The organism is Ruegeria atlantica, from assembly GCF_013033965.1.
Taxonomy (GTDB): Bacteria; Pseudomonadota; Alphaproteobacteria; order Rhodobacterales; family Rhodobacteraceae; genus Ruegeria; species Ruegeria atlantica_D.
The window spans coordinates 172,317-228,036 of record NZ_WQFE01000007.1 but is presented as its reverse complement, the minus strand read 5'-3'; the positions used below and the strand labels follow the sequence as shown (position 1 = coordinate 228,036).

58 protein-coding genes and 2 pseudogenes (2 of these 60 only partly in view) are annotated in these 55,720 nt (G+C 54.0%); 32 read left to right on the top strand and 28 right to left on the bottom strand.

The annotated features are described in order from the left end of the window. The 6 genes from GOW16_RS14485 to GOW16_RS14460 form a co-directional block, all read right to left on the bottom strand. A protein-coding gene (locus GOW16_RS14485; protein WP_254429783.1) for a S8 family peptidase crosses the window boundary here: on the bottom strand, positions 1 to 2,086 show its 5' portion. 380 nt of this gene lie to the left of the window's left edge; the window shows 2,086 of its 2,466 coding nt (coding positions 1-2,086); it begins with the start codon at positions 2,084 to 2,086; its stop codon lies beyond the left edge, outside the window. Further along, on the bottom strand, positions 1,992 to 3,113 hold the full coding sequence (locus GOW16_RS14480; protein WP_368039910.1) for an AAA family ATPase: 1,122 nt from the start codon (positions 3,111 to 3,113) through the stop codon (positions 1,992 to 1,994). The genes GOW16_RS14485 and GOW16_RS14480 overlap by 95 nt, the downstream gene beginning before the upstream one ends. A gap of 229 nt (positions 3,114 to 3,342) precedes the next feature. After that, the gene (locus tag GOW16_RS14475) at positions 3,343 to 4,425 is read right to left on the bottom strand and encodes a helix-turn-helix domain-containing protein (protein WP_170416196.1); all 1,083 of its coding nucleotides are present in this window, start codon (positions 4,423 to 4,425) and stop codon (positions 3,343 to 3,345) included. Between the two features lie 194 nt (positions 4,426 to 4,619). After that, positions 4,620 to 5,633, bottom strand: a complete 1,014-nt coding sequence (gene repB / locus GOW16_RS14470; RefSeq protein WP_170416194.1) for a plasmid partitioning protein RepB — start codon at positions 5,631 to 5,633, stop codon at positions 4,620 to 4,622. Beyond that, positions 5,633 to 6,817, bottom strand: coding sequence for a plasmid partitioning protein RepA (gene repA, locus GOW16_RS14465; RefSeq protein ID WP_170416192.1), 1,185 nt, complete (start codon positions 6,815 to 6,817; stop codon positions 5,633 to 5,635). The genes repB and repA overlap by 1 nt, the downstream gene beginning before the upstream one ends. Before the next feature lie 427 nt (positions 6,818 to 7,244). Next, the gene (locus tag GOW16_RS14460; RefSeq protein WP_170416190.1) at positions 7,245 to 8,300 is read right to left on the bottom strand and encodes a tyrosine-type recombinase/integrase; all 1,056 of its coding nucleotides are present in this window, start codon (positions 8,298 to 8,300) and stop codon (positions 7,245 to 7,247) included. Between the two features lie 504 nt (positions 8,301 to 8,804). Here GOW16_RS14460 and GOW16_RS14455 point away from each other — a divergent pair. Then, a complete protein-coding gene (locus GOW16_RS14455) occupies positions 8,805 to 9,530 on the top strand; it encodes an alpha/beta hydrolase (RefSeq protein WP_170416188.1) in 726 nt (241 codons plus the stop codon). Positions 9,531 to 9,805: 275 nt separating this feature from the next. On the opposite strand, the gene GOW16_RS14450 is transcribed toward GOW16_RS14455, so the two are convergent. Next, positions 9,806 to 10,447, bottom strand: coding sequence for an NAD(P)-dependent oxidoreductase (locus GOW16_RS14450; protein WP_170416186.1), 642 nt, complete (start codon positions 10,445 to 10,447; stop codon positions 9,806 to 9,808). 243 nt (positions 10,448 to 10,690) lie between these two features. On the opposite strand from GOW16_RS14450, the gene GOW16_RS14445 reads away from it, so the two are divergent. Then, positions 10,691 to 11,158 (top strand): IS6 family transposase, encoded by a 468-nt coding sequence (locus GOW16_RS14445; protein WP_170416184.1) that lies wholly within the window; start codon positions 10,691 to 10,693, stop codon positions 11,156 to 11,158. Here the strand turns inward: GOW16_RS14445 and GOW16_RS14440 are convergent, their stop codons facing one another. Beyond that, a complete protein-coding gene (locus GOW16_RS14440) occupies positions 11,159 to 11,323 on the bottom strand; it encodes a hypothetical protein (RefSeq protein WP_170416182.1) in 165 nt (54 codons plus the stop codon). Positions 11,324 to 11,327: 4 nt separating this feature from the next. Further along, positions 11,328 to 11,552, bottom strand: coding sequence for a hypothetical protein (locus tag GOW16_RS14435; protein WP_170416180.1), 225 nt, complete (start codon positions 11,550 to 11,552; stop codon positions 11,328 to 11,330). A 377-nt stretch (positions 11,553 to 11,929) separates the two neighbouring features. Between GOW16_RS14435 and GOW16_RS14430 the strand changes: the two genes are divergently transcribed. The 3 genes from GOW16_RS14430 (at position 11,930) to GOW16_RS14420 (ending at position 14,962) form a co-directional block, all read left to right on the top strand. Further along, a complete protein-coding gene (locus tag GOW16_RS14430) occupies positions 11,930 to 12,652 on the top strand; it encodes a hypothetical protein (protein ID WP_170416178.1) in 723 nt (240 codons plus the stop codon). A gap of 1,037 nt (positions 12,653 to 13,689) precedes the next feature. After that, positions 13,690 to 14,337 (top strand): alpha/beta hydrolase family protein, encoded by a 648-nt coding sequence (locus GOW16_RS14425; RefSeq protein WP_217354620.1) that lies wholly within the window; start codon positions 13,690 to 13,692, stop codon positions 14,335 to 14,337. 76 nt (positions 14,338 to 14,413) lie between these two features. After that, positions 14,414 to 14,962 (top strand): pyridoxamine 5'-phosphate oxidase family protein, encoded by a 549-nt coding sequence (locus GOW16_RS14420; protein WP_170416174.1) that lies wholly within the window; start codon positions 14,414 to 14,416, stop codon positions 14,960 to 14,962. Between the two features lie 320 nt (positions 14,963 to 15,282). Here the strand turns inward: GOW16_RS14420 and GOW16_RS14415 are convergent, their stop codons facing one another. Further along, positions 15,283 to 15,705 carry a DUF4242 domain-containing protein gene (locus GOW16_RS14415; protein WP_368039909.1) on the bottom strand — a complete coding sequence of 141 codons (423 nt, stop codon included), beginning with the start codon at positions 15,703 to 15,705 and terminating at the stop codon, positions 15,283 to 15,285. A 2-nt stretch (positions 15,706 to 15,707) separates the two neighbouring features. Here GOW16_RS14415 and GOW16_RS14410 point away from each other — a divergent pair, with 2 nt between their 5' ends. The 3 genes from GOW16_RS14410 to GOW16_RS14400 all read left to right on the top strand — a co-directional run bounded on the left by GOW16_RS14410 (position 15,708) and on the right by GOW16_RS14400 (position 20,120). Continuing rightward, positions 15,708 to 16,646 carry a LysR substrate-binding domain-containing protein gene (locus GOW16_RS14410; protein WP_170416172.1) on the top strand — a complete coding sequence of 313 codons (939 nt, stop codon included), beginning with the start codon at positions 15,708 to 15,710 and terminating at the stop codon, positions 16,644 to 16,646. 394 nt (positions 16,647 to 17,040) lie between these two features. Then, positions 17,041 to 18,600, top strand: coding sequence for a class I adenylate-forming enzyme family protein (locus tag GOW16_RS14405; protein ID WP_170416170.1), 1,560 nt, complete (start codon positions 17,041 to 17,043; stop codon positions 18,598 to 18,600). 323 nt (positions 18,601 to 18,923) lie between these two features. Then, the gene (locus GOW16_RS14400; protein WP_170416168.1) at positions 18,924 to 20,120 is read left to right on the top strand and encodes a YbfB/YjiJ family MFS transporter; all 1,197 of its coding nucleotides are present in this window, start codon (positions 18,924 to 18,926) and stop codon (positions 20,118 to 20,120) included. 101 nt (positions 20,121 to 20,221) lie between these two features. On the opposite strand, the gene GOW16_RS14395 is transcribed toward GOW16_RS14400, so the two are convergent. Next, positions 20,222 to 21,874 (bottom strand): NAD-dependent malic enzyme, encoded by a 1,653-nt coding sequence (locus tag GOW16_RS14395; protein WP_170416166.1) that lies wholly within the window; start codon positions 21,872 to 21,874, stop codon positions 20,222 to 20,224. Positions 21,875 to 21,947: 73 nt separating this feature from the next. Here GOW16_RS14395 and GOW16_RS22645 point away from each other — a divergent pair, with 73 nt between their 5' ends. Then, positions 21,948 to 22,304 (top strand): c-type cytochrome, encoded by a 357-nt coding sequence (locus tag GOW16_RS22645; RefSeq protein ID WP_174864299.1) that lies wholly within the window; start codon positions 21,948 to 21,950, stop codon positions 22,302 to 22,304. 106 nt (positions 22,305 to 22,410) lie between these two features. On the opposite strand, the gene GOW16_RS14385 is transcribed toward GOW16_RS22645, so the two are convergent. The 4 genes from GOW16_RS14385 to GOW16_RS14370 form a co-directional block, all read right to left on the bottom strand. Beyond that, entirely contained in the window at positions 22,411 to 23,262 is an 852-nt protein-coding gene (locus GOW16_RS14385; RefSeq protein WP_170416164.1) for a DUF4396 domain-containing protein, read from the bottom strand. Positions 23,263 to 23,850: 588 nt separating this feature from the next. After that, complete coding sequence (locus GOW16_RS14380) at positions 23,851 to 24,303, bottom strand: DUF4437 domain-containing protein (protein WP_170416162.1); 453 nt, start codon at positions 24,301 to 24,303, stop codon at positions 23,851 to 23,853. Positions 24,304 to 24,337: 34 nt separating this feature from the next. Continuing rightward, positions 24,338 to 24,676: a DUF1330 domain-containing protein gene (locus GOW16_RS14375; RefSeq protein ID WP_170416160.1), complete on the bottom strand. Its 339-nt coding sequence runs from the start codon at positions 24,674 to 24,676 to the stop codon at positions 24,338 to 24,340. Between the two features lie 65 nt (positions 24,677 to 24,741). Continuing rightward, entirely contained in the window at positions 24,742 to 25,608 is an 867-nt protein-coding gene (locus tag GOW16_RS14370) for an MBL fold metallo-hydrolase (RefSeq protein WP_170416158.1), read from the bottom strand. 95 nt (positions 25,609 to 25,703) lie between these two features. On the opposite strand from GOW16_RS14370, the gene GOW16_RS14365 reads away from it, so the two are divergent. Continuing rightward, complete coding sequence (locus GOW16_RS14365; protein ID WP_170416156.1) at positions 25,704 to 26,327, top strand: TetR/AcrR family transcriptional regulator; 624 nt, start codon at positions 25,704 to 25,706, stop codon at positions 26,325 to 26,327. Between the two features lie 244 nt (positions 26,328 to 26,571). On the opposite strand, the gene GOW16_RS14360 is transcribed toward GOW16_RS14365, so the two are convergent. Both GOW16_RS14360 and GOW16_RS14355 read right to left on the bottom strand, forming a co-directional pair. Continuing rightward, positions 26,572 to 28,200 carry a putative ABC exporter domain-containing protein gene (locus tag GOW16_RS14360; RefSeq protein WP_170416154.1) on the bottom strand — a complete coding sequence of 543 codons (1,629 nt, stop codon included), beginning with the start codon at positions 28,198 to 28,200 and terminating at the stop codon, positions 26,572 to 26,574. Positions 28,201 to 28,203: 3 nt separating this feature from the next. After that, positions 28,204 to 28,956, bottom strand: coding sequence for an ABC transporter ATP-binding protein (locus GOW16_RS14355; protein WP_170416152.1), 753 nt, complete (start codon positions 28,954 to 28,956; stop codon positions 28,204 to 28,206). A gap of 281 nt (positions 28,957 to 29,237) precedes the next feature. Between GOW16_RS14355 and GOW16_RS23000 the strand changes: the two genes are divergently transcribed. Both GOW16_RS23000 and GOW16_RS14350 read left to right on the top strand, forming a co-directional pair. Continuing rightward, positions 29,238 to 29,369 carry a hypothetical protein gene (locus GOW16_RS23000; RefSeq protein WP_302478072.1) on the top strand — a complete coding sequence of 44 codons (132 nt, stop codon included), beginning with the start codon at positions 29,238 to 29,240 and terminating at the stop codon, positions 29,367 to 29,369. A 103-nt stretch (positions 29,370 to 29,472) separates the two neighbouring features. Further along, on the top strand, positions 29,473 to 29,952 hold the full coding sequence (locus GOW16_RS14350) for a GNAT family N-acetyltransferase (RefSeq protein WP_170416150.1): 480 nt from the start codon (positions 29,473 to 29,475) through the stop codon (positions 29,950 to 29,952). Positions 29,953 to 30,395: 443 nt separating this feature from the next. Here GOW16_RS14350 and thpR read toward each other — a convergent pair whose 3' ends face one another. The 4 genes from thpR to GOW16_RS14330 all read right to left on the bottom strand — a co-directional run bounded on the left by thpR (position 30,396) and on the right by GOW16_RS14330 (position 33,817). Further along, the gene (gene thpR, locus GOW16_RS14345; protein WP_170416149.1) at positions 30,396 to 30,914 is read right to left on the bottom strand and encodes an RNA 2',3'-cyclic phosphodiesterase; all 519 of its coding nucleotides are present in this window, start codon (positions 30,912 to 30,914) and stop codon (positions 30,396 to 30,398) included. Positions 30,915 to 31,249: 335 nt separating this feature from the next. Further along, positions 31,250 to 32,578, bottom strand: coding sequence for a sensor histidine kinase (locus GOW16_RS14340; RefSeq protein WP_170416147.1), 1,329 nt, complete (start codon positions 32,576 to 32,578; stop codon positions 31,250 to 31,252). Further along, positions 32,578 to 33,237 (bottom strand): response regulator transcription factor, encoded by a 660-nt coding sequence (locus GOW16_RS14335; protein WP_170416145.1) that lies wholly within the window; start codon positions 33,235 to 33,237, stop codon positions 32,578 to 32,580. Before GOW16_RS14335 ends, GOW16_RS14340 begins: the two co-directional genes overlap by 1 nt. A gap of 37 nt (positions 33,238 to 33,274) precedes the next feature. Next, positions 33,275 to 33,817, bottom strand: a complete 543-nt coding sequence (locus GOW16_RS14330; RefSeq protein WP_170415800.1) for a PepSY domain-containing protein — start codon at positions 33,815 to 33,817, stop codon at positions 33,275 to 33,277. Positions 33,818 to 34,016: 199 nt separating this feature from the next. On the opposite strand from GOW16_RS14330, the gene GOW16_RS14325 reads away from it, so the two are divergent. Further along, positions 34,017 to 35,084 carry a hypothetical protein gene (locus tag GOW16_RS14325; RefSeq protein ID WP_170416142.1) on the top strand — a complete coding sequence of 356 codons (1,068 nt, stop codon included), beginning with the start codon at positions 34,017 to 34,019 and terminating at the stop codon, positions 35,082 to 35,084. 238 nt (positions 35,085 to 35,322) lie between these two features. Here GOW16_RS14325 and GOW16_RS14320 read toward each other — a convergent pair whose 3' ends face one another. Next, positions 35,323 to 35,568: a hypothetical protein gene (locus GOW16_RS14320; RefSeq protein ID WP_170416140.1), complete on the bottom strand. Its 246-nt coding sequence runs from the start codon at positions 35,566 to 35,568 to the stop codon at positions 35,323 to 35,325. 245 nt (positions 35,569 to 35,813) lie between these two features. Here GOW16_RS14320 and GOW16_RS14315 point away from each other — a divergent pair, with 245 nt between their 5' ends. Continuing rightward, positions 35,814 to 36,218: a hypothetical protein gene (locus tag GOW16_RS14315; RefSeq protein ID WP_254429779.1), complete on the top strand. Its 405-nt coding sequence runs from the start codon at positions 35,814 to 35,816 to the stop codon at positions 36,216 to 36,218. Between the two features lie 39 nt (positions 36,219 to 36,257). Here the strand turns inward: GOW16_RS14315 and GOW16_RS22820 are convergent. The 3 genes and pseudogenes from GOW16_RS22820 to GOW16_RS14305 all read right to left on the bottom strand — a co-directional run. After that, positions 36,258 to 36,362 (bottom strand): annotated as a pseudogene (locus tag GOW16_RS22820) (integrase); the annotation flags it as partial. Between the two features lie 465 nt (positions 36,363 to 36,827). Continuing rightward, on the bottom strand, positions 36,828 to 36,995 hold the full coding sequence (locus GOW16_RS14310; RefSeq protein ID WP_170416138.1) for a hypothetical protein: 168 nt from the start codon (positions 36,993 to 36,995) through the stop codon (positions 36,828 to 36,830). Positions 36,996 to 37,502: 507 nt separating this feature from the next. Beyond that, positions 37,503 to 38,138, bottom strand: coding sequence for a TetR family transcriptional regulator C-terminal domain-containing protein (locus GOW16_RS14305; protein WP_368039912.1), 636 nt, complete (start codon positions 38,136 to 38,138; stop codon positions 37,503 to 37,505). A gap of 139 nt (positions 38,139 to 38,277) precedes the next feature. On the opposite strand from GOW16_RS14305, the gene GOW16_RS14300 reads away from it, so the two are divergent. From GOW16_RS14300 to GOW16_RS14265, 8 genes are read left to right on the top strand one after another with little or no spacing between them, the layout of a single operon-like run. Continuing rightward, positions 38,278 to 39,135 (top strand): ABC transporter permease, encoded by an 858-nt coding sequence (locus tag GOW16_RS14300; RefSeq protein WP_170416134.1) that lies wholly within the window; start codon positions 38,278 to 38,280, stop codon positions 39,133 to 39,135. Next, a complete protein-coding gene (locus tag GOW16_RS14295) occupies positions 39,132 to 39,920 on the top strand; it encodes an ABC transporter permease (protein ID WP_170416132.1) in 789 nt (262 codons plus the stop codon). Before GOW16_RS14300 ends, GOW16_RS14295 begins: the two co-directional genes overlap by 4 nt. Further along, on the top strand, positions 39,917 to 41,014 hold the full coding sequence (locus GOW16_RS14290) for an ABC transporter ATP-binding protein (RefSeq protein WP_170416130.1): 1,098 nt from the start codon (positions 39,917 to 39,919) through the stop codon (positions 41,012 to 41,014). The genes GOW16_RS14295 and GOW16_RS14290 overlap by 4 nt, the downstream gene beginning before the upstream one ends. Positions 41,015 to 41,031: 17 nt before the next feature. Then, positions 41,032 to 42,093, top strand: coding sequence for an ABC transporter substrate-binding protein (locus tag GOW16_RS14285; protein WP_170416128.1), 1,062 nt, complete (start codon positions 41,032 to 41,034; stop codon positions 42,091 to 42,093). A 60-nt stretch (positions 42,094 to 42,153) separates the two neighbouring features. Next, positions 42,154 to 44,214 (top strand): FAD-dependent oxidoreductase, encoded by a 2,061-nt coding sequence (locus GOW16_RS14280; protein WP_170416126.1) that lies wholly within the window; start codon positions 42,154 to 42,156, stop codon positions 44,212 to 44,214. Next, the gene (locus GOW16_RS14275) at positions 44,214 to 45,446 is read left to right on the top strand and encodes an aromatic ring-hydroxylating oxygenase subunit alpha (RefSeq protein WP_170416124.1); all 1,233 of its coding nucleotides are present in this window, start codon (positions 44,214 to 44,216) and stop codon (positions 45,444 to 45,446) included. The genes GOW16_RS14280 and GOW16_RS14275 overlap by 1 nt, the downstream gene beginning before the upstream one ends. Next, complete coding sequence (locus GOW16_RS14270; protein ID WP_170416122.1) at positions 45,439 to 47,001, top strand: trimethylamine methyltransferase family protein; 1,563 nt, start codon at positions 45,439 to 45,441, stop codon at positions 46,999 to 47,001. Before GOW16_RS14275 ends, GOW16_RS14270 begins: the two co-directional genes overlap by 8 nt. Continuing rightward, entirely contained in the window at positions 46,994 to 48,358 is a 1,365-nt protein-coding gene (locus GOW16_RS14265) for an aminotransferase (protein ID WP_170416120.1), read from the top strand. The genes GOW16_RS14270 and GOW16_RS14265 overlap by 8 nt, the downstream gene beginning before the upstream one ends. A 473-nt stretch (positions 48,359 to 48,831) precedes the next feature. On the opposite strand, the gene GOW16_RS14260 is transcribed toward GOW16_RS14265, so the two are convergent. Further along, a complete protein-coding gene (locus tag GOW16_RS14260) occupies positions 48,832 to 49,224 on the bottom strand; it encodes a helix-turn-helix transcriptional regulator (RefSeq protein ID WP_170416117.1) in 393 nt (130 codons plus the stop codon). A gap of 14 nt (positions 49,225 to 49,238) precedes the next feature. Here GOW16_RS14260 and GOW16_RS14255 point away from each other — a divergent pair, with 14 nt between their 5' ends. The 5 genes from GOW16_RS14255 (at position 49,239) to GOW16_RS14235 (ending at position 51,242) form a co-directional block, all read left to right on the top strand. Next, positions 49,239 to 49,598: a nuclear transport factor 2 family protein gene (locus GOW16_RS14255; protein ID WP_170416116.1), complete on the top strand. Its 360-nt coding sequence runs from the start codon at positions 49,239 to 49,241 to the stop codon at positions 49,596 to 49,598. Between the two features lie 7 nt (positions 49,599 to 49,605). Then, the gene (locus GOW16_RS14250) at positions 49,606 to 49,962 is read left to right on the top strand and encodes a DUF1801 domain-containing protein (RefSeq protein ID WP_170416115.1); all 357 of its coding nucleotides are present in this window, start codon (positions 49,606 to 49,608) and stop codon (positions 49,960 to 49,962) included. Between the two features lie 71 nt (positions 49,963 to 50,033). After that, the gene (locus GOW16_RS14245; RefSeq protein WP_170416113.1) at positions 50,034 to 50,366 is read left to right on the top strand and encodes an ArsR/SmtB family transcription factor; all 333 of its coding nucleotides are present in this window, start codon (positions 50,034 to 50,036) and stop codon (positions 50,364 to 50,366) included. Then, complete coding sequence (locus GOW16_RS14240) at positions 50,366 to 50,776, top strand: SRPBCC family protein (RefSeq protein ID WP_170416111.1); 411 nt, start codon at positions 50,366 to 50,368, stop codon at positions 50,774 to 50,776. The genes GOW16_RS14245 and GOW16_RS14240 overlap by 1 nt, the downstream gene beginning before the upstream one ends. A gap of 19 nt (positions 50,777 to 50,795) precedes the next feature. Next, positions 50,796 to 51,242, top strand: coding sequence for an SRPBCC family protein (locus GOW16_RS14235; RefSeq protein WP_170416109.1), 447 nt, complete (start codon positions 50,796 to 50,798; stop codon positions 51,240 to 51,242). 325 nt (positions 51,243 to 51,567) lie between these two features. Here the strand turns inward: GOW16_RS14235 and GOW16_RS14230 are convergent, their stop codons facing one another. Next, the gene (locus GOW16_RS14230) at positions 51,568 to 51,972 is read right to left on the bottom strand and encodes an RrF2 family transcriptional regulator (protein ID WP_170416107.1); all 405 of its coding nucleotides are present in this window, start codon (positions 51,970 to 51,972) and stop codon (positions 51,568 to 51,570) included. Positions 51,973 to 52,076: 104 nt separating this feature from the next. Between GOW16_RS14230 and GOW16_RS14225 the strand changes: the two genes are divergently transcribed. From GOW16_RS14225 to GOW16_RS14215, 4 genes and pseudogenes are all read left to right on the top strand, one after another. Continuing rightward, positions 52,077 to 53,291, top strand: coding sequence for a GTP-binding protein (locus tag GOW16_RS14225; protein ID WP_170416105.1), 1,215 nt, complete (start codon positions 52,077 to 52,079; stop codon positions 53,289 to 53,291). Beyond that, positions 53,288 to 53,922: pseudogene (locus GOW16_RS14220) on the top strand (DUF1826 domain-containing protein). The gene GOW16_RS14225 and the pseudogene GOW16_RS14220 overlap by 4 nt, the downstream one beginning before the upstream one ends. Continuing rightward, positions 53,919 to 54,104: a DUF6525 family protein gene (locus tag GOW16_RS22815; protein ID WP_368039908.1), complete on the top strand. Its 186-nt coding sequence runs from the start codon at positions 53,919 to 53,921 to the stop codon at positions 54,102 to 54,104. The pseudogene GOW16_RS14220 and the gene GOW16_RS22815 overlap by 4 nt, the downstream one beginning before the upstream one ends. A gap of 278 nt (positions 54,105 to 54,382) precedes the next feature. Further along, positions 54,383 to 54,583, top strand: a complete 201-nt coding sequence (locus GOW16_RS14215) for a DUF1289 domain-containing protein (protein ID WP_170416103.1) — start codon at positions 54,383 to 54,385, stop codon at positions 54,581 to 54,583. Positions 54,584 to 54,829: 246 nt separating this feature from the next. Here the strand turns inward: GOW16_RS14215 and GOW16_RS14210 are convergent, their stop codons facing one another. Continuing rightward, the gene (locus GOW16_RS14210; protein ID WP_170416101.1) at positions 54,830 to 55,339 is read right to left on the bottom strand and encodes a MarR family winged helix-turn-helix transcriptional regulator; all 510 of its coding nucleotides are present in this window, start codon (positions 55,337 to 55,339) and stop codon (positions 54,830 to 54,832) included. A gap of 77 nt (positions 55,340 to 55,416) precedes the next feature. On the opposite strand from GOW16_RS14210, the gene GOW16_RS14205 reads away from it, so the two are divergent. Next, a protein-coding gene (locus GOW16_RS14205; RefSeq protein ID WP_170416099.1) for an EamA family transporter crosses the window boundary here: on the top strand, positions 55,417 to 55,720 show its start. The gene runs 584 nt beyond the window's last position; only the first 304 of its 888 coding nucleotides appear in the window; it begins with the start codon at positions 55,417 to 55,419; its stop codon lies off the right edge, out of view.

The following is a 55,720-nucleotide window of genomic DNA, read 5'->3' as shown; positions in this document are numbered from 1 at the left end:
AATTGTGCGATGCGTATCGGTATTTTGACCCACGTGAAGCTTCGGAGGGGTTAGGAGCAATAAATGTACTCAAAGTCACTCGCAACGTTACTTCTGCATTGCCAAGCGAACGCAATTGTTCAACCGGCCAAGGCAAGGTGAACAGCTTCATTTCATTGTGGATATCTCCGCCAGTTTTCTCTGACAATCCATATGGGGTGATAGTATCCTCGACAATGAGCGTAAGAGCATTGGACGCGCTACGACGGGCGCGACTGAGATCGGGCACCCCATATCCATAGCGTTGGAACAGCGTCGCGTAATGGCCCTTGTTTGGTTCGGCTGGTAAATGTGACAACATTTGAGGCGTCCAACGGGCCGACGAAACATACAGCCCACGTACAGTTTCAGGCCATAGCTGCGGGTATTCAGACCAGAGCTCCGATATCCCCTTTGCAGCAAGCGCTGTCGCCGCGCTTGTATCGTAAGTAAACGTAAACGAGCGCAGCGGATAATTGTGATGTGTTGAAAGAAGAGACAGCCAGCCATGCCGCATCGGTGGGGGTACAGCACTGGATGCCCAGTTTCCACCTTCTAAAACGATATCCGGTTTGAGCGGCCAAGTGGAAGACCAAGATGCCGTTCTGGAAGCCGGAGAAAGGTCACCAAACGGTGCCAGCGGTGATGCGATTTCTCCCTCTGGCAATAGAGTCTTTTCAGTATAAGCACCTATCGTAAGAGCGTTCCACGCCTGCGCTGGTGACTCGATCTCATTGTCTTCATGGTCGCATTTGTTCAGGTAGTCGCCGGCCCCAAACGTGAAATTGTCGGTGTTGCCAGCGGAGACAAGGATGAGCCTGGGCGTGTCGACCGCACCTGAAACACCGGCGGCGAGCTGATCAAGCTCACTGGACCATGATGTCGGTGCGCCATCGTGCGGAGAGTCTTCGCCAGTGGTGGTGGTCATAGTAAAAGTGCGACGGCGCGGGTGGGTTTGTTCAACGATGTTGACAGCGTTGCGAGTTACCGCCCCAAGAAGATGGTGGGGGTTCACACCTGCGTCCGGCAACAACTTGACTGATTCAAGCCGGTTTACAACGGTAATCGGATTGGCTTGGTGGAGGTTTGGCGTAAGGTCACCGAACAAAGCCAAGCCGGCCATTTGCGTCCCGTGTCCCTTCACATCGTCGAGACTCCAGGCCGGGTTGGCGGCGTGCCTGTCAGCTGCGGCAAGTGCGGGGTTAATTAGCGGATGTGCGCGGCTTACACCAGTATCCATCAGAGTCACGTAACCAGGATTTGGGTGCAGAGGAAATTCGGTTCTCTGCAGGAGTTCGTCAACCCATTGAGCCTGTTCTTGGACATCCATTCCGTCGAAAAAATCGGCGGTAACAGTCGGTGCCGCCATCGCACGAACACCGCCAAGACGTCGGATAGCATATCCTAGAACCTCCGGTGTACCGTGCGCAATCACGACTACATCTTCTGGAAAATGCAGGCGTTCTTCGCCAATTGCCAAACCAAATTTTGGGGCCTTTTCAGTGAAGTTGTCGACTTTGTTTGGCTCCAACCAAATTTCCCAATTCGCGGCGCCACGACCTTCAGGAAATTTGTTGCTTGGGCTGCGCCACAGAGCGCGAAGCCCAGCCTCGGTTATGGCTGCTACGCTTTGAACGAGATCCGCGTTCTTTGGCCGCCCTGGAACGATCTCGCCATCTTTGACACGGTCAGGCGTATTTTCGTTTTCAAATTGGTCGACCTTCTTACGGAGCTTTTCTATGCCTTTGGCCGTCGCAAAAACCGTCGCGCGCTCTTGATTGGTGCCACTATGCGACCCGTCTTCAAAACGAAGTAATGTTAAATCGCTTGCATCAAGGCTGTCTTTCTTCAAACGCTCGTTTGGCCGAGACTTGACCTCTAGGTAAACCCCAGGAATATCCGTCTGCTGGGTATTTGGAAGCGCGTCAATAGCCTGAAGAAGCGCTTGCGCGTGTGCCGCACGATCTAGAACATCACTTGGCCTTTTTTGACCTCCCCCGCCTTTGGCTTGAAACGGGTGTGCCTTTCCCAGGTTGCGAAGATGAAAGTGTCGAAGATTCCTTGCCAACTGTGTCGGTTCCTAAAACTTGTAATGAACGGCGGCGTTCGAGAGCCGCTATCAAATCTTGTGTCGCAATTTTGTCTGTATCTGTAAGCACCGCACGTCGTGCTGCGTCTTCAGCGGCGGCTACAACATCCGCTGTAGACAATCCATTGGCAAAGTCCGTCACCTTTTTCCAGCTTATTCTAGCAATAGAGAAGTTTATCAAACGACGCTCTATTGCCTGCCTGATCGAAGACGCATCTGGCATCTCGTACGGGAGTACAAGATCGAACCGTCGCAATACTGCACGATCAAGAATATCAGGCAAATTGGTTGTGGCGATTACAATGGACGGCCCTGTATCCTCGTCGAGGAACTGCAAGAAAGAATTGAGCACACGCCTGGCTTCTCCGACATCATTGTCGTTCCCGCGCGCAGCCGCAAGGGCGTCGATCTCGTCAAACAAGTAAACGCCGCGTGTGGTCTTAACCGCGTCAAACACCATTTTTAGCTTTTGAGCTGTCTCGCCCATAAATTTGGTGATCAAACCGTGCAACATGACGGAAAACAGCGGAAACTGAAGCTCTCCTGCAAGCGCTGACGCGCTCAATGTCTTTCCTGTGCCCGGCGGGCCAGACAACAAAAGCCGGCGTCGCGGTTTTAGGCCCTTTTCCTCAAGTTTCTCACGCATTCTCGTCTCTACAACAACATGGGCGAGCTCATCTTCAATACGCAGAGGCAAAATGACATCGACAACCCGCTCCGTTGGGTATGAGGCGGCAAGAAATGCTGCCATGTCACCGCGCGGAGCAGCTATCGGGGTGACAGCAGGTGCGTGTGATACCGGGGCTTTCTGCCCCATTTCCGCCCATTGACGTAGCTGTTCGGCCAAGCGCCTATGACCCTTTTGCTCTTCGCTCGCAGAAAGTTGCATCGCCAGATCGTAAAAGCGATCCACGTCACCCTCTGCATGGCTCTTTACGAGTCCGATGAGTTGTTGAGCCGATACCATAGCTGGAAAGTTATCCTTTAAAAACAACAGGAAAGCCACCTAACTTCATTATCTTACAAAACAAAAGACAGGTTGGCCAGCCAATTTGGGCTCAGTATTTGCCGTTGTGACAATTGGGTCTAAACTTCGCGAATGAGGTAGTAAACGTACCGCAAAGCTCCGGCATTCAGCGAGGGCTACAGCGCGGAAAAATCTGACGAAGAGACAAACCGCTGCGGGAGTTTCCGGTGGCGCCTTCGAGCAATTGGCCGCTATCCGGGGCACCACGTTAAGTATTCTTGCGATCCTCCCATCCATCCCGCCTAGTTTTCTGAGGTATCAAGAGATTCCTCGGTTCCATTTCTCCGCGATCAATCTTGTTCATAATCCACGTCAGGTACGCTCTATGGCTTCGCACTCCTTCAACGCGTTGCAAAATATAACCTAAGACCATGAAGCGTATCGCTGGGGGATGTGATGATTTCATTGCATACCAACCCTCCCCAAGTCGCATGTGGTCAGCCAATTGGTCCATTAGTCGATCACAATGTGTTTGATCTCGCGCGAACCGCAATTCTGAACACAGCCGAGGGAATGCGTGTTCCATTTGATCCGGGGTCACCTTCTTCCAATAATGATCTTCTTTTTTACTATTATGAATCAGTAAATGTTCTTTGTGCCCCTCAATTTCGCCGCCGCCATCCCTCAAATTGATGGGCTCGTAGGTTTCCGACGAGCGGTTCTCCACAGAAACACACTCATTTATCTCGTCCAGCAGCCCCTGAAGAACGTCCTGTTGCGGCCGACGGCGTAGGATTAGTCGCGCCCGAACGAGTAGATCCTGAACTCCATCTGAGATGACGCCTTGAAGCCGGGCCATCGCTACTGTGCATTCATCTCGAAGCACCTGAAGGGCCTCTTGCGCACGACGATAATCACCGGCGAGGGCTGTAAACTCCGCATGACGGGTTGCCAGGGGTAGAAGCGACAATCCACTGACCAGCGTTACCTGCCCTGCTCCGTCTCGTCTGCACCATCTTTTACCGTTTGCTGCGGTAGTGCGTTTAATGATGCCCAATTTTACCAACTTCGAGATGTGACGCTCTACTGTTTGAACGCTCACGTGGGCACGCTCAGCTATTGAAGAATTGCTGGCATAGACGATGTGATGTTCATCGGCCATTTCACTGACACGGTCAGCTGACATAAATGAAAGCATGGCTCGAACAATAGATATGCTTGTTGCTTTCAGCCCAAGTGGCTCACGGGCCTCTTCTATGGCACGGAGTTGCATCCATTTGGGCGCACTACCCCCCTGCCCGGTCAACGACCTGACTGCTCCTGATGGAGCGAAATTTGTTACTGTCCTCATGGTTTTTTGTCAGCAGACACAGAAATATCGCCCACCCAAGGGTGTTTTTTCTTGTGTGGTGATTCGGGAGGAGCTAAGTTCAAGTTGCTAGACAAGATTTGGTCCTCGGGAGCATCACCGCTTTCGGGGGCTATTTCTTTCTACCTTTTCTCCTTTGCTCGCTTGCCTATGATTTGTTCACAGCTGTGAACTTCTTACTTCCGTCCACTTACTGCCTCAAAGCGGTCCCGGAATTCCTTCATTAGAGATTCAATGTGTTCGTCTAGCCAATCAGAGAAGCCCGGAGCTACGCTGTCATTTATACTTATGTTCAGTCCGGAAGCTCCTTGTTTGACAGTTGCCAGGCCCTCTCCGACGATTCTGGGGTTCGGTCTAGGTGTTTCGGATTTCCTCTTTATCTCATCAAGCAGCGCCAGGAGTCGTTCGTCTGAAGAAGAGTCGGGAGGCAGTTTCTCCAGTTCACGGAATGCGTTGCGAAGCGTGATCACCTTTTGATCTAAAGCGTCCACCAAGATCATCCACTTGGTGCGACCAAAGCCTGGCGCGGCTCCAATGGCATCACCCAGTTCTCGCGGTATTGACTTCGTAACGCGCTCTAGGTTGGACAACCCAGACTTGGTCAGGGACATGATTGTTATGACTTCTGACCTGCTTTTTCCTGAAGCAATGATGTCTGTAGCAAATCGAGCGCGCTCATAGAATGTGAGATCCTTCCTGGACGCATTTTCAAGAGCCTTGGCAATCAGAGCCTTGTCATCATCAAGATCGACAACATTGGCTTTAATCTTAATGTTCTCATCTGGGTAGTTTTCTTTCAGATAGCGGCAGGCAGCAAGACGACGCCGACCATAAATGATTTGGTAACGACCGGTTCGACCAGGTTCATGGCGCACCTGAATTGGCACTTGCTGACCATTTTCTCGAATGCTATCCGCCAATTGTTCAAGTGAATGGTTGGGTATGTCCGTGTCTTCGTCAGCTCCGGAGTTCACAGCTGTGAACTTCTCGAGTCGGTCTTCGACGCCCCAGTCATCGATAAGATCTGGGTCTATCTCATCTATAGCGTTATATGTGTCCTCAATGAATTGAAGACCCGGAGTGATTGGTCGGGCAGGGGCGGGGGCCGCGTCCTTGACATCCATAGTCGCTTGTTCTGCGATCTCCATCATGCTGGAATGACGCTTTCTTGCTCTGCGTTCTTTTGCCATCAGTTGCGTCCCCATGCTTCAAGAACCATATGTTCTACTTCTTTACCAACGGCATCCATAGAGGACTTGGCTCGGTCGTAAGTTGCACGTGTCAGGTCCGATCTGTTCAGCTCATAGATTGATTGCTGAAGCATCGCTGCATCGCTAATCGCGGTGCTTTTCAGGCTGGTTGCAGTCATTACTCGCTCTTGAAAGAGGGCCCGCATGAACGCGACAATTGTTTGAGATGGTGTGTCGACCGGCTCATCCCGCGTAATCAAGAGACGGTAGTTATCATAAACAAGTTTTGCTCCGCTTCTTTCAATTACCTCCATGTACGACGAAGTCATTTTTAGAAACTGCGCTGTGGACGCGACATCGAGCATCGAAGGAGTTAGTGGCACAATCACTGAAGTCGCGGCCGCCATACCACCCATTGTGATAAAGCCAAGGCTTGGGGGGCTATCGATCAGAACCACATCGTAGTCGGCCTCAACTGACATAAGAGCGTCGTGAAGGCGCGCGAAAAAGGGGTGTTGCTTGCTATTTAGTTTGGCCGACTCTGCCTCAAATTCGGACAGCATCAGTCCGCCGGGCGCGATCGAAAGGCCAGGAAAGTAAGTTTCTCGGATGACTTCCTTCATTGGAATTGGGTCATGGTATGTGATCGCGTCGTAAACGGTATCAATACTCTCATCCAGCTCGGTTTGAAGGCCACACATTGCCGAAAGCGAGGCTTGAGGATCAAGATCAACACAAAGCACCCTGAAGCCTTGCAGGGCGAGGTAATGCGCAAGGTGAATACATGTCGTGGATTTGCTCGATCCGCCCTTGAAATTCATCACCTGAATTCGCTGTAGCGTCTCGCCTTCGCGCCGTCGTGGGACGTATCGTCCTGGAGTTTTACTACGGGCGTCCAGAAGTTTTCGTAGTTCCCAAACTTCCTGACCTGTATAATACCTACGACCGTGATTGATCTCACTGGCCTCGGGAACAGCGCCCTCAACAGTTGCCTTGCGAAGATACTGATGGCTAATGCCCATCAGGTCACAAACCTCTTGAGCTGGGAAAAGGCGCAGTTGCTTTGTTGAGTCTGGAGCATAGGCCGCAAGAAGGTGTTCTTTGATTGCGAGATTCAATCGACTACTGATCTCACTGCTGATATCAACTGGAGAAGTTGATGCTATGGGTGTGGTTGGGATCATGGTTACATCTGTATGCTCGAATTGGCGATTTACGCTCTACCATCACTGAGACCTGATGAAATGATTCAAGTCAACCTTTTTTTACATGTAGGGTAGTGAGCTAAGAGCTCTACCACATGTTGTTGGAATAGTTCACAGCTGTGAACTTTTTTGAGGTGACACAAAATGCAGGCTCTCTTGCCATGCGCATCGCATCCTGTGCTCTCGCAAACCTGCTGGGACCTGTGCTAGCGGAGTGCAAAGTGACACTGCCATCTCAAGACATGTTTGCAACATCGTCAGCTAGTCGATCAATTTGAAGATCTATTGCGATCTGCTGCATATGTTTCCGCGCTGGCCACTTTGAAGGCGGAGCAGAGAATAATACATAGTCGCGGTAGTCAGCATATCCTTCGGGCTGAGATTGCTTTGAACAATCAGTAAGTGCTCACCCCAACAGGTCCGTCGCCGGGTTTTCTGCGATATCGACGTCGTCATAGTACTTTTGTGCCTGGGCCATGGAGCGGTGCAGCGAGAGGCGCATGGCGGCCTGGATCGGAGCCCCATCGAGCGCCGCCTGGGTCAGGAACCCGGACCGCAACCCGTGCGGCGAGGCGAAGTCCTCCGGCAACCCTGCCAACTGAAGGCGATGTTTGACGATCTGATAGATAGCGTCCGGCGAAAGCCGACGTTTCAACACACGATCCGCTTTTGAGACTGGTCTGAACAGTGGCCCGTTATTAATCTGTCCAACCTCGATCCAATGCACCAAGGCTTGCGCGGCACGGCCTTTTAGCACCAGCCGCGGGGTCTCACCCTTGGCGGTGGTCTTGGTCTCCAGCAGCGAAAGCCAGACCAGACCTTCCTTATCGAACTCTTTCAGCGACACGTCCTCGCGCATCAGAGCCGTAATCTCGGAGCGTCGCCGACCGCCGCTGGCCCAACCCAGCATCAGCAAAGCCCGGTCGCGACAATCCCGGCGAGAGCCGCGACAGGTGGCCAGCAGCTGCTCCAGCACATCGCGGGTAATCGGGTGAGCAGATTTCGGGGCAGGGGGCCGGGCGGCGGCACGGCGCGCTTTGGACCGGGCCTGTTTCACCTGAGGCGCATCAAACGGGGAGGCGAGGTTCTTCATCCGGTGGAAGGCCAACCAGGAGGCGATGCGCCGGTCCAGCGTTGAAGGGGCAGGGCAGGCGAGGGACTTGCGCAGCCCCTGAGCAATTAGCGCTTCTGCGGTTTCGCGCGCCACATCCGTTTCTGGTGCGTCATTCAGATCGCGGGCGTGATCGAGAATGAAGGCGAGAGCGGTGGCCTCACTTTCCGGCCAGTTCAGCGTCGCTGCGAACCGCTCGGACTTCCAGGCGGTGACATAAAGCAGATCCCGTTCATATGCCCGCAGCGTGTTTTCCGGTGTGCCGCGCACATAAAGATCAGTGAGCGCCTCCTGATCTGTGTCCGAGAGGGCAGGGGCGGCCGCAGGGAGGTATGGGGCAGGGGGCTTCATGTGTCGATTTTCCCTAACCTGTAGACTGTTCTTGCTTGTTTTCACCATGTTTCATGGTTGGCCTTACGCTGAGTTGTTCCTTTAAGTGTAGATGCGGACCAGATTTGTGCCGGTATTTGTTTACAAAATTGCAGGTTACTGTGCTGCATCTAATATGGTTTGCTGCCGGATCGGGGCAGGGGTCTACGGGTTACGGACCAATGCCGTCGCGAGTCCATTGGTTAAGGAAAACCGACACTTCATGGCCCGCATTCTGCGCCCATTCCCCGGTAAAATCAATCAAGCATGATAAGGGATACTTATCGGATATAATATGGATTTTTGAGAGTAGTTCAACTAATGTGCAAAACATCATAATATTGCGCACTAAGCGGAAAGCCGGGTTGCAACAGAACCCTTTGCGCTGGGTTCTGTTGCCCTCGATCGCGGCTATGAATCCATTTGGCCAATATTCCTTTAGTGCATACCTTGAGAGAGCAGTTCCCCAATGGAGGCGAGATCTTTATGAAGCCGCAGACGTTTGTTCTTGTTCACGGGCTTTGGCACGGCGGCTGGTGTTGGTCGCGTGTGGCCGAAATCCTGAAAAAACGGGGATATCGAGTGGAAACGCCGACCAATACGGGGGTAGGGGAACGATCCCACTTGCTGACCAAGGACATCACGCTGGCAACATTTGTCGAAGATATCGTACAACATATGCTTTTTGAGCAATTGCAGGACGTTGTTTTGGTTGGCCACAGTTTCGGAGGCGCGACCGTTACTGGCGTCGCTGACCGCATTGGGGACAGAATAGCCAAGCTGATCTACCTCGATGGTGCAATTCTCGAATCTGGTGAAACCTGGATGGGACTTTTAGATCCGGCACTTGCCAAGGCGCGATCAGACCTGGCGCAATCCAGCAGCGGCGGACTGACCCTGCCGCCGGTGAAACCAGACGCCATGGGCGTGACCAAAGATGAGGATGTTGCCTTCATCAAAGACCGCCTCACCCCACATCCGTTTGCAACGATGACAACCGCGTTGTGCCTTGACCGTCCCGCTGGCGATGGGATGGATGTTCACTACATCCAATGCGCTGACCCACCTTACGCACCGGCCAACCTATCGCTGACCCGTGCGCAACAGAAAAGTTGGCCTGTTACGCAGATCGCAACAGGTCATGATGCAATGGTTCTTGCACCTTTGCTGGTCGCCGACGAGCTTGATCGGATTGCAAGCATTGCAACCTAGCCTTCCTGCTCGCAAGTGGCATTCACCTGTCGGAGTTGGTGAGCGATCTTGCCGTTCGGATTCGGGCAGAATGCGCGGCACGAGACTACCGGCGTCCCGTCGGGCCGACCCTCAAGGCGCGCTACAATACCATCAGCTATCTTCTGGATCGATTACGAGTGTCATCATCGGTCTAAGCAGCGAGTCGGCTGGGCAATCCGCGCAGGCGAAACCATTGCGCCCTGCTAGATACCGATCGGGCAGGGCGCGGTAGCGGAAACGAAACGTCAGGCCCTTCAATACCCTGCGGCGAAAGACGTCTGTTTGAACTGCGCGTTCTGTGCTTCGTCCAGCAATGTGACTGCAAAATCCTCCATCGAGAATTCCGAGTTGCCCTCGTCGTCGACCAGAAGGCTGTCGGTGCCGATCCTGTAAGTTCCACGGCGCGCGCCCGGCTGCAAAAGGGCTGATGGGATTGCATAGGTCCAATCCGCGTCATCATTGCTGCGGCACAGCTCGGCCTGTGCGAACGAAGCGCGCGCCGTTGGAACAACACTGTCGGGTAGAAAGTCCGGATCGGACAGGACGGTATGCGGGCTTCCGCCCGGCAGGCGCAAGCGGGCTGCGCCGCCCACGATGATGACCCGGATGCCTGTCCGGGACGTACCGTCCAGAATGAACTTTGTAAGGGAAACAACTTCGCCCTCGCGACCGCTTGGGGACCGAAGAGAACTGATTGCAAGATCATGACCCGACATCGCGGCTGCAACGGCCGATGGGTCGCTTACGTCCACGATATGTCCTTGTACGGTTGCAGGTAACTTGGCGAGCCCCGCTTGATCTCTTACGGCCGCAGAGACTTGATGACCGCGTGCGACGGCTTCGGTGACAATGCACGACCCGGCAGCACCTGTTGCGCCAAAAACGATAATTTTCATTGGGTTACCTCTGAGTTGCAAGAGTTGAGAGGGGAGGCCGGGTTGATCGGGCTGACGTTTGTCCCAACGATACGGCCGTCAAAACAATTCCTGCCCCTGTAATCTGCCAAATCGTCAGGTTCTGGCCCAAAAGGAACCATCCGATCAGTACGGCGGACAGGCGTTTCTTTCGCAAACTTAGTTCCCCCTGTCAGACTGAGTGTCGTTTTGGAAGCGCGTGCTCAGATAAGATAGGAGCAGACCGTGACAATCTCATTCAAGGGTGCACACTTTCCGAAAGAAGTGATCTTGTATGCTGTTTTTTTCTACCTCCGATACGGCGTATCATATCGGGATCTGGAGGAAATCATGGCGGAAAGAGGCGTTGAACTGGATCACGCGACGCTGAACCTTTGGGTGAACCGATATGCCGGTCTTGCAGCTGATGCTTCGCGGCACAAGAAGCGTCCTACCGACCGTTCGTGGCTCATGGATGAGACCTATGTCAAAGTGAAGGGTGAGTGGGTTTATCTCTATGGTGCCATCGACAAACACGGCAAGACCCTGGACTTCATGCTATCTAAACGCCGGATCAGGCCCATGTTGGGTTTCAAGTCTTTCGCTTCAGCCGCATCTGCCCTGGCTGGTATCGAGCTGGTCAACATGATCCGCGAAGGTCAATTCACACCCGGACTCTCCCCGTTTCAGCAGTTTGTTCAACTGGTAGGATAATCAACCCGCCTGCGTTGCCTTCTCGTCCTTCAAAGGAATTTGCGACAGAACCGTCCAGATACCTCTCGGGTCCTCCTCGGGGAGAGTTGCATACCATGTCACAGCTCCGAACACGAGGATGGTACCAGCGGCTGCAGCGCTCCCGCGGATCAGTGTCTTGAGCATCAGCCTACCTGTTTCGGGGATGGTTGCGTGCCTTGCGTTCATTGCCGCGTTTATAATTTCCGGTCAGGCGGGCCATCTCCTGTTGCTGGCTGTCGAAATCCAGCCCGTCCATGTCTTGCAGGAACCATTCTGCTTTGTCGCCCCGAAGAATCGTGGCGCGCTTACCGCGATGGTCGACCACCACCTCACCGTTCTTTGACCGCCTAAAAGTGAAGCCAAGATCGCTCATTCTATCCTCATTGAACCGTGTCTTCGAAACCTTAAGACAGGAATCTCTGCAAGGGTCAAACCGATCTTGGGATCGCTCTCCTGCGAAGAGCAATGCATACATTTTTGCCAAGTCTGCTCACCGAACTTGAGAAGAATCGCGGTCGTTGACACAAACGGGTCGACCAGCGGCGATATCCACTTGTGTGCGATAACTGAGAGCTTCATAAGATGCCGATGCAACCGGTGGCGGTGACTCACTGACCAGATCGATCTTGGCCACTCCCTCCGACCTTCGACGCGCCAACCAACTACGCGTTCAATGGTTTCTGGGGCTGAAATTGGTCAAGAGGCCGACCCGGTGCCACTGCAGCAAACTGTCTGGTACCGGAAGGTGTGATGAACGAGAACAATGTGAGAAAATCGGTATTGGCTGCCCAGAACAATGCCGATCTTTGCGCCGCAGTCTTTGCAGCCCACGGTATCGCGGTGCGACGTGACGAAAACGCATTGGTTTGCGAGGGGACACCTCTGCCTCTCTACCCCAAGGTGGTTTCTTTACGACCCGGAATTGGTCCGGAGCTATTGCGGTTCGAAAGCGTAACCGCCCAAACCTCATTTGCTGTCAAGGACAGCTTTGCCGACTTACCATTGGGGCAACTTTCAGCAGAAACACTGTTTTCAGCGACGTGGATCTGGAAAGAGGCTCCGGCCGAAATAAATTCCGACGCTCCTTGGAAAAGGGTTGCCAGTGAAGAAGACTTGGCGCGATGGGAAATCGCATGGAGCGCTTCGAACGTGCGGTCTGATGCACCCATGTTCCCTGCCAGCCTATCGGATAACACCAATATCGCGTTCTTTGGCCAAGAGGACGGGGAAGGATTTCGGGCGGGTTGTATTGCAAATCTGTCGTCTGAAGTGGTTGGCCTGTCAAATGTGTTTGGGCCGACCAACGATCACTCGGTTGTGGATGCTGCAACCCGCAGCGCAGAATGTTTTGGCGCAGGCCGCCCCATCGTAGGATATGAAACTCATAAAGATGCCAAACCTTATGACGATCTTGGCTTTGAAAACATCGGGAATCTAAGGGTGATATTGGTGACGCGGGGAGCACAGGCTTAGTCGGTCAAATTTCACAAACCAGTGTCAGCGTTCATAACTAAAGTAGGTCGGTCATAGTGAGGGTGATGACCGACAGCACAACTTGCTAATGCGAGTGTGCCGAGATCCGCTCACTTCGTATCTTAAATACAGTGTTCAGCTATGGATCAACTTCCTCAAAGATGTGCATGACATCGACCCGGCACCTTCGGATCGATCTTGGCTGTCAGGCGCGGTCTGAAAGGGCTGCCCTCTCCCGCAGTACTGTGGAGTTAATCCGGGGAAACTTTCACCCACACATCACTCGCTTCCTGTGGGGCCAGTCTTGTATCTAAAAGTTGCCCCTCGCTAGCAACCTCAGCGCTTCATCATCTGGGTACCGCTTGCGAACCATTTCACTACCCTTTGTGACACTCAGATAGCGGTTTAGCCCCCGAGGTGCCAAAGTATCGTCGCCACGCAACATATCGAATGCGTTAGAGATCGATACCTACTCAAAATCGTCGAGCAGGATCATCAGTGCATCATGTGGCGCACTCGATCAGTGCGTGGGTTCGAAGCCCTCGCTTCATCAGCGTCAACGTTGGATTGAACGGGAAGTGGTTCGCATGAACGGCAAAGGGCAACGCGTACATGAGCTCTGCCCGTTTCGCCAATTTGCAAAATTGACCACATAAGCCAAAGATATGGTTTGCTCTGTTTGGTCAGCAAGAATCTTCACAACTGATCCTGTCCGGACAGGTCGGCGTGGACGACAACGAGTGCCTGTTCTGCGACATGCAGTTAAGTAAGTGCCTCTAGGAGATGTTGTTTTGGCCAACAGTTTTTTGCCTACCTGCTGGCGTGGCAGTATCGGACCCAATCATAGTACCAAACATACAGAGTTCAGGCAGGCTGCTCGTGAGCGACGCTCGATTGGAAAACGCAGGTTGATATGTTTCGTCACACTCCTTCTGACGGGATGTATCGATGACAGCTACACTGTCCCACGACCTCAAGATCCAGAGGATCGGCCTTACAGGATTGAAACGGTTCGGTTTGCTGGAGGTGACGATGTTGTGCTGGCGGGCGAACTAACGATACCTATAGAAGATGGACCCCACAAAGCCGTCATTTTCATTTCGGGATCCGGCCCCCAGAACCGTGATGAAGCGCTTGCCGGTCACAGACCCTTCCTTGTTTTGTCAGACCATCTTACACGGGCTGGCTATGCCGTTCTTCGCTATGATGATCGTGGTTTCGCGGAAAGCACCGGATCGTTTGAGGATGCCTCCTTGCGCGATTTTGCGGATGATGCCGCAGGCGCATTCCGCTTTCTGGAAGGACATCAGGACATAGATGCCTCGGGCATCGGATTTCTTGGTCACTCGGAGGGCGGGTATATCGCACCCTCTGCAGCGCAGATGGTTGATCCCGCCTTTTTGGTTTTTCTGGCGGGTCCCGCCCGGCCGTTTTATGATGTGCTGGCGACCCAGGCGGTGGATTTTATGCGCGCTGAAGGGGCCGAAGAGGCGGACAGCAAAAAAGTCAAATCTCAATACGATGCCGCAAGTGCGATCCTCGCGAAGTCTGTTCCTTTGCCGGAGATCCGCGAGCAACTTGACACATATCTAAAATCCGAAGGCATCAGGGCCCGCGACCGACGGTCCTTTCTTGACAGTTTGGCGACTTCAGCCATCGCGAAATCCCGCGCAGGAAACTGGTAAACTCGGCCGCAGGGATCAAGGATGTACTGGCCGGACTCAATCTGACCAACATTATCGGAGCCGGGAGGGCAATGAATTGGCTACAGGAAAGAGACTGAACAGATCACTTCGGAAATTCATTGAGCGGCAGCATATGTTCTTTGTTGCCACCGCCGATCACACCGGACGGGTCAACGTGTCGCCAAAGGGCATGGATACGCTGCGGATCCAAGACGACAACCATATCGTCTGGCTAAACCTGTCTGGAAGCGGCAATGAGACAGCGGCTCATGTGCAGGCAACTGGGCGCATGACGTTGATGTTCTGCGCGTTCGAGGGCAGTCCAATGATCCTGCGCGTTTATGGGCAGGCAGTCACCTACCACCCTCGCGATACGCAATGGGAAACACTGGTCTCGAATTTCCCAAAGCTGGCGGGAAGCCGTCAGGTGTTCGAGCTGAGTATTGATCTCGTCCAGACATCTTGCGGCACAGGAGTGCCTGAGATGGATTTTCGCCGTTCGCGAGGCGAAGAAGAACTGGAGCCGTTCTATGATGAAATGGGGCCGGACGGCGTCAAGGACTATTGGAGACGGAAGAATGTAGAAACCGTCGACGGTCGGCCTACCGGGATATTCGAGGATTAGAAATCAGGCTTGGTGCAGCACCAAGCGGTTTCGGAACAGTTCGAGACCTGGGGGGCGCTCCTACGTAGATAATTGTTTCTGAAGACGAACTGGTTGTTTTCCTCGGCCCAATGCGGTCACTCGATAAGGATCTGAAATGCTGCGGTCGCAGCCCGCATTCCCGCCATTCGCGGCATCTGTGAAACCAAGGCTGATTCAAATTCACATTTGCGCCACCTAATCGGGACTATGATTGGGCTAGCCTACTTTTGCTAAAAGAAAATAGGCAAGTCGCGCGCGGTGACCAACTAGGACTGGTCACCGCCAGCGTGCCGTGTGCATCAATTGTTCGCGGTAAGCGGGTCGATGATTTGGTGAACCTCAGTTATCTTCCCTACTGGAATCCCCGACAACTCAGAATGTTGCTGAATCTCGGCTTCGCTTTCAGCCAGATAGATGCAAAATGTCTTGTCTCCGGCAATATAGGAATGTTGCCATTGAATTGACGGGCCGACGTCGGCAAGGGCTTTATTTGAAGCACGTGATGCAGCGCAAAGCTCGGTCAACGAAAAATCTCCGATTCCAGGAATGTCCCGTTCGATTACAAATCTCTTCAGCATATCTGTACCTCCGTTTTGCCGTGTACAGAGATTGTGGCACTCAGACTTCAAGATTCCGAACCAAATTTTCTTTGCGGAACTAAAGAAAAACTGGCGCAGTAGTGCGGAAGTTTGCACCATCGAAAGGAAATCTTTATCAAACACGTATGGCGACGCACCTCAAGTCTCTTCAAGCTATCGAAGTAGCCCTTCGAACCGGTTCACTAAAAGCGGCCGCTAGCGAATTGGGGATCACCCCAGCTGCGGTTGGTCAAAGGATCCGGGCGCTGGAAGATTATCTTGGAACAGACCTTTTGGTCCGTGGACGGTCGGGTTTACACCCAACACCCGAACTGGCAGGGGCACTGACGGATCTTCGTACTGCATTTTCGGCACTTGAACGCGTATCGACTACGCTCGATTTTCAGCGTGTTAGCGAAATTCACATCGTTGCCGACCCGGATTGGTCCGAATTGTGGCTGGCACCTCGGTTACCGAGATTTCGAGAAAACCATCCAAACATTCTCTTTTGCATCAACGGAGCGGGCGACGTTCCGATGCGGCTGGGGGCGCCAGATATCCGCGTTGAATACGGCGGATACGAAAAAGGTGAGCCGCTCTTCTTGGACTACCTCGTCCCCGTTTGCAGCCCAGACAACTTACGCAGAATAGCCGATTATGACACCGAACACGAAATGGAGGGGATGCCGCTTCTTCATTTGGAAGAGCACAGAAGTAAAGAAGACAGGCCAGGTTTTCGCGAATGGTTCCAAACTTTCGGAATGCGGCGTACTGGCGCTGACCGAGGACCGTATTACAAGCGAGCGGAGATGGCCCTTGAAGCGGTGAGAGAAGATGTGGGCTTTCTCCTTTGCGGCGCTTCTTTGATAGAGAACGATCTGGAAGAAGGGTCCTTGGTGCTTCCCTATCCTGTTGAAAAAGGGCTTTCAGCGCCAAACCCATTTCGGATTCACCTGCGAGAACAAACGTTGCAGCGTCCCCAATTGCGCCGTTTCGTGGATTGGCTCAAGCGCGAGGCCACCGAAACCCAGGAGCGGATTAATGGCTACAAGAACAAAAGTAAGGGTTTACAGATCAACGGTTAACCCCGCTCGTATCCAAATGAACTCGACTCCCGCATCGGGCTCAGAAGCTGACCTGGAACGCAATGCCCAATCGATAATTCACTTTCAGGTCGGACGAAAATCGACCCAAACCTGCCGTTCATCGCGTCGCGTGACGCCGCGGTGCAGCTTCCTCGAAGCGGACATTCGTCGCAGGTGCATTGTCTCAAGAGCAACGAACTCAAACATCGCGGATGTCTCCGTCGTTCGCTATTGGCGATAGACATCAATACAGTATGCTCGATCCAGCGACCAATCGATAACGTGATTGGATTCCGTTCGTTACCTAGCCATTGAGGCAAGTAGGTCGGCATCCTTGCTGGAGTCTGGGTGGCACAGTGAAGGTGCCGAAATGGTCTGTTTTGAGGAGAAGTGCATGTCGGTAGCTGGACCACCGCTTGCCGCACCTGCGGATTTAACAAACCTTTTTCGCCAGGGGTTGGCAGCGGATCCCAGGGCGATTGCGCTTTACGCGTTGGACGGGGCTCTGACTTGGCGGGAACTGGATACCGCCTGTACGCGGTTGGCGTTGCAATATCTGAACCTAGGGCTCGAGCCGGGGGATCGAGTGGCGTCCATTATGCCAAACCGCGCGGCGCTGATAATCCACTACCTGGCTTGCATGCGGGCTGGTCTTGTGGCGATGCCGCTCAACTATCGCTATTCAGCTTCGGATATCGACTATGCACTGGGGTTGGCGACACCGGCGGCACTGTTGGTACATGGCGAGCGGGTAAAGGATGTAACCGCGGTCCCTGGCGTAGCGCGATTGCCCAAAGGCGTGATTGTCTATGCAGGGGAAGTGGACGGAGCGCTCGCTTTTGACGATCTGCTGAACGCAGAGGGTGAAGGAACACTGCCAAAGGTTCGGGCTGAGGCTCCGGCTTTCATATTCTTCACCTCAGGCACCACGGGCAAGCCAAAGGGCGTCACACACAGTCATGCCAGCATGGGATACATGGTGGCAAGCAATGCGCAGGGGCTAGGGTTGGGGCCCGAGGATGTGGTGTTGCCGGCGTCTTGGATTTCGCACACCGCCGGATTGCGACTGACATTTGCAGGGCTTTGGTCGGGCGCCAAGACAAGTATTGCGCGGCAATTTACACCGGACGAGCTTTTGGGGCTCTTGAGGCAGACGCGCCCAACGGTGGCGCAGATCTTACCAGCGCCTTTGGCGGCTTTGGTCACGGGGCACGGGGCGGTGCGCGAAGACTTTCGCTCGCTAAAGACGATGATGGCTGGTGGGGACAAGCCCTCGCAGACGCTGGTTGAAGCGTTCGGCGCGCTGGCTGGTGTGCCGATTGGGGCGTTTTATGGAATGACGGAAATGGGTACGTCGCATTCCAATACCCATGGCGGCTCCGAGAAACTGGGCGCAGTTGGATTAAACAATCCGGGCTATGTCTCAGTGCTTCGCGACGAAGCCGGTGAGGAGGTGCCCTTAGGGTTGGACGGTCGGCATTGGGTAAAAAGCCCGACCATGATGACAGGGTATTGGAAGGATCCCGAGGCAACAGGGGCGGCGTTTCAGGATGGCTGGCTCGATACAGGCGATTTGATGCGGCAGGATGGGGATGGCTATTTCTGGTTCCGGGGGCGTCGGAAACAGGTCATTGTACATGACGGTTCGAACATCAGCCCCGCAGAGGTCGAAGATGCGTTGACAGCACACCCCGCAGTCGCGGCAGCAGTTGCGGTTGGGGTCCGAGATGAAATGCATGGCGAGGATGTTTGGGCCTTTGTGAGCTTGGTTGAAGGGGCACCCCCGGTGCGCGCCGGAGAGATCATCGACTTTGCGCGAGAGCAGATTGGATACAAGGCACCGGACGTTGTTCGGGAAGTTGATTCACTACCGTTAACCATGGGCGGCAAGCTTGACCGGATGGCGTTGAAACGACTAGCGGCAGAAGAAAGCGGTGCAGCTCACATAGTGTGACGGCCCAGTCGGTCGGATCACAATTGCGGGCTGCTTGCCATGGGATGGTTTGTTACGGCCGCAGGCGCCGAGCTAAGGGAGGCGTCCATTCTGCCCGAATGCGGAGATGTATTACCTTAATCTTCGTGCGCGCAGACGCGGAAGATGTTCATCTTATTCTTCAGCACAGGTTGTGTTTGAGGCACTGCGCCGTTCCAAAGCTGCCCTCCTCAATCTTCGAACAGTCGCTAATCAATTGAACCCAGGCCGCGTGGTCAGATCGGTTGGGATTGCACAACCAAACGCATTGGGGCACGGTGACCGTTCAACTTGGAAGGATATCCATGTCCGCGGCAAAACCTGCAAACCCGTGGTTAATATTGCTGGGCCTTGCACTCGGCGTTAGCATATCCAATGCTTTCGGCCGCTTTGCATACGGTCTAATTCTGCCGTCTATGAAAAGTAGCCTTGGCTGGAGTCTCACTCAATCCGGTTGGCTCAATACGGCCAATTCGATTGGTTACATAGTGGGTTCGATTCTAACTCTTTTACTGATCCGACATTTTTCACCGTCGCGGTTGTTCGCAATCGGCACTGTGGCGACTGCATTGTGTCTTTTGGCGACCGGATTTGATGAGAGCCTCGTGGTGCAAACCGCTTGTCGCACCTTGGTGGGAATGTTTGGTGCTCTTTCATTTGTGTCAGGCGGCGTACTGGCGGCATCTCTGTTCCAGAGCGACGCGCGAAAGAACGCGTTGGCCATCGCCCTGTACTTTGGCGGAGGCGGTGGATTTGGTATTGCATTGTGCGGCGCAACCCTTCCGAGCATGTTGGACGTGTTCGGGCCACAATATTGGGACTGGGCGTGGATCGGAGTCGGGTTGGCGGCCCTGATCATTTGCCCATTTTCGATTTGGGCTTCAACCAGACTGAACGAAACCGAGCACGACGCGGTACTGCCGTCCATCCCCCCAGTGCGCGGAATGCTTGGCGAACTCGGCGGGTATGCGCTGTTCGGGTTGGGTTACATTGTCTACGTCACTTTTATCTCTGTCTGGATGAAGGAGCAGCAATCCGGTGTGCTGTTGACCACCGCAACATGGATGGTTCTTGGGTTCAGTATTATGGCGTCTCCTTTTATTTGGCGCGGGGTGCTGGCTCGTTATTCGTCTGGAATGCCCTTGGCACTGATCCTAAGCGGAGTCGCATTGGGTTCGGCACTACCGATCCTGGTTTCATCTGGATATGGGTTGATTTTGTCGGCACTCGTATTCGGACTATCAGTCTTTATGCCACCTACTGCAGTAACCAACTTTGTTCGCCAGAATGTGGAACAGCAGGATTGGGGTGCAACCATTAGCTTTTTTACCGTGGTGTTCGCTGTCTCACAGGCATTGGGGCCGATCGGGGCCGGTGTCATCGGGGACATAACCGGAGAAATAGGGGACAGCCTGATCGTGGCCTCTGCGGTTTTGCTGGTGGGAGCCCTTTGCGCTGCGATACAAAAGCCACTCAGGCGTGAGGCGGCGCAAAGGTCATAGTCAGAACCACACTCCGATGCCGTATCTCATTCCCTATAACAGACCCAGTGGATTCTGAATTCGCAAAGACAAACCTCCAGTTATTCTGACGCGGGTCTGCTTCAGGCAATCTCCTGATATTGCGGGATCCAAAACTTCGCATCTATTGCCGCTTTCAGTTCTTCATTTGTGGATTTAGGCGCAACTCCATCCAACTGCGCCTGTTGACCAACCGCAAATGCGATTGCTTTGCTGACCTGGCGAATGTCCTCAACATCGGGCAACAAGCTGGCGGTGCGATCGGATTTAGCAGGCGACAATGCCGCCAGCGCCTCAGCGGCGGCCATGAACATTCCGTCAGTGACACGGCGCGCGCCCACCGACAGTACACCCAGCCCCATGCCTGGGAAAATGTAGGAGTTATTGCATTGCGCGACATGGTGCGTCTTTCCGTTGTAAACAACCGGCTCAAACGGGCTTCCGGTGGCGACCATTGCGCGACCATCTGACCAGTGGATAATATCTGCGGGCACGGCCTCAATTCGCGATGTCGGGTTCGAAAGCGGCAACACGACAGGATGTTCCGAGTGAGAAGCCATCGCACGAATGATTTCCTCTGAGAACAAGCCCGCCTGCCCGCTGACGCCAACTAGAATGTTGGGTTTGGCGTGATTAATCACATCCAGCAGCGAAATCTCACCTTCGGCCCAGCTACCCACTTTGTCGAGGGGTTGTACAATTTGCTTTTGGAACGGCAGAAGGTCTGTCATTGCATCGGTTAACAACCCGGCCCGATCCACCATGTAGATGCGCCTGCGTGCCTCAGTGTCGGATAGTCCTTGTCGGACCATGAGTTGAACCAGTTGTTCGGCGATACCCACCCCTGCAGAGCCCGCTCCGAGGAACGCGATGGTTGCGTTTTTTAGCGGAATGTTGGTGACGTTGGAGGCCGCCAGCAAAGTGCCTGCCGTTACTGCCGCCGTGCCCTGAATATCATCATTGAAAGTACAGAGTTGATCGCGATATCGCGCCAGCAGCGGTGCCGCATGTTGCTGTGCAAAATCCTCGAACTGCAGTAACACATCCGGCCACTTGCGCTTTACCGCCTGAACAAAAAGTTCGACAAACTCAAAGTACTCATCCCCGCTGATGCGCTCATTTCGCCAGCCGATATAGAGGGGATCTTTCAGCCGATCCTGATTGTTGGTGCCGACGTCCAAAACCACCGGAAGCGTCACAGACGGGCTTATTCCACCCGCGGCGGTATAAAGCGAAAGCTTTCCTATCGGAATTCCCATGCCGCCCGCGCCTTGATCGCCCAAACCCAAAATCCGCTCTCCATCGGTGACGACTATAGCTTCGACAGAGGGCAGGATGGCATTCTCAAGTATTTCATCAATCCGGTCGCGCTCGGGGTATGGAATGATCAATCCGCGTGGGTGGTCGTAAATTTCACTGAACCGCTTGCAGGCATCCCCCACAACGGGCGTGTAAATTACCGGCATCATCTCGGACAAATGCCGGACCAATAGAGCGTAAAACAGAACCTCGTTGTCATCCTGCAGACCGCGCAAATAGACATGCTTTTCCAGCGGTGTCTCCTCACGTTCAAAGGCGGCATAAGCCCTGTCTATCTGAGTTTCGAGTGTTTCAATGTGTGGCGGTAGAAGACCCATCAATCCGAGTTCTTCTCGTTCGCGCAATGAAAAGGCAGTCCCTTTGTTCAAGAGTGGGTTCGTCAAGTATTGCAAATTTGCAGGACTGGAATCGACCATAGGCTAACCTTTCGGATCGGCACGCACAGGTTGCACGCATCTGTCCGGTAAGGTCAGCATTATACGACAACAAATGCAACGAGCTTACGACTTGAACGCATCCTTCCGTACTGGGTCAGCATGCTCGCGGGCGACAGCCTTCCCGAACATCGGCCCAATCCAGACCTTCGCCGAGCATTCAAGATGCCGCAGTCGCAGCACGCAAAGCCGTCATTCGCTGCACAAGAAAAATCGGGGTGGCTCTTACGCTCGGCTGGGTGGCGAGGTGGCGTTGGTCGCGCGCGGCGTCAATAGCTTTGTAAGTGGCATGCCCGGATTTGGTGAAATCCTAACCAATGCAGATATTTGGGACATTCTGGCCTATATCCGCTCCACTTGGCCTGACGATATTCAGCGATTACAGGCCAGCCGTAACCTTCCGCACGAGTAAAAACTGGACATTTGGTGCAGCTTACGGCTTTGCGTGGTCCGTTTGGCGAGCATTCGCCTTGGCATGCAATGTCGTCGTGAGTTAGCTGCCAACAGGTTTTGAAGCGCTAAAAATGTATAGGTGCAATTCGCGAAGTCACCCAGAGCGCGACCAGCAGGATCACATAGGTGCCAATGATCCAGAGCAACATGGAGTGCAAAGGCAGCGCCTTCATATTCGTGCTGTGCCTCGAAGTGTTTTTTGTTTTGTCATGGGACATGCCGTTCATCTCTGAAGACACATGCCCAATGTCTGGTGCCGGGCCATCTGCCCCGGGTAGGGTCATGCATCCGTGTTTCAGGTGATTGGCCACCAGCCAACGATTGATTGGGAATGCAACGAAACCACCCACAATTGTTGCCAAGCTCATACGAAACCAGAAAGTCGGTGAGAGCGGGTCTTCCGATCCAGGCCAAGCTTCCGCTAACAGGATCATAGTCGGGATCATGCCCGTCATTACCATGTTCATTGACACGGTCTCTGCGAAAAGCGTCTTTCGGACAGCTTGCGAATAACTTCCATACATTGAAAGCATCATAAGGGCTTGAAAGACGAAAAGCCCTGAGACGAAACCAAAAACGTATTCGACCACAATGTCCCATCCATTCGACAGCGCGAGGAAGTGAACAAGGATTGCAGCAACTAGGATTCCTGTGGCGTCGCCTGCCAAGCAGTGCATTTCGCTGTTGACCCCTTGTTTCCACGTTGCGCGCGTGAAACGGTCATGCCCGCCTGGGAATGGGCGGCGGCAGGTGATGAGGTAGAAAAACAGTCCGACTGGTCCTGTATAGGTCGTCACCAGAATCCAAGCCATACGTTGAACCCAACTGGTCACGCCATTGCTTATTGAATCCCAAACGACGAAGGCCACGCTGGCACCGGTCAACAAAAACCACACAAGCATCGCACCGTTGAGCACTCTGAACTCCCTGAGTTGCAAACCCTGCTAATAGCACGAAGTATCGGCTCACATGTGATACCAGGCAATACAAGACACATATCACGATCTGTAGGTATTAGATCTTGTGCGGGTCGGCTGTTTGGCGGCTTTGATCGCTTGATTTCGATGGTTGAATGCTAACGAATGGCTGCTTGGGTCATACTGTCTATCACTGATGTTTTAGGTGCAAAAAGCAATTTTTCTGTCCACCTTAGAAATTGCAAAGCCAAGTGACGAATGTCCGCGTCGGGCGGCACTGCTGTCCTCAGGAGCAAAAATGCGGATGGTCGCAAAGTCCCGCACAGTCGGCCTTGGAAAACGCTTAGGTCTCGCACGCGCGGCGAATGGCAGCTTCGGTGAAGCTGCACTGCGGCATCGCTTGGCAAGATGAATGACGGGTTTGGGCCGTCTCCATCTGAACCAGTCGGACCTCTCGAGCAGATGCTGCGTTTGCCTCTATGGCGGCAGTGAGCTCCATTTTGACCGATGCCGCACCATGCACCAATGTCCGAACTAAGGTTTGAATAAGTATGGAGGGGCACATGCTCCTCCATTTGAACTCTGGAACTATTCCTCCGGGTGAAAGTGAACGTCCATTGGACCCTCCCATTGAATCAACAGGATTGTTGGTTCATCGGTGGGAAAGGAGTCATTGTGATGCTCTCCCCCTGGTTGATACCAGTAGTCTCCTGGCGTTTGCAGCGGCACCTCAGCTTCACTCTCGCCTTTGATGTAGTGCTTGGATGCACCGGTTACGACAAGGCCGTGATATCCATGGGTGTGCGAGTGCATGGCTCCGGGGAAGTTTGGCGGGAATTTCATGAAGACCGCTGAGGGGCCTTCCTGAGGATTGCCCCACAGGACAGCAAGCTCAAACGGCGCACCTTCGGGCTGGAAGAATTCTGCTTCTTCCAACGCAATTCTGTATGAGCTTTTTAAAGTTTCAGCGTTGGCAGACAGAGCGATTGCGCTGACGAGAATACCAGTCACGGTAGCAATCTTAGCGATTGAATTGAACATGTTTCTTTCTTTCATCAAGGTGTGACTGCGACTGTCACGAGGTGACTTCACCCCGCCATCCGTGCGAGAATCCGATGGTGAAATTGGCCGGCAGTATCGCTGTTCGAAGATCGACGATGGATTGGTATTCGTCGCTCTTCCAGAAAGCTTCGAGGTTTTCGCGGGATGGAAACCGTATCAGAGTAAGACCCGCGCCCTCTGGCCAGTCTCCTTCAAACTTGGATATGGAGGGATCGCGCGCGCCTATGACAAGAAGTTCGCCGCCAAACGTTTCCAGAACGTCATTGGCAGCCTTTGCATAATCGCCAAAATTTTTCATATCTCCTTGTTCTGTGAAACTGAACAGCAGATAGGCTTCTTTTCCTAAGGACATGTTGGTTTTCCTTTTATGGTTTTGAAGTTTGATTTCCGTAGCCGTCCTGAGCAGAGCGGTCCCGTTCAGCCACCATGGAAAACGGACAGGGCCATTCGGCGGACGTAGCCGGGGAAGGCTGTGTCGTAGTTTTTCCAGTCGGAGTATTCGGGCATTTCGATTTCGTCAGAGATCGTAAACAGCAACTCAACGGGGGCTGACGGGTTGCCGCTGGCAAAGGCTTCCTGAAAGCGGGCCTCTACCTTCGCTTGCAGCTCATTCAGGAACTCTGCGTTTTCCCTAAGGGCCTCGACGCTGTTACCGTTTGAATGCCCATTGATCGCATAGGCCGGTTCCCAATCCACCAGCCTGTTCAAAACAATGCCGGAGCCGACGAAGTTGGTGTCTTCCTTGAACTCATGCGGCGAAAGTTCCTGCGGCATGTACATGTCCACGGAAAACACGACATTGCTATCGGCGACCCGTGCGACCGTAGTTGCAACACCATCCGCAACAGCGAGGTGATGTAGCTCAACGGTTTGACCGCCAAGATCCACCGTATGGGTGTCATCAAACGACGTAGTGACCGTTGGCATGGGCATCAGCGGCGACAGTTTCAGAACGTCGAGGCCGTTCTCCTGCATGATGATCTCGGCCCCTTCGAACACCTCAGTTCCACCAATGTGGTCAAAATGCTCGTGACTGAGAGCAATATGCGTAACCGGCTTGTCGGTGATCTTGGCAAGTTCAGCCTTCAGCTCTTCGGCGCGCGGCGTGAAGGATGGGTCGGTCACGAGGATGCCATCCTCCCCTATGACAACCATGCTGGAGTAACCCATGGAAAAGAAGTGATAAACACCATCCGCGATTTCGGTCATCGGGCTGTTCTGAGCGTTTGCGGCTGTTCCCAGTGCGATCAGCGCGGTGGCGGTAAACGAAGTTGGCAGTCTCATATCGGCTCCTTAAAGCTAACGTTGTTCACTTTAGCTAACAACGTTAGCAAAGAAGTCAATAGCAGCGTTCGATATTCAGGAGATGACGCCAAGCCATGGTGGGACGGCCCAAAGATATTGCCCGGGAATACGAGGGCTTCACGACGCGCGACGCCATTCTTGCCGCAGCCGAGAAACTGGCAGGGGAAAGAGGCGCATCTGGTTTGAAAATCAGAGAAATCGCCCGTCTCGTCGGGATCGAGCCTGCCTCGATCTACAAGCACTTCAAGGGGCTGGGCGCCATATTGACGGCCCTCATTGGCGAGGCATTGGCACAAGAACACCTATTGTTAGACCTGCCCGAGGGGGTGAACGGAGAAGCCGCAATTCGGGAGCTCAATAAGCGGACAACGCGCTATTTGGCCGCCAGAAAGGGAATCGTAAGTCTATCATTGGACGACTTCGCGAAAGCGCATGATCCTACCCGCGATGCCTTTGATGAAAACGAGGCCATTATTGTTCAAGGGCTGGACATCGAAGCCGAGCTGATCAGTCGTCATCTCGGACTGGGAAAACTCGGGCGAAAGAGGCTGGGTCAGATTGCTATCGCGCGCCGCTCAATGATCTTGGTTTTTCTAAGCGTCACATGTCTGAACGGAAAAGAAGTAGACGAACAACGGGAAGCCGAGATAGCCGACATGGTTTCAGCGTTCCTGCTGGGGTTGCAGTCACAATACTGACGGGAACGCCGGCTATCACGCGACTAAAAAACCGCTGTCAGGAACGCCGCGCTGGCATGCTGTCTACTTCGAATGATCGCAGCGAATTCGCCCTTGGTTGCGTGGGGTACGCGCTCAGCAACCGCCAAACTTCGCTACTGCAGCGAATGTCTCCTCTGACGGAAAAGCGGAAGTTCGCTGCGGGTGCGAAGGTGCCACCCCTGGACCGGCAAAGCCGCCTTTCAGCTCATACGGTAGATATGCCTTATTCGATGGTTTCTGCGACCGCGAAGCGCCGGAAAGCAAATTTCATGGCGACCAATGTCAGAAGTCCGAACACCGTCAGCGTTAGCCAGCTGGCCAATCCAGGCAGGAAAATTGCGGGTCCCATCGTTTTGAAGGTGATGAACCCGACGGCACCCGATGCTGCCATAGCAGCGAAAACGATTAGCGATTTCGCGATAAACTCGACAATGGAGCGACCAAGAAATTCGAAGTCTGCTCGCCCCATCGCAACGAGCTTTGTCGGGAACAGAAGATGTACCGTGTTCTCGAGGGCGTGGATAAGCAAAGTCAACGGAAGTGCAAAAGCGGCCAATACCAGCGCAACTTGTGTCGTGACGATGTCCTCAAAGACAAGGGCGCTGACTATAATGGTCGAAGCAACGACATACGCCAGAAGCACCTGAACTAAGAGTTGGCCTGCGCAAATGCGCCACGGCGTGATGGGCAGTGTCTTGTAAATTTCCATCCGGCTCAGGTCACCGCGAAAGTCGCAGATCAGGTTGCGAGGGAGGATGAATGCGACAAAGACATAGATCATCACCATTGTATGTCCTTCCGTGACCGGCGTGCCGAGCGCTGAGGACATCGGGGCAATACAGGCGGCGAGACCAACAAAGACGATGAAAAGTTTGGACGAATTCCGCAATGCGTTAAGCGCTTGCCGCCAGGCAATAGGCCCTAAGCCACCCAGAATTGGTGCACGACGGATCGAACGCACCTCGGTCCGTTGTGTCGCAAAGAAAGAGCCACCTTGTTTGATGCGATCCCATCGGTTGCTCAGTCGGGCGTTTTCCGCGATGGAGCGATCGGTCGTGCGTGCGTCGAGCACGATAACAGCACGCAAAAGCGCCGCATTGATGATAACCGCAACAAGAGCCCAATGGGTCATTTGTGAAAGCGAAGTCGCAACGAATAGTTCGGCAAACACGATGTAAGGAATCAAGATTACCGACCCGATCCATGAGTGGCGAAAGTCGGACAGAAGGTCGATAATGCCACGGTCGGGTGAGATCCATGCGTAGAGCACGGCTGCCGCAGCAATTGTGCAAAGCAACACAGTTACGGGCCACCGAATCTTTGCGAGCCGACTGCCGTCGAGCGCATGCCCAGTCATACTGATGACAGCGCTGTTCAACTGAACGAACACAAGCGTCAGCAGTGTGGCGATAAATACTGCGAGTGCCGATCCTGTTTGCGGCGCAGCAATGAGCGCGATGAAGACGCTCGTCAGGGCGACGCCAGCGACATAGGCGCCAAACTTATAGAGGATCAGATCCCGCCTGCGGAACGGCCCAGTAAAGAGGAAGTTGATCTCATTGGGCGAAAAATGGAATGTGGGACCGGTCGTCATCAATACGGTGAGTAAAGACAACCCGAGCATAACAAGCGGCATAAAAGTCATGATCTGCTCGCTCAGCGCTTGCCGGTCTTGAGCCGCCGGTCCGAACAAGCTCGTGTCCGAGGCGCCGCTTGAAGCGATCAGGAACCAAATGATCCCCCCGAAAGCGAGAGAGAACAGCAGGCCGCGTAGGCTTGCCAACTGGAGCAAACGCTGGCGCAGACCGCCACGCAGGCGCAGAATGAGAAGCTGGCGAAGTGCGGGATCCATGACTTAGGCTGCTGCCGTCTTAGAGCTTTGGTCTGGCGCTTGCGTTATTGAGAAGTAGACTTCCTCAAGCGCTGACGTGCTGTCGGTATTGCCGACCTCGCTCAGCAGGTCCTCCATTGTGCCAAATCGGCGGCACTCACCAAGATTCAATACCATGATATGGGTGCACAGGTTCTCGAACAGGCTCAGCAGGTGTGAGCTAATGATAATCGCCGCACCAGCCTTCGCGCGGTCGCGGATTGCTTGTTGAATCCCCCGAATACCCTGGGGATCCAACCCCGTCAGAGGTTCATCGAACAGGATCACTTTGGGGTCGTGCAGAAAGGCACAGGCGATGGCCACCTTTTGCCGCATACCGCGCGACAAGTTATGGACCAACGTATCGCGCTTATGTGTCAGTTCGAACGACGCCAAGAGTGCTTCGGCATCCTCTTCGAAGTCCGCTAACCTGTAAGCTGCGGCCGTGAACGCCAGATGCTCCCAAACCGTCATGGTGTCAAAAAGCCGTGGATCGTCAGGAATATAGCCGAGGTTCGCTTTGGCTTCGATGGGTTCCTGGACAACGTCATGGCCAGCAACCAACAGACTGCCTGAGCTAGGGGGTATAATCCCGCACAATGTACGCAAGGTCGTTGTTTTGCCCGCGCCATTCGGCCCAAGCAATCCGAGGATTTGGCCTGGTTCGACCGAAAAACTGAGGTTCCTCACGGCCGTGAAGCCTTTGTACTGCTTGCTGAAGTTCGTGACTGTAATCATGTGGTCTTTGCTCAACACTTTCCGGTTCATCGACACCTGATTGGGCCGGCATGCTCATAAATGCCACCCAAGTGACCGATACGTCGCATCGGATCATGTCAAATGTAAGTTCAAAACCGTTACTCCAGATGGTTTCTGTGTCCGGTTCAAAACAAAACAGGGGAAATGCATGGTTGGCCGCTCGTAGTCATTAATGGACCCGCACCTTTAGAGCGCGGTCGGAAGACGATCTGCGGCCACAGCTGTGTCGAATGCAGCCGAATGTCCCTTGTGGGCCGTCTATGAAGTTTGTTGCGGACGCAAGGCGCGAGGATGCTGCGCCGCCTCCGATGGCCGCAACGAGCCCATCCCAGACACTCAAGCCGTTCCCGGTGGACGGCAGCTTCACCCTCGAAAGCTGGCGTTACCACTAAAGAACCCAACCCTGTCATTTCTATCGTAGATCAACTCGGTTAGGTTCAGGTCTGGAGGGGCATCATGAGAGCTGGTGATATTAGGATCGAAGTGGTGACAGACTTGGCCGACGCACCCGGCTGGATCGACATGAAACTCGAATACCTAAATTTCGCTGTAGCGCGTCACGAAGAGGCCACCGGACAACTAGTCGATCCAGAGGAGCAACTTCGCCAGACTGTCGCTCAAATCGATGAATTTCTTGGCCCAGACGGACGTTTCATCGTTGCGCGAAGTTCTGAAGGCGAACTGATTGGCATGGTGCTTTTGCACAAACTTCCAAACTACAAGGGAGAGATAAAACGGCTATTCGTGAGACCACAAGCCCGCCGAATGGGCCTCGCCAAACGGTTGATGGATCGGCTCGAAGCAGAGGCACGAAAGATGGGTCTTTTATCGCTTTATCTGGACACAAGCAGCGGGCTTCGGGAAGCGATAGCCTTTTACCAGTCGCTAGGTTTCAAGGACGCAACCTTTGACCCGTCAAGTGTGCAGGACCCGGAAATTGCAAAGCATCTCGTGATCATGGAAAAGTCTCTTTAGCCAGTCGTACAATTTGACCGGCATTCGAGTCGAGATGCTTGGTCTGCATTGACGTCCTGTGCTAGTAGCCGCAACGGTGATTATTTGGCACATCCCGGAAATCCGCCACCCCAAGAAAATGTCTAATTTGCCATCAACGCCGGGCGTTCAGCGGTCCATCTGGTTTGGTCAAAAGTCCGCATAGTCGGCCTAGGGAATCACTTGGATCTCGCATGCGCGACGAATGGCAGCTGCGGTGAAAATAGGACGGTATGGAGAATAGGTTGATTTGGAACCAACCCTTCACCGCATTGCGCCCGAACAGCAAAGACGCGGACAAAGTGAGCTATCGCTGCAACTGCCCCAACGAGCGCTTTTGGATGGTCGGCCAACAACGATCGTTTTTGTCACACATGCACGTTGGCGAGCCAAGCGCTGGTCGGTTCGGTTACGTCGGCAGCCGGTCACCTGAGGATATAATGTGCCAAGGCATCGTGTCGGGCACCTTCGGGACGCAAGGTGGATTGGTAAAGGGTAAAGCCGGTGACCGGCATCTTTGGTAAAGCACTCGTGGTGCGGGGACGCTGGACGAGCTGAACCGCCTCGCGTTGCCCTGGTTTGAAGCGAGCGATAGTCACATGCGGGCGAAAGCGCCGACGGGGCAGCACGATCCCGGCTCGCCGGATGGCGGTCTGGATTTTTCGGTGGAAAGATATGAGTGCTGGACAATCCTCCACCACGACGGCCAGAACCTGCCCAAAACCCTCGATCCCTGAAAAGGTGACGCCGAAGGCTGGCGCTGAAAGTGTCAGAAGCTCTTCATGCAATGCCTCTAACGTCTCCTCGGTCTGATCATCCAGAAAGGCTAGCGTCAGATGCATGTTTTCCGACGATACCAGTCGACCGACCGGCAGCGTGCGTTGCAAGGGTACAAAAGCTGCTTTTGCGTCGTCGCTGAGCGATATCGCAATGAAAGACCGCATGGAGCCCTCTTGTTTCTCCCGTTGGTTCAAGTGTGTATCACACCAGTCTTTCCACAAAGCTGCGTCAGGTTGGCCCTTCGCTGCGGCGAGTTCGGGCGGGTGGTTTGAGCCCCTTTGCGGACTTTCTACAACACCCAAAGTCTTGCTTGTGCAGCAAGTCGCGAACCGCGCATTGCGGACGTTCAAACCCAGTGTCAGATGGCTGGTGAGCGGGCAAAGTGAACCTTCAGCGCGCACCAATCTCCGGTTTGGCAGTATTGCTCATCCAGACGATAGATTGCGGATAGGAAGGAGCTGCGCCTTGACGGCCAGCGGAACAAAGCAGTTCGATTTTCTCACGCGCCGATCTTCACTTCAGAGGCCAAGCCACCTAAGCGTTTCGATGTTCTGAGCTCTAGCTTACCACCGTAGGCGGCCAATAAATCAACGGAAATAGACAAGCCCAAACCTGTTCCCTTTACGGAGGTGTCCAGCCGACTGCCTGAACGAAGGACTTCGTCTCGTGCACCATCCGGGATACCGGGCCCGTCATCTTCAACGCACAGTTCGATGCCGCTGTCGGTGCGCCTCGCGGTGATTTGAAATGTTGTCCGGCTCCACTTGAGGGCATTGTCGAGGAGGTTCCCGATCACTTCCTCAATGTCCTGAGGGTCCATTCGGACGCGAAGGCCAGCGTCGCAATCTGAAACAAGCGTCTTACCCTCGCGCTCTGCCATGACCGAAAACAGTCGGGACAGTCGTTCGACCGAATCCGACAAGTCTGTCCTGGAATGCGTTAACTCTCCGGTATTTGATGCACGCATGCGCGCGAGTGAACGGCTAAGCTGGGCGTCAATTCGAGTTAGGGCTTCTTTCGCAGACTCCGTATGTGCTCCGGCGTCTGTCAGTTCCGCCAATTCGTTTCGCAAGATAGCGGTCGGTGTTTTGAGGGCATGCGCCAGATCCGCCGCTTGTCTTCGAGAACCGGCGACAATCTCGCGGTTTCGATGCAGAAGTTTGTTGAGATCTTCCACCAGGGGCAAAACCTCCTCCGGGTAGTCTTCTGGAGTCAGCTCATCACCCCGATCCCAGCGATGAGCGACATCCGCGCGCAACTTCCGAAGCGGGCCAACAATGGCGGACATCAACAAAAGAGAACTTGCTACTCCGATCAAACCGACCAAGCCGAAAACCGGGAGCAAGTATCTTTGTGCGGCACTGCGTTCGTTGATCAGTTCGCTCCTGCTTTCGGCGACGGTTACCCCCCACTCCGTTCCGTCTTCGAACGTGATCTTTTGATAGACGCTACGAATGGCTTCGCTATCTGGACCCGAGGTGTTCCAAATGGTTGTTTCGTTGCTTCCGCGCGGAGGCTCGGCGATTGTTTCGTCGAAGAGTGAAGCAGATGTATAGGTTCCACCTCTACTGTCCGTTACTTGCCAATACCGCCCTGAATACGGTGTGCTATATGCTGGGTCGAATACCAACTGCCGCAAGGTTTCTGGGTCATCCGTAGTTGCGCTGAGGCCAACGACAACTTGTGTGTGCCGGTCTTGCAGTGCTGCGTCGAACTGATCCAGAACGCGTGTGTTGATGTAGGAAAACACCATCAGCGTACCGACGCCTACGGACAAAGTTCCCGAGGCGATACCTCCGAGTAAGGCCCGTTGGCGCAGCGATAGCATCAGGTTGTATCTATCATGTAGCCGCGCCCCCGCACTGTTGTGATCAAATCTGGGCCCAGTTTTTTGCGCAGGCGGGTCACAAATACCGCAATCGTGTTGGAATCTCTGTCGCCGTCATATTCGTAGATGTGTTCAGACAACTCAGTGCGCGACACCATGCGACCGATATTGTGCGCCAGATAAGTTAGAACGGCGATCTCCTGTGCGGTCAAATCGACAGGAATTCCCCCGACAGTAACCCGACCGTTCCGCGTATCCAAAGAGACCTCCCCCATTTCTATCACGGGATTCAACTGACCGCTCTGACGTCGCAAGATTGCGCGCACTCGCGCCGCCAATTCCGGCATGTGAAATGGCTTGGTCATATAGTCATCTGCGCCTGCATCCAGGCCGTCGACGCGTTCGCTCCACCCATCTCTGGCAGTCAGGATCAATACTGGGGTTTTGACGCCCGCGCTGCGCCATTCACGCAGGACCGAGATACCGTCACGCTCAGGCAGGCCGATGTCGAGGATGATCATGTCGTACGGTTCAGTCGACCCCAGATGCAGGGCATCTATACCATTATTGGCCACGTCGACCACGCGACCTTCCGCACCCAATAGCTTTTTTACTTGCTCGCAAAGCTGTGGTTCATCTTCAGCAAGGAGTATTCGCATATCCAGAGACTACAGCTAAACCAACGCGATCTTCACTCTATTTTTTACCGCCGCCGTTGCCACCGCCGTTCCCACCACCATTGCCGCCACCATTACCGCCGCCATTCCCGCCACCATTGCCACCGCCGTTGCCACCACTATTTCCGCCGCCGTTACCGTTGCCGCCTGCATTGCTTCGGCCTACACTGTTCCCGCGGGTAGCAGAGGCGCTTAGACCGTTGTTGCTTTTGGACTTGGCTGAATTGCGTGCGGCTTCGGAAATCTCTCGCCCGATACTCGAACGGTTCGAAACCACTGTGCCGGTTTGGGCGTTCACGATCACACTGACGATCTTTCCACCAGGCTTCTTGACCAGAATACGATAGTAAATCTTGTCCGTTTTGAATGCGCGCGCGTCGACTGGAATCCCACCGAAGGCTTTCTCCACACCCTTGATGACACGGTTCAAACGGATTGCGCTGCCTGACAACGTCGCCATACGCAGTTCAGACTGTTTGAGTTCACGAGCGACTGCCGCCGCTTGCCCTCCGGACAAGACAGTCAGCAGCGCTGCAACCTTAAAAAACGCTTTGGCTTGCATAACACCCTCAAACACCTTCAGCGAAGATTACTAGGCCGGACATGAACCAATGATGAACAAGCAGTTAGCCCTGCGTTCAAGCGCCCTCAAGTTAAATCAGTGGCAGCTGTCTTGATTCGACCGCGAATCTGACTGCCGAAACACTGTGGTCAAGCTCAGCATGCTGACTGCCGTTGCTGAAAGTTTTGAGGAGATTGAAATGAAAACCACCTATTGCGGACTGTTAAAAGCTTCGACGATCGCAATTGCCCTGTTAGGGTCCACAGCCATTGTAGCCACTGTCGCAGCTCCTGATTTTGCTTATGCCAAGCCAGGTAACGGCAATGGTGGCGGCAACGGTGGTGGCAATGGAAACGGCGGCGGGAATGGCAACAGCGCTCAGGGAGATCGCGGAGACAACAGCTCGGCTGGAAATGGCGGCCGTGGGAACGGGGCCGACAAAAGCCGTGGCGGCGCCAGGGCCGGGACATTCGGACAGGGGAAAACAAAGTCTCAGTCTGCCCGGTCCGGTACAAAAAAAGTCGGAGGGTTCTCTCTGAAAGATTTGTTCAACGGGAAAGGCAAAGCTCGCACAACGGCAACCACCTCAAGAGTCGCTACGACAACCCTTCGAACGCAAAAGGCAGAGGTGCAAAGAACGGTTCGTCAGACTGTGATTGTAGAAGAGTCTAAGCGCCCCGTTTCCCGTACCAAAGGTAATCGTATGGCTGCGCTGCTTGGTGCGCATCCCTCGGAATTGGGCGCGTTGAACGCGGCCAATGCAAGCCCAACGGCCCTGGCCAATGCCGCACTCAATTCGCGGGTTGGCAGAATTGCCATGTACCGAGACACAGTGCTGGCCGGCGAACCTTTGCGTGAGGACCTAGAGGAACAGTTGGAGGTTCTTGCGGGGTTGGAAGAACCAGACCGGACAGTTCAAGAAATTGAGGGTGACTTGGAAACCGCGTTGGATGAGGTTCAAACCAACCGGGATACAGTCGCAGGGCTTGAACAGGCTTTGGAAGACGCGGGCGGCACAGATCCGGATATCGAAGCGCAGCTTGAAGAGGCCCAGGCCGAATTGGACGCGTCGATCGATGAAGCCCAGAGTTTGAATGACGAGAGACAAGCAGCCATTGACTACAATGAAGCTGTTGAAGAGGTGGAAGAGCTGACGGACCTTGTTGAAAAGCAAGATTTGGCCGAACGCGAGGCCCTGGAAGCCGTCGCCAACAAGCCTGTCACCGATGCAGTTGAGGAACAGGTCAAAGCGCTGCTGGGACTGTGACCTGGGGCTTCCCGGCCATCGCCAGCCACCGCTTTAGGAAAAACGGAAAGCTGGAGGGTCGACAAGCCTTTCGGATACCAAGTTTGCAGGTCGATTCAGTCGGCCTGCTAGACGCAAGCTCTTGATGATTGCGATGCTCAAAGAAAGAATCCCACCCCAAGCTGGGGCGGGATTCAGAGTACAATTCCGATGTTTAGGACGATAATCGAGAATTGTGGGGGAGTCAGCTGATTTGCTTTCAAACGTTCTGGTGAGCCTCGGATAGCCGCTTGTTTTTTATGATCTCTGTTAGTGCATTTTCGATAGGAGGGAAGCGACCATTGCTCGAATTCATCGTGGTTTGCAGACGCTCTTCAGCAGAGTAGCCAGAGGTCCGCATCGCAACTTCTGTGCCGCGATCTTCAGTCACAAAGGCAGGCTTGACCATGTTTTTCCCCTTGTTTTCACCAAACGATTTACTTTTCGTTCGGTCGGATCTGGTCACAATGCCTCACCTTGGTTGAACGCACAGAGAATACATTGTTCACGTTCAGTTAATGTTGTTTACGAAATAAGAACAGATGAATTATCCGACCGGGCGAGACTTCTATTGCACCCTTCCAATATGGCGGTTTGGAATGTCGTGCCAAACGACCCAACGCGTCCCAGTGGAAGACGCCAGCGGCAAGTCAGTCTTCGCCTATGGATTGGTCAAATCCCGACGGAGATCACGACTAGGATATGAAGCTAATGGAGGCACAAACGATGAAAACGGCTTTAGGAATCACGGCGACGTTTTTCATCCTTCAAACCGCACCGTTTGCGAGTGCGAGTATTAACGCGCAACCTCATAAGTTTAGACAAATTATCGCGTCACATACAGCAATGCAGCCAGTTCTTGTGAAATCCAAAGCCGGACATTGCCCACCGGGATTGGCCAAGAAAGCAGTTCCGTGCGTGCCACCCGGCCAAGTTAAACGATACCGGGTCGGGGACTACATCTACGACGGCTATGTGCGTATCGACAATCCCAACAGATATGGCCTTAAAAGAAACGGATACTATGTGCGCGCGGGAAACTATGTTTACGAAGTCAACCGACAGACCCACGAAGTTTTGAACCTGATAGGCGCGATAGCCGATGTTCTAAACTGACTGCCTTTTTCCCTGATAAGGTACCGTCCGCCAACGCATTCAGTTGTCAATCCGCTCCGCAATACTCAGCGTATCTTCCAGTTCAACCCCTTGGTATCGCGCTGTATTATCGACCTTTGTGTGTCCGAGCAGAAGCTGCACTTGCTCTGAAGCCCGATTTTCCCGCCATTATTGGTTAGATTTTTTCGTGATAAATCCCTAGCTGAGAGAAGGATCGTAAGCGAGGGCTTATCGACGGTGTTCGGGACGACCGGCGAGTACCTGTCAGGTGCGCCTGCAAGGTGTAGCCGTTCGACAGGTCGACCTAGCGGTATATTTCTCTTCGCAGTGATCCGGCCTTCTTGAGGCGGCGGATTAAGGAGATCTGCGTGCCCCCTTGTCCGTTATGGATACGGGCGCGTGCACTATGTGCTGCACCGCGAGGGTTGGTCAGTCAACGTCAAGAAAGTCTGCAGAATTAACGCGAGATGGGGCTGCAATTGCGGAAGAAATCGCCAAAACGGCAGACTACTAGCAATTCTTCTGGGTTTCGAAAGCACAATCGAACTCTGCCATGAGCAGGATCTACGGCGTCAACAATAAGAAGGCGGGCTGGATGTGTCGGTACGTTCAGAAAAACAAGTAGTGGTGTCCGTCACTCGCGACGAACGCTGAGAGTGCGATGACAAATCCAGAGGCGTAGTCTGTCAGCTTAAGCGTGCGCTTTTTAGGATACATGGTCCATTCAGACCATTTTGCTTGGCCGTCATCGACTTCGCTATCTAGCCTCATTGTCATGGCTTTCATCTCCCAATGCACAAAACTTGAATCGCTAAGAAGTTAGAGAGAGATTACTTGACCGTTGGTGAACTCAACGTGAACAAGGCGTTCAGGTTACGTCATTCTTGTTACCAGTTAGCCGCGCATTGAGAGAGTTTGTCAGCAAGGTGTTCCTGGGGAGTGGAGCCAAAGCTATTTAGTTTGCGCCTGCAGCGAAAGTTTGCTTAGTCACCGCCTGGAACATTGTTTGCTGAGCCCATTGCCACCGTTGGTCACTTTTCTTAGATCAGGCATTCAGGCGATACTTCGCTTTGGAACCTGGGCTTCTCCTTGCTTGCCATTAATTGCGGGAAGCTGCCGTTCGCTGCACATGCAATGGAGACCTTTCTTCAGCGGATTGTGGACATTGGGTTTCGTCCAAGGCACTGGGTGATCCACTTATGCGCTAGGGACTTCCCCAATACCGGTAGTCGGCTTCCCAAGAAGATGCTGTTTTTCTATCTTAAGTCTGAGTGACACCAGATCTCACAACTTGAATTTGCCGGGGAACAGCCCGCATAAGAACCTTCTGATGAGATCCACAGAGCGCCGTCGTGAAAAACCCTGCATATCGGTTAGGTAATTGACCCACATGCCTTCCAGCAATGCCAGCGTTCCGGCTGTGGCATCGTCCACCAAGATTGAGTCACGCACGTTTTCTTGAGTTATCTCCTTGAACGCAAGCCGCAAGGTCTCGACAAGTTTGTGATCCTGGGTGCTGCTGTAACGGGCAATACCGGGGTGTGAGCTCGCGATGCCGCGGAATGCATGCCAGATTTTTGTACTTCGTGGATTGAGCAGGGCCTCGGACAGATCCGCCTCGATCACAGCCATCACTCGGTCTTCGGGCGACGCATCCGAGCCCAGATCGGTCATTCTGTCCATCTCGGCATAATATTGGGCACTGAAATGCTGGGCCGCCGCCGTCAGCAAATTGTCTTTTCCTCCGAAATGCAAATGGATCATTCCGCGCGACAGGCCGGAGCGCTCGCAGATGCGGCTCACCGAGGTATCGGTGACTCCAATATCTGCGATAGTGTCCAGAGTCGCCTCGATCAGCAGCTGCTTATTGGCCTCCGGATCACGCTTCGAACCACGCTTTCTTCCTTTTAAGACTTCCACTTTATTCAATAATCCCATTCTCTTGGCGGAAATCCGCAGGTCTATCTTACAGGAAGATTGACACGAAAGACCGTTCTGGCGCAACATTTAATGGACGATCGTCCATTAGTGACTCGTGAAAATCGAGAAGGGAGGTTGGGTGATCTTTCGTAGCGAAGCGTCCCGGGGATATACCCTCAGCGCACCAGCCACGGCTTACGTGGGGTTTCTGGTGGCGGCGCCATTGTTGATCCTGATCGCCTATTCATTCTGGACGCAAACCTACGTAACGCTCGACAAGACGCCGACGCTGAAAAACTATCGCGACGCGTTTGCCGACCCGTTGGTTCGACACTTGATGCTTCGATCGGTCTGGATTGCAGGGGCGGTCACTATCGCAACCGTCGCACTGGCCTATCCTATTGCGTACTTCATCGCGATGAAGGCCCGGAAAAAGACCATCTGGCTTTTGCTCATCACCATTCCGTTCTGGTCCAGCTATCTGCTGCGCGTGTTTGCTTGGAAACTCATCCTTGGGTTCAACGGGGTGATGAACTCTGCACTGCTGATGCTTGGTCTGATCGACGAACCGCTCGACTTCTTGCTCTACAATGAATTCGCTGTCGTACTGACGCTTGCCCATGCCTGGGCACCTTTTGCGATCCTGCCGATCTATGTCTCGTTGCAGAAGATCGATCCAAGCCTGTTGGAGGCCGCCACAGACCTTGGCAACAGTCCTTTGCAACGCTTCATGCGGGTGACGCTGCCGCTGACGATACCGGGGATAATTGCCGCTTGCCTGATCATCTTCATCCCCACAGTCGGTGACTATGTGACCCCCGCACTGGTCGGCGGATCGGATGGGAAGATGATCGCCAATCTTATTCAGGTGCAGTTTGGGGCCGCCAACAACTGGCCCCTCGGCGCAACACTGTCCATGATCGCGATGCTGTCGGTTGGCTTCGTCGCCATTGTGTTTGTCATTACCGCCACCCGGCTTGGGAGGCGGATCAGATGAGACGTCCTTCGACCCTGACAGCTTACGCTTTCCTGTATTTGGTTTTTCTGTACCTGCCGGTCCTTTTCCTGCCCTTGTTCTCGTTCAACAGCGGTACAATCGTTGCCTTTCCGATCAAGGGCTGGACGCTGGACTGGTATCGGAAGCTGGGCGAACAGGATACGCTGATCCAGGCCCTTTGGAATTCGCTTGGTGTCGGCACGGTCGTCGCAATTCTATCCACCGCTATGGGGCTTTTTGCTGCTCGTGCCTTTGTTCGCTATCGTTTTCGGGGTCAGCGTGCAGCTGAAGGACTGGTGATGCTGCCTTTGGTTATCCCGGGCATTATCGTGGCTTCGTCAATGCTGGTTTTGTTTCTGTTTCTCGGTCTCAAGCCGTCTCTGCTGACCGTTGTTCTGGGCCATACGTTCCTCGCCTTGCCGTTTTCCGTTTCAATCCTGAAGTCTGCCTTTGATGACTTTGACGCCTCGCTGGAAGAGGCATCTTACGATCTGGGCGTCGGCGTGTTCGAAACCTTCCGCCGTGTGACACTTCCGGTCGTTTCCCCAGGTATTGTAGCCAGCTTGTTGGTCACTTTTACGGTCAGCTTCGACGAATTCGTCCTGGCCTTTTTCCTGTCCGGCAACCAGCCGACCCTGCCGGTCTATATCTGGAGCCAAATTCGCTTCCCGGCCAAGCTTCCAAACGTTTTGGCCTTGGGCTCTATCCTGCTGCTTACATCGGTTCTGCTTTTGGTACTGGCCGAGTATTTCCGGCGCCGCTCATCCGCATCAGAGGTCCAATGACAACCGGTAACATCATAGAACTCAGGGGCGTCGAGAAACGCTATGGCACGTTCCTGGCGGCTAGCGGTATCAATCTCGATCTCAAAGAGGGCGAGTTTTTCTCGCTTCTCGGCCCATCGGGATGCGGCAAGACCACGGTGTTGCGGATGATCGCGGGTTTCCAGGAACCGACCAAAGGTACCGTGCTGATCGATGGTCAGGATATGGAAGGTGTCCCGGCCAACAACCGTCCAACGAACATGGTCTTTCAGAGCTACGCCATCTTCCCGCACCTGAACGTAGGGAACAACGTGGCCTATGGATTACGGGGCAAGGCCCCCAAGGCCGAGATCGACCAGCGCGTGGCAGAAGCCTTGGACATGGTCGAGCTTGGAGGTCTTCAGGATCGCGGCGCAAGTGAGTTGTCGGGTGGGCAGCGGCAAAGGGTGGCGCTCGCCCGTGCGCTGATCATGCGACCTAAAGTATTGTTGCTGGACGAGCCCTTGTCCGCTCTCGACAAGAAATTGCGCGAGCAGATGCAGTTTGAAATGCGTAACCTGCAGCAATCCCTTGGCATCACCTTCGTGATGGTCACACACGACCAATATGAGGCGATGACCATGTCCGACCGCATCGGCGTGATGTTCAACGGACGGCTCAAGCAGGTGGACACTCCAACCACGCTTTATGCCCGCCCTTGTGATCAGCAAGTGGCCAGTTTCATCGGTGAAATGAACATACTGCCTGCCCAGTTGTTGGGCGAAACCGGCGATATGTTGTCGATCGATGCAGCCGCCTTCGGGCGGATTGAGATCGAGAGAAATCCCAACGTTGTAACTAGCGCTAAAGACATGAACATCGGTATTCGCCCGGAACAATTGGAGATTGCTGCTCAAAGGCCCGAAGATTACCCATCAACGGTTCAGGGCACTGTTAGCAACGTCGCCTTCTATGGCGAGAACATTCACTACCACATTCAGGTGGCGGGAACCGAGAAACCAATCTCGGTATCGGTTCCCAACTATTTTCACACGGTCGATTTCCAACGCGGAGACGCGGTCTGGCTTGGGCTTCAGGGGGCAAGCGTGATCGATCTTGGTACAGACAAAAAGTAAAACAGTGGGAGGATAGAATGAGATTTCAGGGAATTGCGGCCTTCGCATGCGCGACGGCAATAAGTACAGGAAGTGCCATAGCAGGTGGCACCGATTTAACGGTTTTTGACTGGTCGGGATATGAAGATCCCGGGTTCTTTGCCAGCTACATGGAAAAGTACGGGAATGAGGCGCCAAGCTATTCCTATTTCGGAAGTCAGGAAGAAGCGTTTACGAAACTAAGTTCGGGGTTCACGGCTGATCTAGCGCACCCTTGTTCCGACGCGGTCAGGAAATGGGTCGCAGCCGATTTGATCCAACCTCTGGACGAAAGCAAACTGACCAATTGGGCCGATGTGTTGCCCGAGATCAAAGAAGTCGACGCAATTGTTTTGGACGGTCAGCTTTATATGTTGCCGTTCGAGTGGGGAAACACAGGGCTTATCTATCGCACCGACAAAATCTCAGGCGATGACATCTCGCTGCAATTGCTAGCGGACCCGGCCTATGCTGGCAAGATCGCCATCCCGGATGCCGCGTCGTCTGCATATGCCCTGGCAGCACTGGCTACTGGAAATGCTGACGATTACACCAATCTGAGCGACGAGCAGTTCAAGGAAGCATCTGATTTCCTGCGCTCGATCCACCCGAACATGCGCTTTTACTGGTCCGATGCGGGTCAATTTGATCAGGCCATGACCAGTGGTGAGATTGAGTTGGGCTGGGCCTGGAACCAGTCAGAGCTGAACCTAATCTGGAACGAAGTGCCAGCTGCTATGATGCGTGATGTCGATAAGGGCATCGCGACGTGGGCGTGCGGTTACGTGCATCTGAAGTCTTCCACAACTCCGGTCGATCAGGTCTATGATCTGTTGAACGCGCTCACTGACCCTGCCAGCGGTCAGTACATCATCGACAACTGGGGTTACCCACATTCCAACGCAAAAGCGTTCGAAGTTGCCGATCAGGCCAACATCGAAGCCTATGGATTCTCGGATCCAAAAAGCTTCTTCGAGGGCAGCTTGTTCTTTGATGCGGTGAACCCCGAGCTTGAGGCGAAAATGCTGGCAGAATTTGAACGGATCAAAGCCGGCTTCTAACACAACCACATTTCCGGGGCCTTACTGCTCCGGATCCCAAATACAGGAAAACGCGTGAACATGTCGAACGCGAACCCATATGCTCTGCTTTTTGAACCGGTTCAGATTGGGCCAGTCACAGCCAGAAACCGCTTTTACCAGGTGCCGCATTGCACGGGGCTGGGGCATGTCCGACCGCGGGCGGATGCCGCCGTTCGTGGGATGAAAGCCGAAGGCGGGTGGGCGGTGGTTTCCAATCAGGAGACCGAGATTCACCCGACCTCAGACCTGTCTCCTTTTGCCGAGGGGCGGCTGTGGGACGGGCGCGATGTGCCCGCGTTGCGGCTGATGACGGATGCGGTACATGCGCATGGTGCGCTGGCGGCCATTCAGCTGGTTCACAATGGCAATCATGCACAAAACCTGCTGACCCGCGCGCCGGTTCTTGCACCTTCCGAGATGTCCGTCGACACGACGCATCCCAAGCAGGCGCAGGCCATGGATAAAGCTGATATTCGCGAGTTCCGCCGCTGGCACCGCGAGGCCGCCCTGCGCGCAAAAGACGCCGGGTTCGACATCATTTACATCTATGCCGGACACAACATGACTTTGGCGCAACATTTCATGCTGCCGCATATGAACCAGCGTAGTGATGAATATGGCGGGTCGCTTGAAAATCGTGCGCGCCTGACCCGCGAACTGCTGGAAGACACCCACGAAGCTGTAGGTGACAGCTGCGCTGTGGCGCTCCGTTTTGCCATTGATGAGATGGTGGGCGCTGACGGCATGCAGGCTTCAGAAGAAGGCCGTGCCGTGGTCGAGCTTTTGGCCGATCTTCCTGACCTATGGGATGTGAACGTTGCCGACTGGTCCAATGACAGTGCCACAACCCGCTTTCAGCCGGAGGATGGCTATCAGAACGCGTTTCTGTCGCACGTCAAACAGATCACACGGAAACCTGTGGTTGGTGTCGGTCGCCTGACGTCCCCCGATATGATGCTGTCGATGGTCAAAAAGGGAATTGTCGACCTTATTGGAGCCGCACGACCTTCCATCGCGGACCCATTCATTCCCAAAAAGATTGAAGAGGGCCGCATTGACGAAATCCGCGAGTGCATCGGCTGCAATATCTGCGTCTCATCCGACAATTTGGGCATCCCGATCCGCTGCACTCAAAACCCCACGATGGGCGAGGAATGGCGACGCGGTTGGCACCCCGAGATCATCGCGCCGAAGAAGAGCAACGCGGACACTTTGGTTATTGGCGGTGGCCCTGCCGGTCTTGAATGCGCTACGCAGTTGGCAAGGCGAGGATATCAAGTGACCTTAGCTGAGGCGTCAGCCGAATTAGGCGGGCGGGTTACGAAGGAAAGCAAACTTCCCGGCCTCGCAGCTTGGTCCCGCGTCGTCGACTATCGCCTGAATGACCTAAAGCAGCGCGGCAACGTTCAATTGTTCACTGACAGCAGACTTGATGGCGATCAGGTGGCAGAGCTTGGCGTCGAACACATCTTTGTGGCCACCGGCAGCCATTGGCGCACCGACGGCATAGGCCGTAGCACGCAACGCCATATGCCTCAGATCGAGCAAACCGCCAAAGTGCTGACGCCTGACGACATCATGAACGGCCTTTTGCCCCCGGATGGCCCGGTGATAATCTATGATGATGACCACATTTATCTGGCAGGGGTAATCGCCGAAAAGCTGGCGACTGCAGGATACCAGGTGGTCTTTGTCACGCCGGAGAGTTTGGTCTCAGCTTACGCCGTCAATACTTTGGAGCAGCCTCGCATTCAGGCCCGTCTGATCGAGCTAGGCATAGACATTCGCTGCAATCAGGTGCTGACGGCGGTTGAAGGTGACATGGCACGCGTCGGTTGTGCCTTTACCGGTCGCGAAACAGGTATTCCTTGTGCCTCGACAATTCTGGTTACCGAACGCCATCGAGAAACAACGCTCTTCAATAGCTTGCGCGGGCTCGGGTTGAAGACCCTCGAACTTATTGGCGATGCCGCGTCTCCTGGACTGATCGTCGACGCAGTTTTCGCGGGCCATCGCGCCGCCCGCGATTTTGAACGCCCCAAGGCAGAAGCAGACAAGGACTGGTTTCGCCGCGAGATTATCGATTTGGAGGAAACGTGATGAACAGCCGACCGTTTGAGTTGGATGCGTTGATAGCCTCGCACCAGTACGGCCACGCCTTACCGCGCGGTTTTTATACCTCGCAAGACATCTATGACTATGACATTGCTCAAGTCTGGAACCGCAACTGGCTTTGGGCAGGGCATGTCAGCCAAATCCCAAACCCCGGTGACTACTTCCTGTTCGACTATGGCCCGGAGAGCATTATCGTTGTTCGCGACCGCGAAGGTGAAGTTCGTGCTCATTTGAACGTCTGTCGCCATCGGGGTTCTCGCGTTTGCACCGAACAGTCCGGCAACGCCCGTGTTCTTGTTTGCCCCTACCACGCCTGGACATATGAGCTATCGGGAAAACTTCGTGCAGGCCACAACATGGGGGAACACTTTGACCCGTCCAGATTCGGGCTCTTTCCCGTTCAGGTGAGTGTCTTCAAGGGCCTGATCTTTGTCTGTGCCGATGCAAACACACCATCGCTTGATCCAGTCCTCAGCCAACTTTCGCCACTCGTCGAACCCTATGGCTTTGACGATCTGAAAGTGGCGCATACGGCGTCATTTCCAGTTCCCTCGAATTGGAAATTAGCGGTGGAGAACTATCTTGAATGCTACCACTGCGGACCAGCCCACAAAGAATATTCTCGTTCTCATAGCCTGAAATCGCCTCAAGACATGGCTGGCTTGGTAGAACCGCTAAAAGCAAGGGCTGAGGAAGTCGGCCTGACACCTGGTGAATTGGCGCTTGTCGGCGCGGCCGCACCAACCCCATTCACCAGCGGCTACTATCGGCGATATCCGCTTTATCAAGGCTATAAAACCGGCAGTAAAACGGGCGAAGCACTTGCGCCTTTGCTTGGAACCCTAAAAGGTTTCGATGGTGGCGCAACTGACTTTGATATTGGTCCGTTGAATTGGTTCCTGATTTATTCGGATCACATGGTGGGTTACCGCTTTGTTCCACGAGGCTTACAGGAAACCGACATTCAGGTGGTCTGGCTGGTTCGCGCTGACGCCGAAGAAGGCCAGGATTACAACAAGGAAGACCTGACCTGGCTTTGGCATGTCACATCTTTGGATGACGAGCGCATCATTCGCCACAACCAGTCCGGCGTAAACTCTCAGTACTTCCAACCGGGCCCCTTGGGCGAAATGGAAACCTCGATCCAGGATTTCTACGATTTCTATTTCACCATGATCAGTCCGGAACCAGAACAAAGGATGGCCGGTCATGGCTGAGGCAAAATCACGCCGTCGCGGTGGCGGCGGGCGCGCCGCGCGCATAAAGGTGCAACAGGCGACCACGGGCAATGAGGCCGTACGTGGGGGCCTAAGTGGCGGACGCTACAAACCGCTGACTCAAACAGATATGGAGAACATCCACCAAGCGGCCCTAACCGTTCTGGAAAACACCGGCGTTACCGACCATTTCCCAGAACTGCTTGATCTGGTGCTTCCCAAAGGCGCGGTGATGAATGACCTCAATCGGCTGTGCTTCCCCCGTGCCCTGATGGAAGACATCCTGGCTGGTGCCGCCAAGGAGTTTTACGTCTATGCCCGGGGAGAGCGTGAAGGCAAAGACGACATGCATTGCTCGGCAGAGAGCGTTTACTTTGCCAATTCTGGCACTGCCGTCACCACCTTCGATTCACAAACGAAGTCTTATCGCCCTTCAGTCCTGCGCGATGTCTATGACTTCACCCGACTGGTGGACCGTTTGGACAACATCCATATGCTGGGCGACACAGTTTTGGCCACTGATGTGACCGATGATTTCGCCCACGATATGAACACCATATATGCAATGCTCGCAGGCAGCCAAAAGCCTGCCTGTCTGACCTTTCGCGACCGCAGCCATATCCCGCATGCCATCCGCATGTTTGATTTGGCTCAGGGTGGTGAAGGGGCTTTCATGAAAAAGCCAAGCGTTATTTTTGGCGGCTGCCCTATGGTTTCGCCCCTGCGGATCGGCAAAGAAAACATGGAAATCCTGATTGATACCGCCAAGCTTGGCCTGACGGTCGATCTGGCTGTGCCTCCGCAGGCTGGGGCCACAGCCCCCGCGACGCTTGCGGGAACACTGGTTCAGACCGTGGCCGAAACGCTGGCCTGTGTTGCCATTGTTAACCTCATCACACCGGGCTGTCCGGTCTGTTTTGCTGCCTGGCCCTTCATCACAGATTTGCGCAGCGGATCGTTCACCGGCGGCAGTGGAGAACAGGCTCTGATCGGGGCGGCAGCCATTCAAATGGGTAATTTCTATGGCCTTCCCACATCTGTTGGCGCAGGCATGACCGATGCCAAAATACCCGACGCGCAATACGGGTTGGAAAAGGCGCTGACCTTCACGCTTGCCGCTCATGCCGGAGCCAATCGCCTGTGCGAATTCGGGGGGATGATCGGCAGCCTGATGGGATGCAGTTTTGAAAGCATGGTTATTGATGACGAAGCGGGCGGTATGATCCTGCGATCGTTGCGCGGGATAGAGGTCACAGATGAAACTATGGCAGTGGATGTGATCCACCAGTGCGCTATTGATCCTGGTCACTTCCTCGGCAACCCGCACACGCTGAACTATATGAACAGCGAGTTCGTCTACCCGCGGCTTATGGATCGTGAGCGTACAGATACATGGGAAAACGAGGGCAAAACAGATTTGCTGGACCGCGCCCGTGACAAGGCTAATTCTATTCTCGACAGCCATTTCCCCAACTACTTCGGCGCCTCAGACGCGCAGGTGCGCAAAGAGTTCCCAATTGTGATAAGCGCAGAAAGCATGGCCCGCCGTGGATAACTCTAACGCCAAGCAATGGGACAACGACCACTTCCTGCACCCGTGGGAAGGGATGGCAACATTGGGCGAAAACGACCGGACCTTCATCGAAGGTGCCAGCGGTATCCACGTAGTGAATGAAAAAGGCGAACGCTTGATCGACGGACCGGGAGGCATGTGGTGCACCCAGATCGGTTATGGGCGCGAGGAGATGGCCGAGGCCATGGCTGATCAAGCTCGGAACCTTGCCTATTTCTCGCCCTTCAACAACACCAATTCGACTGCTGCGCGGTTCGCTCGCGAAATCGCCAAACGTGCGCCGGGCGATTTGAACAATGTATTTTTTACGACCGGCGGTTCCACGGCCGTGGATACGGCTATCCGATTTGTCCATTTTCGAAACAACCTTTTGGGTCGTCCCGAGAAAAAGAAAATCATTTCAAGGCAAAAAGCCTATCATGGCAGCACCTATCTGGCGGCCAGCGTCAGCGGGAAAGAGCGTGACAGGCTTTGGCTCGACAAGGCCGATGACCTCGCACATTTCTTGCCAGACGTGAATCCGCTTTATCGTGCGACCGGTCAAACTGAAGAGAGTTTTTTGAAAGAAAAAGTTTCCGATCTTGAAAACGCCATTCTGGCGCTTGGTCCAGAAAATGTTGCTGCTTTTATTGCCGAACCGGTTCTCGCCTCTGGCGGCGTGATCGTGCCGCCCAAAGGGTATCACGAAAGCTGCCTGAACATCTGCAAGAAGTATGATGTTCTGTACATTTCCGACGAAGTGGTCACAGCTTTCGGGCGATTGGGGCATTGGTTTTCGTCAGAGGCTGTTTTTGGCATTCAGCCAGACATAATCACCTGTGCCAAAGGAATGACGTCCGGGTATGCGCCGATGGGTGCCGCGATTATTTCAGACAGACTGATCGCCGATGTTGCGGGAAAAGATGCCACCTTTTCCAATGGCTACACCTATTCCGGTCACCCGGTCAGCGCGGCGGCTGGTCTGAAAAGCATGGAGATTATTGAACGAGAAAAGCTTCTCGAACACGTTCGAAAGGTCGCTCCGATTTTCCAGGACCAGCTGCAGCAGCTACGTCAAATTGACATCGTTGCCGATGTGCGCGGGATGGGTTTGATGGGGTGCGTTCAATGCTCGGTCGATGGTGATCCCCTGAGCGACCTGGGATGCGACTACGAGATTGGCAACCAGATAGATATGGAATGCCAGAAACGTGGACTGCTTGTTCGACCTGTGATCAACATGTGTGTTCTTTCACCGCCACTTATCGTTAGCGAAACTGAAATTGAGAAGATTTTTTCTGTCTTGCGCGAAGGGCTTGAAGCGACAAGAACGTGGCTTGGCGGAGTCAGTGACCAATGATGAGCATGCAACTTTGTTGCGAATGAACACGGGCTAGAGAGAACTTCGCTCACTGTCATATAAGGATCGCCAGCGTGGGCGCTTGCGAGGGCTTGCTCATCATGAGCTTTGGCGGTTGGTGTGGTAGCTATGATAGATCCAATGGTAATTGCTGTCTTTCTAAGCATGATTGGGCCGTCTCCAAGGTTTTCATCGAGTGCGCGTCAATGCGCTCTTGGGTCTTTGCGTGTAGCAAGCGCGGGAAGGTTCCCGAAATTCGACGAATTCGCGCAAAATGGATTGTAAAAACCGAGCAGGTTTTCCTTTGGCAATTTAGGAGCCCGGAATTCTCAATGGTTCAGCCAAACTGATCATCCGTTCAGATTTGGTGCATAAAATATCGGATGGGGTTCGATCCGTATCAACGCACAAGCGGCGCGCGGCCTCCATCCTTGGATGGATTGCCGGAATACAATCCGCAACGTAGCTTATGCCTAACGATGCATCGCCAAAATCAGGGCCGTCCGGGACGGGAGGTCCAACCGTTCCAGAATAGAGTGAACATGATCTTTGACAGTCGCAAGCGATATACCGAGCTGTTTTGCAATCACGCGGTTTGGAAGGCCTTCAATGATCAAATCGGCCACTTGCCGTTGTCGCTTTGTCAGCGGCGCCAGCAGTTTAGCCCTATCAGGTTTGTCCATGACTGTGACCAATGGCGCACCGATCACATCGCTGGCCGCGATATCCAGATGCATGTGCAGCCCGGGCCTGGCGACCCTGATCAGCGGCAACAGAAGTTCCATCGGCACAGGGCGCGGGGCGTCAACTTCAACGGCCCGCACCGCCTTTTTCAACGCGCCAAGAACACTTTCGTCTATTGTCATCAAGGAGCCCCTTCATGAACGAAATGCCACTTGAGATCAGCAATTTTTTTCTCGCAATGCAAGCCGGGCCGCATGGTCTGGACATGCTTGCCACCATGTTTGCTGAAGATGCGACTTATTCCGAACCGTTCTCGGGTCAGACAGAACCACACAAAGGGCGCAAGGCGATCATTTCGGCCTTTGACGCCAGCAGGTCTGACGCCTTTGACGACGCAGTGATCAATCTCAGCGCAGTCGACGTGCAGGGCGAAACAGTTACCGTGCAATGGACCTGCATTTCTCAGGCGATCCCCGGCGGCCGTGGCAGCGGAACCAATGTCTTTCAGCTGAAGGACGGCCTGATTACATCACTTGTCACAACATTAGATTTGTGAGGCGATCATGAGCCGAGAAGAAGTTGATGATTGGATGGCTAAGTATGACAACCCGATGAAACCTGTGGTCGCAGAAATGCGCAGGCTCATACTGGATGTGGACAGCAGGATTGAAGAGACGATCAAGTGGCAGGCCCCAACCTTCACATACAAGGGCAACATGGCCAGCTTCTTTCCACGTGCCAAAAAACACGCCTCGTTAATGTTTCACAAAGGGGCATTCATTGAAGGCGATTTCCCCACTCTGGAAGGGGTCGGCAAAGAAGCCCGGAGCTTCAAGGTTGCCGATCTGGAGGACCTCAAAAGCAAGGCAGAGGAATTGCGGTCTATTTGTATCGCCTGGTGCGATCAGCAGGATCGATGAGAGTTCCGCGCGACCAACCTGGGCTCAGTATCGGTATTGACATTTAGGTATATACTTAAATATAAATCGATATGCCGCCAAACAAAGCATCCTCGGACGTCTATCACGCCATCTCTGACGCCAACCGCCGGACGCTTTTAGGGTTTCTGGCACATGAGGCCCGCCCCGTGGGCGATTGTGTCGAAGAACTTGGGATCACCTATGCAGCGGTGTCGCAGCACCTGAATGTGTTGCATGAAGTGGGGCTGGTCGAACGGGAATCACATGGCCGACAAAGGCTGTACCGGAGCCGGTTTGAGCCTCTTCAGGAAGTTCATGATTGGACAGATAGATATCGTCCCTTCTGGCAGGATCGCTTCAAACGGCTGGGTGAATATCTGGACAAGAACGAGGGTGAAAAGTGATGCAGGGCCTCCGTCTGACGCTTAAGGAGTTTTACCCCCACCCTGTCGAAACCGTCTGGCAAGCGCTTACTGACCCCGTGGCTATCGCTGAATGGTTGATGCCCTGTGACTTCCGCCCGAATGTTGGACACCGGTTTTCCATTCGAGGCGCAGCCACAAACAATTGGCGGGGGCTTACGGAGTGCGTTGTCATTGAAGTTGAGCCGCCACGACGGATGGTGTGGCAATGGGTAAGCGCGGACATTCCTGAACCGACCCGTGTATGTTTCGAGCTGGAACCAGTCGATGGCGGCACTCAGTTAACTATGAGCCATATTGGGATGACCACGCAGGCCGATATCGAAAGCCTTTCGCAAGGATGGCCCATGAAACTCAAGCAATTGTGCACATTTCTTTCGAATTCGGACTAATTGTTGTGGGAGATGGACTATGACTGGATACAGCAGAACCGTCGATATCGAAGCCTCTGCAGAAGAGGTGTACCAGGCTATTACAACAGGCATCAGGCAGTGGTGGACGACAGGATCCGAGGATGCCTCAAAAATCGACACTGTTTTTACGACCCGGTTCGGTAAGACCTACAACCACATCAAAGTCAGTCAATTGATCGAAAACCAGCGAGTCGAATGGGACATTGAAGAGCATTGCCACGACAATGAAGCCCTGACCCGAGATGACGAATGGAAGGGGACGAAGATCCTTTGGAGCCTGTCCCCCAAGGGAGAGGCCACAACCCGGCTTGAATTCACACATGAGGGCTTGGTTGAAAGCATGGAATGTTGGGAGATTTGCGAAGCAGGCTGGGACTTTTTTCTTTTCGAAAGCCTCAAACCTTATCTCGAAGGCGGTAAGGGCCAACCATTCCAGCACGAGTAAACCAATATGCCGTGGCGCTATTGCAGCGTTGGTCTATCGGGATCGCTTCACTGCGCAGCAAGAGCAGGGTTGATCATCGGCGGCTATCTCCTCAACGTGAGAATTCTGTCACACGCAGTTCTTGCATTTGCAGCGAACAACCGGTTTGTAGGGCCGCACCGCAGCAACCCGATGGAATAGTCAATGTCTGCAATGGGCCGTCTCCATCTGAACCAGTCGGACCTATCGATCAGATGCTGCGTTTGCCTCTATGGCGGCAGTGAGCCCAAAGAAACAGATGCTGCACTCGGGCCAAACGGCTGCTTTGTGTGGAATCTTCACCAGATCAGGCGCCCCGCATTTCAGAAATCGATGTTTCGCCAAGCTTCTGGACAAGGCTCTGTTCGATTTCCTCAAGGACACCGGATACACGTTTTTGCAACGCGTGCTCGACGGAACAGGCAGGTGCTTCGCTGATTTCGTCAGAAGCAACCAAGCGTTCATCAAGCGCGAGGTAGACATCGGCAAGGGAAATATCCTGCGGCGCGCGTGCCAAACGCCAGCCGCCTGCGTGACCCTTCTCCGAGGTCAGCAGGCCCGCCTCTCGCAGCTTTCCCAGAACGCGGCGGACCACAACTGGATTGGTGCCCGCGTGATCTGCGATGTCAGACGACGTCCGCACGCGGTCCGGCTCCCCGGCCATATGGCTGAGTGTATGCAGAGCAAGCGACAGGCGAGAGTTTCGTTTCATGTGCGGTTTTTCTCCAAACGGATCATACACGTAACTTTTGTAGTTGCATTAGTCTAGTAACTGCGTAAGTTGCGAGAAATATCACATCAGCTTTGGAGCGGTTTATGTCAGATGAACGCCTTCCGGTCACGGTGCTTTCCGGCTTTCTGGGCGCGGGAAAAACAACTCTTCTCAATCGGGTTCTCAATAACCGGGACGGAAGACGAGTTGCGGTTATTGTCAATGACATGTCGGAAGTGAACATTGATGCAGATCTGGTCCGGGCTGATACCGAACTTAGTCGAACGGACGAGACGTTGGTGGAAATGTCAAACGGCTGCATCTGCTGCACCTTGCGCGATGACCTGCTCGACGAAGTGCGCCGCTTGGCGGCGGAGGGGCGCTTTGACTATCTTCTGATCGAATCCACCGGGATATCCGAGCCACTGCCCGTCGCCGCCACATTCGATTTCCGGGATGAGTTAGGGGAGAGCCTGTCAGATGTGGCTCGGCTCGATACGATGGTCACGGTGGTTGATGCCGTGAACCTTCTGAACGACTACGCCAGCCACGATTTCTTAAGCGACCGAGGCGAAACGATGGGCGAGGAAGACGAACGTACCCTTGTGCATCTGCTGACGGACCAGATCGAGTTTGCCGATGTTGTCATCTTGAACAAGGTCAATGATGCAGGCCCCGAAAAGGTCGACGCGGCGCGCAAGATTATCCGAAGCCTCAATGCCGATGCGGAAATCATCGAAACCAACCAATCGCAGGTTGCAGCGGAAAAGATCCTCGATACAGGGCTTTTTGATTTCGAGCAGGCACATGAACATCCGATGTGGGCAAAGGAGCTGTATGGTTTTGCTGACCATGTGCCTGAGACAGAGGAGTATGGTGTGGCCTCCTACGTTTACCGTGCCAAGGCCCCGTTTATCCCAGAAAAAATTCTGGCGACCCTGAACGGTGACATGCCGGGCGTCATCCGGGCCAAGGGGCATTTCTGGATCGCAACCCGGCCAGAATGGGTGGCGGAGTTTTCATTGGCCGGATCGTTGTCGAGCATCAAGCCCATTGGAACCTGGTGGGCGAACGTGCCTCAAGATCGCTGGCCCGAACATGTCGCGGTATCCGACTACATGAAACAACACTGGGCGGAGCCTTGGGGAGACCGGCGGCAGGAACTAGTTTTCATCGGTACCGGCATTGACTGGACCGCTCTGAAGGCAAAACTGGATGCCTGCCTTGTTCCGACTGTCGTAGCAAGCGGACCAGACGCCTTGCCGCTTGACCTGCCCGATCCGTTCTCGGGGTGGCGTCGTGTTGAGGATGCAGCATGAAGTTTGTCAGAGAAACCGTTAAGGAGTCCGCAATCGGCGTCGGGATCGCAGATGATTCAGCGGCCTTGAGCACATTCCTGCAACCCGGTTGTGCCGCTGCGATCTGGCGTCGGCAGACGCCGCCAAAGGTGCAGTCCTGGTTGGATGGCGTTGACGCCGACGTTTTGCCTCGGGCTCGGGTTGTCCTTCCGCCGCGCGCCGTTGGTGAGGTGATACAGAACCTCTTTGACATGGCCGGTTTGCCCTTTGGACCCGAACGGGAGTGGCTTCAGAAAGACATTGTCGGGCTGGCCGATATGTTTTCTGATCTTTTGCAGGCGAAATACCTGCGGCTACGTTTGGACGTCGTGACCACCAATGCCTGCCGCAGGTTTCACATCGATGCAATCACCGCGCGGCTGATTTGCACCTATCGGGGCACTGGCACACAATACGGGATATCGACCGACGGCGCTGACCGAAACGCGTGTTCACGGTTCAAACCGGCTCGCCCATACTTTTGCGCGGCACGCTTTGGCCCGGCGAACCGCCTTCCGGTCTGCTGCATCGTTCACCCCCAATAGAAGGGACAGGCGAGGCCCGGCTGGTGCTCGTACTCGACCCCGTGGGCGATCCGGAAGATGAATTTTGAGCGGCAATCTTGGACAAAGTAGCCTGCATCGCAAACGTCGGTCAGGTGATCCCATGTCGGCCTATGATGGCCTGCCTGCCCCTCTGAGATTGTGGTTATCAGAGGCTGCCTTACCCTGGCTTGCGGCATCTGCACGGCGTTTGTGGTCGAAATCGCGCGCCAAAGGACTGACGCCTGAATAAGCACTGGCGTCGCTGAACGCGGCCGAGGCTAAAACACTTGCCCGAGATCGGCATTCGACACTCTTTGATTTCAATCAGCAGAATTGAAACGTTTTACGAAGAGCTGCCGTTGGCGCAGCCGCAGGGTAAGCGTAGTTTGTCTGCGTCTTTGCGGTTCGGGCGCAATACGGTGAAGGGTTGGTTCCGAATCAACCTATTCTCCATACCGTCCTATTCTTCACCAAACCGGACTCGCCACCTTTGTTGACCTCCCACCTCTTATCGATAGTTTCACGTCTATGAAAAAGCGTAAAAGCCCCTGCATCGATGTTTGTGAGTTTACTGGCCCTAGTGGCTGGTGTCTTGGCTGCGGCCGCACACGGGAGGAGTGCGCAAGATGGAAAAAAATGAAACCCTATGAAGCGAATATCATTGAGAAAGAACTAATTCGTCGCATGTCGAAAATAGCCCAAACACCGCCTAAGGCGTCGCAAGGCTAGTGGGGCGGGTGCGGAATGTCTCCTTCGAAGTACGAAGCGGCTCTTCCGCAGTTTGAATGCAACGGTGGCTTTGTCCGCGATCTGTAAGTTCGACCCTACCCAGATTTTGCGGTTGCGGCGAATGGCGGCAATGCGGGCTGCAATAGCAGCATCTTGACCAATTGGCCAACGGCAGGAATGGGCCGTCCGCATCGGAGCGACATAAGACCAACAGGTCGCGGTTATGTGTTGCACCCAGAGAGAGGATTATTCGCGTGAAATCGTCCCACTATCGGAGTTAATCCTTTCATCCAGCGTCTTCAGAAGCCTGTTCAAACCTTCGGCTTCTACCGGAGCTAGTCCCCGTAAAAGGCGATGCTGCGTTTCGACATGATCGCCGACGGCTTTCTCAATTGTCGCAAATCCGGATTCTGTCAAACGGATCAAAAACCCGCGCTTGTCTTCAGGGTTTGGCACCCGCTCGACGAGGCCGTGTTTGACGAGTTGGTCGATGCGATTGGTCATTGTTCCTGAGGTCACCATGGTCAGATCCAGCAACTCGCCAGGGGTTAAGCCATCAGGTTTTCCGGATCTGCGCAGGGTCGCCAGGACATCAAAACTGGCGGCGTTCAACCCGTGAGCTTTCCAGGTTCTTTCCATCTCACTCCGGAGCTTAGTAGTCAAACGTGAAAGCCGACCGATGATCTCCATCGGTCCGACATCAAGGTCGGGCCGGGCCTTGTTCCATTGAGCAACGATGCGGTCTACGTGGTCCATGCAAGTATTTTGCAGGAATATATCTTGACGTCAAGATATGGAGATGTATCTTGACGTCAAGATAATGGAGGTCTGCGATGAGATATCTCGACATTTCAATTACAGCCATTGCGCCATTGGTTTGGGGCAGCACCTACTATGTGACGACTGAATTCCTTCCTGCAGGGTATCCGGTCACGATGGCTTCCCTACGCGCTCTGCCTGCCGGCCTGTTGCTTCTAGTTCTGGCACCGCGCTTGCCGAAAGGTATTTGGTGGCTGCGCATCTTCATTCTCGGAGCACTCAACTTCACACTATTCTGGGCCTTTCTGTTTGTCGCAGCCTACCGGCTACCGGGGGGAGTTGCGGCGACAGTCGGTGCGGTTCAGCCGCTGATCGTCG

Bases quoted from the DNA above. Each gene is read 5' to 3' on its own strand.
- GOW16_RS14475 (WP_170416196.1), bottom strand. From the start codon at position 4,425: ATGAGGACAGTAACAAATTTCGCTCCATCAGGAGCAGTCAGGTCGTTG.
- repB (WP_170416194.1), bottom strand. From the start codon at position 5,633: ATGGCAAAAGAACGCAGAGCAAGAAAGCGTCATTCCAGCATGATGGAG.
- repA (WP_170416192.1), bottom strand. From the start codon at position 6,817: ATGATCCCAACCACACCCATAGCATCAACTTCTCCAGTTGATATCAGC.
- GOW16_RS14460 (WP_170416190.1), bottom strand. From the start codon at position 8,300: ATGAAGCCCCCTGCCCCATACCTCCCTGCGGCCGCCCCTGCCCTCTCG.
- GOW16_RS14455 (WP_170416188.1), top strand. From the start codon at position 8,805: ATGAAGCCGCAGACGTTTGTTCTTGTTCACGGGCTTTGGCACGGCGGC.
- GOW16_RS14450 (WP_170416186.1), bottom strand. From the start codon at position 10,447: ATGAAAATTATCGTTTTTGGCGCAACAGGTGCTGCCGGGTCGTGCATT.
- GOW16_RS14440 (WP_170416182.1), bottom strand. From the start codon at position 11,323: ATGCTCAAGACACTGATCCGCGGGAGCGCTGCAGCCGCTGGTACCATC.
- GOW16_RS14435 (WP_170416180.1), bottom strand. From the start codon at position 11,552: ATGAGCGATCTTGGCTTCACTTTTAGGCGGTCAAAGAACGGTGAGGTG.
- GOW16_RS14430 (WP_170416178.1), top strand. From the start codon at position 11,930: ATGAACGAGAACAATGTGAGAAAATCGGTATTGGCTGCCCAGAACAAT.
- GOW16_RS14410 (WP_170416172.1), top strand. From the start codon at position 15,708: ATGGCGACGCACCTCAAGTCTCTTCAAGCTATCGAAGTAGCCCTTCGA.
- GOW16_RS14405 (WP_170416170.1), top strand. From the start codon at position 17,041: ATGTCGGTAGCTGGACCACCGCTTGCCGCACCTGCGGATTTAACAAAC.
- GOW16_RS14400 (WP_170416168.1), top strand. From the start codon at position 18,924: ATGTCCGCGGCAAAACCTGCAAACCCGTGGTTAATATTGCTGGGCCTT.
- GOW16_RS14395 (WP_170416166.1), bottom strand. From the start codon at position 21,874: ATGGTCGATTCCAGTCCTGCAAATTTGCAATACTTGACGAACCCACTC.
- GOW16_RS22645 (WP_174864299.1), top strand. From the start codon at position 21,948: ATGCAACGAGCTTACGACTTGAACGCATCCTTCCGTACTGGGTCAGCA.
- GOW16_RS14380 (WP_170416162.1), bottom strand. From the start codon at position 24,303: ATGTTCAATTCAATCGCTAAGATTGCTACCGTGACTGGTATTCTCGTC.
- GOW16_RS14375 (WP_170416160.1), bottom strand. From the start codon at position 24,676: ATGTCCTTAGGAAAAGAAGCCTATCTGCTGTTCAGTTTCACAGAACAA.
- GOW16_RS14370 (WP_170416158.1), bottom strand. From the start codon at position 25,608: ATGAGACTGCCAACTTCGTTTACCGCCACCGCGCTGATCGCACTGGGA.
- GOW16_RS14365 (WP_170416156.1), top strand. From the start codon at position 25,704: ATGGTGGGACGGCCCAAAGATATTGCCCGGGAATACGAGGGCTTCACG.
- GOW16_RS14360 (WP_170416154.1), bottom strand. From the start codon at position 28,200: ATGGATCCCGCACTTCGCCAGCTTCTCATTCTGCGCCTGCGTGGCGGT.
- GOW16_RS14355 (WP_170416152.1), bottom strand. From the start codon at position 28,956: ATGATTACAGTCACGAACTTCAGCAAGCAGTACAAAGGCTTCACGGCC.
- GOW16_RS23000 (WP_302478072.1), top strand. From the start codon at position 29,238: ATGAAGTTTGTTGCGGACGCAAGGCGCGAGGATGCTGCGCCGCCTCCG.
- thpR (WP_170416149.1), bottom strand. From the start codon at position 30,914: ATGCGGTCTTTCATTGCGATATCGCTCAGCGACGACGCAAAAGCAGCT.
- GOW16_RS14340 (WP_170416147.1), bottom strand. From the start codon at position 32,578: ATGCTATCGCTGCGCCAACGGGCCTTACTCGGAGGTATCGCCTCGGGA.
- GOW16_RS14335 (WP_170416145.1), bottom strand. From the start codon at position 33,237: ATGCGAATACTCCTTGCTGAAGATGAACCACAGCTTTGCGAGCAAGTA.
- GOW16_RS14330 (WP_170415800.1), bottom strand. From the start codon at position 33,817: ATGCAAGCCAAAGCGTTTTTTAAGGTTGCAGCGCTGCTGACTGTCTTG.
- GOW16_RS14325 (WP_170416142.1), top strand. From the start codon at position 34,017: ATGAAAACCACCTATTGCGGACTGTTAAAAGCTTCGACGATCGCAATT.
- GOW16_RS14315 (WP_254429779.1), top strand. From the start codon at position 35,814: ATGGAGGCACAAACGATGAAAACGGCTTTAGGAATCACGGCGACGTTT.
- GOW16_RS14310 (WP_170416138.1), bottom strand. From the start codon at position 36,995: ATGACAATGAGGCTAGATAGCGAAGTCGATGACGGCCAAGCAAAATGG.
- GOW16_RS14295 (WP_170416132.1), top strand. From the start codon at position 39,132: ATGAGACGTCCTTCGACCCTGACAGCTTACGCTTTCCTGTATTTGGTT.
- GOW16_RS14290 (WP_170416130.1), top strand. From the start codon at position 39,917: ATGACAACCGGTAACATCATAGAACTCAGGGGCGTCGAGAAACGCTAT.
- GOW16_RS14285 (WP_170416128.1), top strand. From the start codon at position 41,032: ATGAGATTTCAGGGAATTGCGGCCTTCGCATGCGCGACGGCAATAAGT.
- GOW16_RS14280 (WP_170416126.1), top strand. From the start codon at position 42,154: ATGTCGAACGCGAACCCATATGCTCTGCTTTTTGAACCGGTTCAGATT.
- GOW16_RS14275 (WP_170416124.1), top strand. From the start codon at position 44,214: ATGAACAGCCGACCGTTTGAGTTGGATGCGTTGATAGCCTCGCACCAG.
- GOW16_RS14270 (WP_170416122.1), top strand. From the start codon at position 45,439: ATGGCTGAGGCAAAATCACGCCGTCGCGGTGGCGGCGGGCGCGCCGCG.
- GOW16_RS14260 (WP_170416117.1), bottom strand. From the start codon at position 49,224: ATGACAATAGACGAAAGTGTTCTTGGCGCGTTGAAAAAGGCGGTGCGG.
- GOW16_RS14255 (WP_170416116.1), top strand. From the start codon at position 49,239: ATGAACGAAATGCCACTTGAGATCAGCAATTTTTTTCTCGCAATGCAA.
- GOW16_RS14250 (WP_170416115.1), top strand. From the start codon at position 49,606: ATGAGCCGAGAAGAAGTTGATGATTGGATGGCTAAGTATGACAACCCG.
- GOW16_RS14245 (WP_170416113.1), top strand. From the start codon at position 50,034: ATGCCGCCAAACAAAGCATCCTCGGACGTCTATCACGCCATCTCTGAC.
- GOW16_RS14240 (WP_170416111.1), top strand. From the start codon at position 50,366: ATGCAGGGCCTCCGTCTGACGCTTAAGGAGTTTTACCCCCACCCTGTC.
- GOW16_RS14235 (WP_170416109.1), top strand. From the start codon at position 50,796: ATGACTGGATACAGCAGAACCGTCGATATCGAAGCCTCTGCAGAAGAG.
- GOW16_RS14230 (WP_170416107.1), bottom strand. From the start codon at position 51,972: ATGAAACGAAACTCTCGCCTGTCGCTTGCTCTGCATACACTCAGCCAT.
- GOW16_RS14225 (WP_170416105.1), top strand. From the start codon at position 52,077: ATGTCAGATGAACGCCTTCCGGTCACGGTGCTTTCCGGCTTTCTGGGC.
- GOW16_RS14215 (WP_170416103.1), top strand. From the start codon at position 54,383: ATGAAAAAGCGTAAAAGCCCCTGCATCGATGTTTGTGAGTTTACTGGC.
- GOW16_RS14210 (WP_170416101.1), bottom strand. From the start codon at position 55,339: ATGGACCACGTAGACCGCATCGTTGCTCAATGGAACAAGGCCCGGCCC.